Annotated in this window: 55 protein-coding genes (2 of these 55 cut by a window edge); 21 read left to right on the top strand and 34 right to left on the bottom strand. The window is 56.5% G+C overall.

All coding sequences use genetic code 11. The annotated features are described in order from the left end of the window. The 4 genes from AC236I_RS15015 to fecI all read right to left on the bottom strand — a co-directional run. Positions 1-69 carry the beginning of an HD-GYP domain-containing protein gene (locus tag AC236I_RS15015; RefSeq protein ID WP_015584615.1) on the bottom strand. The gene continues 1119 nt to the left of window position 1, outside the view, so only the first 69 of its 1188 coding nucleotides appear in the window; it begins with the start codon at positions 67-69; its stop codon lies beyond the left edge, outside the window. A gap of 502 nt (positions 70-571) precedes the next feature. Further along, positions 572-2902, bottom strand: coding sequence for a TonB-dependent Fe(3+) dicitrate receptor FecA (fecA, locus tag AC236I_RS15010; protein WP_048024539.1), 2331 nt, complete (start codon positions 2900-2902; stop codon positions 572-574). A gap of 96 nt (positions 2903-2998) precedes the next feature. Then, positions 2999-3946 carry a ferric citrate uptake sigma factor regulator FecR gene (gene fecR / locus AC236I_RS15005; protein WP_065906337.1) on the bottom strand — a complete coding sequence of 316 codons (948 nt, stop codon included), beginning with the start codon at positions 3944-3946 and terminating at the stop codon, positions 2999-3001. Continuing rightward, the gene (gene fecI, locus AC236I_RS15000) at positions 3943-4461 is read right to left on the bottom strand and encodes a ferric citrate uptake sigma factor FecI (protein ID WP_032717240.1); all 519 of its coding nucleotides are present in this window, start codon (positions 4459-4461) and stop codon (positions 3943-3945) included. Before fecI ends, fecR begins: the two co-directional genes overlap by 4 nt. Positions 4462-5251: 790 nt before the next feature. Between fecI and lpxP the strand changes: the two genes are divergently transcribed. From lpxP to AC236I_RS14985, 3 genes are all read left to right on the top strand, one after another. Further along, the gene (lpxP, locus tag AC236I_RS14995; protein WP_004860740.1) at positions 5252-6166 is read left to right on the top strand and encodes a kdo(2)-lipid IV(A) palmitoleoyltransferase; all 915 of its coding nucleotides are present in this window, start codon (positions 5252-5254) and stop codon (positions 6164-6166) included. A gap of 91 nt (positions 6167-6257) precedes the next feature. Beyond that, the gene (gene leuE, locus AC236I_RS14990; RefSeq protein ID WP_015584612.1) at positions 6258-6896 is read left to right on the top strand and encodes a leucine efflux protein LeuE; all 639 of its coding nucleotides are present in this window, start codon (positions 6258-6260) and stop codon (positions 6894-6896) included. Between the two features lie 126 nt (positions 6897-7022). Continuing rightward, positions 7023-7286 (top strand): DUF2534 family protein, encoded by a 264-nt coding sequence (locus AC236I_RS14985; RefSeq protein WP_004860746.1) that lies wholly within the window; start codon positions 7023-7025, stop codon positions 7284-7286. 42 nt (positions 7287-7328) lie between these two features. Here the strand turns inward: AC236I_RS14985 and AC236I_RS14980 are convergent, their stop codons facing one another. The 3 genes from AC236I_RS14980 to AC236I_RS14970 form a co-directional block, all read right to left on the bottom strand. Continuing rightward, positions 7329-7454, bottom strand: a complete 126-nt coding sequence (locus AC236I_RS14980; RefSeq protein ID WP_088911622.1) for a hypothetical protein — start codon at positions 7452-7454, stop codon at positions 7329-7331. Positions 7455-7669: 215 nt separating this feature from the next. Further along, entirely contained in the window at positions 7670-7771 is a 102-nt protein-coding gene (locus AC236I_RS14975) for a YoaK family small membrane protein (RefSeq protein WP_004101234.1), read from the bottom strand. Positions 7772-7886: 115 nt separating this feature from the next. After that, entirely contained in the window at positions 7887-8900 is a 1014-nt protein-coding gene (locus AC236I_RS14970; protein ID WP_015584611.1) for a sensor domain-containing diguanylate cyclase, read from the bottom strand. Between the two features lie 299 nt (positions 8901-9199). Here AC236I_RS14970 and AC236I_RS14965 point away from each other — a divergent pair, with 299 nt between their 5' ends. Next, positions 9200-9451: a putative hemolysin gene (locus AC236I_RS14965; protein WP_004860754.1), complete on the top strand. Its 252-nt coding sequence runs from the start codon at positions 9200-9202 to the stop codon at positions 9449-9451. Here the strand turns inward: AC236I_RS14965 and AC236I_RS14960 are convergent. Next, on the bottom strand, positions 9441-9806 hold the full coding sequence (locus AC236I_RS14960) for a DUF488 domain-containing protein (protein WP_015584609.1): 366 nt from the start codon (positions 9804-9806) through the stop codon (positions 9441-9443). The genes AC236I_RS14965 and AC236I_RS14960 overlap by 11 nt on opposite strands. Beyond that, entirely contained in the window at positions 9793-10302 is a 510-nt protein-coding gene (locus AC236I_RS14955; RefSeq protein WP_004860761.1) for a 2-thiouracil desulfurase family protein, read from the bottom strand. The genes AC236I_RS14960 and AC236I_RS14955 overlap by 14 nt, the downstream gene beginning before the upstream one ends. A 191-nt stretch (positions 10303-10493) precedes the next feature. On the opposite strand from AC236I_RS14955, the gene AC236I_RS14950 reads away from it, so the two are divergent. Next, a complete protein-coding gene (locus tag AC236I_RS14950; RefSeq protein WP_004860764.1) occupies positions 10494-11186 on the top strand; it encodes a CTP synthase C-terminal region-related (seleno)protein in 693 nt (230 codons plus the stop codon). Between the two features lie 111 nt (positions 11187-11297). Here AC236I_RS14950 and AC236I_RS14945 read toward each other — a convergent pair whose 3' ends face one another. Then, positions 11298-12482: a CynX/NimT family MFS transporter gene (locus AC236I_RS14945; RefSeq protein WP_032717253.1), complete on the bottom strand. Its 1185-nt coding sequence runs from the start codon at positions 12480-12482 to the stop codon at positions 11298-11300. A 97-nt stretch (positions 12483-12579) separates the two neighbouring features. On the opposite strand from AC236I_RS14945, the gene AC236I_RS14940 reads away from it, so the two are divergent. Continuing rightward, positions 12580-13374 (top strand): AraC family transcriptional regulator, encoded by a 795-nt coding sequence (locus AC236I_RS14940; RefSeq protein WP_162098178.1) that lies wholly within the window; start codon positions 12580-12582, stop codon positions 13372-13374. On the opposite strand, the gene AC236I_RS14935 is transcribed toward AC236I_RS14940, so the two are convergent. Together AC236I_RS14935 and AC236I_RS14930 are read right to left on the bottom strand one after the other, a co-directional pair. Next, complete coding sequence (locus AC236I_RS14935; RefSeq protein ID WP_004860772.1) at positions 13358-13804, bottom strand: DUF441 domain-containing protein; 447 nt, start codon at positions 13802-13804, stop codon at positions 13358-13360. The two genes, AC236I_RS14940 and AC236I_RS14935, sit on opposite strands and share 17 nt — an antisense overlap. Before the next feature lie 133 nt (positions 13805-13937). After that, positions 13938-14438, bottom strand: coding sequence for a YbaK/prolyl-tRNA synthetase associated domain-containing protein (locus AC236I_RS14930; RefSeq protein ID WP_004860775.1), 501 nt, complete (start codon positions 14436-14438; stop codon positions 13938-13940). 366 nt (positions 14439-14804) lie between these two features. On the opposite strand from AC236I_RS14930, the gene AC236I_RS14925 reads away from it, so the two are divergent. Together AC236I_RS14925 and yajD are read left to right on the top strand one after the other, a co-directional pair. Next, on the top strand, positions 14805-15980 hold the full coding sequence (locus tag AC236I_RS14925; protein ID WP_325995421.1) for a glycosyltransferase family 9 protein: 1176 nt from the start codon (positions 14805-14807) through the stop codon (positions 15978-15980). 268 nt (positions 15981-16248) lie between these two features. Then, positions 16249-16596: an HNH nuclease YajD gene (gene yajD, locus AC236I_RS14920; protein ID WP_004860781.1), complete on the top strand. Its 348-nt coding sequence runs from the start codon at positions 16249-16251 to the stop codon at positions 16594-16596. A 185-nt stretch (positions 16597-16781) separates the two neighbouring features. Here the strand turns inward: yajD and AC236I_RS14915 are convergent, their stop codons facing one another. From AC236I_RS14915 to yeaG, 4 genes are all read right to left on the bottom strand, one after another. Next, entirely contained in the window at positions 16782-18113 is a 1332-nt protein-coding gene (locus AC236I_RS14915) for a carbohydrate porin (protein ID WP_487608536.1), read from the bottom strand. 394 nt (positions 18114-18507) lie between these two features. Next, on the bottom strand, positions 18508-19161 hold the full coding sequence (locus AC236I_RS14910) for a DUF1345 domain-containing protein (RefSeq protein ID WP_044349478.1): 654 nt from the start codon (positions 19159-19161) through the stop codon (positions 18508-18510). Positions 19162-19296: 135 nt separating this feature from the next. Then, positions 19297-20580 (bottom strand): YeaH/YhbH family protein, encoded by a 1284-nt coding sequence (locus AC236I_RS14905; RefSeq protein WP_004860790.1) that lies wholly within the window; start codon positions 20578-20580, stop codon positions 19297-19299. Positions 20581-20711: 131 nt separating this feature from the next. Continuing rightward, positions 20712-22646 (bottom strand): protein kinase YeaG, encoded by a 1935-nt coding sequence (gene yeaG / locus AC236I_RS14900; RefSeq protein WP_004860792.1) that lies wholly within the window; start codon positions 22644-22646, stop codon positions 20712-20714. Between the two features lie 427 nt (positions 22647-23073). Here yeaG and AC236I_RS14895 point away from each other — a divergent pair, with 427 nt between their 5' ends. The 3 genes from AC236I_RS14895 to AC236I_RS14885 all read left to right on the top strand — a co-directional run bounded on the left by AC236I_RS14895 (position 23074) and on the right by AC236I_RS14885 (position 26355). Next, positions 23074-23820: a MipA/OmpV family protein gene (locus AC236I_RS14895; protein WP_004860797.1), complete on the top strand. Its 747-nt coding sequence runs from the start codon at positions 23074-23076 to the stop codon at positions 23818-23820. 124 nt (positions 23821-23944) lie between these two features. After that, entirely contained in the window at positions 23945-24799 is an 855-nt protein-coding gene (locus AC236I_RS14890; RefSeq protein WP_487608535.1) for an aldo/keto reductase, read from the top strand. A gap of 98 nt (positions 24800-24897) precedes the next feature. After that, the gene (locus AC236I_RS14885) at positions 24898-26355 is read left to right on the top strand and encodes a DASS family sodium-coupled anion symporter (protein WP_032717255.1); all 1458 of its coding nucleotides are present in this window, start codon (positions 24898-24900) and stop codon (positions 26353-26355) included. A 91-nt stretch (positions 26356-26446) separates the two neighbouring features. Here the strand turns inward: AC236I_RS14885 and AC236I_RS14880 are convergent, their stop codons facing one another. Continuing rightward, the gene (locus tag AC236I_RS14880; protein WP_004860802.1) at positions 26447-27334 is read right to left on the bottom strand and encodes a D-hexose-6-phosphate mutarotase; all 888 of its coding nucleotides are present in this window, start codon (positions 27332-27334) and stop codon (positions 26447-26449) included. Positions 27335-27421: 87 nt separating this feature from the next. Further along, positions 27422-28417, bottom strand: coding sequence for a glyceraldehyde-3-phosphate dehydrogenase (gene gapA, locus AC236I_RS14875; RefSeq protein WP_004860805.1), 996 nt, complete (start codon positions 28415-28417; stop codon positions 27422-27424). A 339-nt stretch (positions 28418-28756) separates the two neighbouring features. Here gapA and msrB point away from each other — a divergent pair, with 339 nt between their 5' ends. Further along, the gene (msrB, locus tag AC236I_RS14870; RefSeq protein WP_004860809.1) at positions 28757-29170 is read left to right on the top strand and encodes a peptide-methionine (R)-S-oxide reductase MsrB; all 414 of its coding nucleotides are present in this window, start codon (positions 28757-28759) and stop codon (positions 29168-29170) included. A gap of 44 nt (positions 29171-29214) precedes the next feature. Beyond that, positions 29215-29493, top strand: coding sequence for a YeaC family protein (locus AC236I_RS14865; protein WP_004860812.1), 279 nt, complete (start codon positions 29215-29217; stop codon positions 29491-29493). 225 nt (positions 29494-29718) lie between these two features. Here AC236I_RS14865 and chiD read toward each other — a convergent pair whose 3' ends face one another. From chiD to sppA, 4 genes are all read right to left on the bottom strand, one after another. Then, positions 29719-30972: a chitinase ChiD gene (chiD, locus tag AC236I_RS14860; protein WP_487608534.1), complete on the bottom strand. Its 1254-nt coding sequence runs from the start codon at positions 30970-30972 to the stop codon at positions 29719-29721. Between the two features lie 194 nt (positions 30973-31166). Then, entirely contained in the window at positions 31167-31808 is a 642-nt protein-coding gene (gene pncA, locus AC236I_RS14855) for a bifunctional nicotinamidase/pyrazinamidase (protein WP_004860817.1), read from the bottom strand. A gap of 9 nt (positions 31809-31817) precedes the next feature. Further along, positions 31818-32834, bottom strand: a complete 1017-nt coding sequence (ansA, locus tag AC236I_RS14850; RefSeq protein ID WP_015584600.1) for an asparaginase — start codon at positions 32832-32834, stop codon at positions 31818-31820. Between the two features lie 528 nt (positions 32835-33362). Continuing rightward, positions 33363-35216 (bottom strand): signal peptide peptidase SppA, encoded by a 1854-nt coding sequence (sppA, locus tag AC236I_RS14845; protein WP_088884041.1) that lies wholly within the window; start codon positions 35214-35216, stop codon positions 33363-33365. A 165-nt stretch (positions 35217-35381) separates the two neighbouring features. Here sppA and AC236I_RS14840 point away from each other — a divergent pair, with 165 nt between their 5' ends. After that, positions 35382-35933, top strand: coding sequence for an NAD(P)H nitroreductase (locus tag AC236I_RS14840; protein WP_004860825.1), 552 nt, complete (start codon positions 35382-35384; stop codon positions 35931-35933). 55 nt (positions 35934-35988) lie between these two features. Here the strand turns inward: AC236I_RS14840 and phoC are convergent, their stop codons facing one another. Together phoC and AC236I_RS14830 are read right to left on the bottom strand one after the other, a co-directional pair. Further along, entirely contained in the window at positions 35989-36735 is a 747-nt protein-coding gene (phoC, locus tag AC236I_RS14835; protein ID WP_004860829.1) for an acid phosphatase PhoC, read from the bottom strand. A gap of 343 nt (positions 36736-37078) precedes the next feature. Continuing rightward, on the bottom strand, positions 37079-38008 hold the full coding sequence (locus AC236I_RS14830) for a DUF7916 family protein (protein WP_004860832.1): 930 nt from the start codon (positions 38006-38008) through the stop codon (positions 37079-37081). A 338-nt stretch (positions 38009-38346) separates the two neighbouring features. On the opposite strand from AC236I_RS14830, the gene AC236I_RS14825 reads away from it, so the two are divergent. The 3 genes from AC236I_RS14825 to AC236I_RS14815 all read left to right on the top strand — a co-directional run bounded on the left by AC236I_RS14825 (position 38347) and on the right by AC236I_RS14815 (position 42398). Beyond that, on the top strand, positions 38347-39096 hold the full coding sequence (locus AC236I_RS14825) for a GntR family transcriptional regulator (protein WP_004860836.1): 750 nt from the start codon (positions 38347-38349) through the stop codon (positions 39094-39096). A 301-nt stretch (positions 39097-39397) separates the two neighbouring features. Then, positions 39398-40441, top strand: a complete 1044-nt coding sequence (gene selD / locus AC236I_RS14820; RefSeq protein ID WP_004860839.1) for a selenide, water dikinase SelD — start codon at positions 39398-39400, stop codon at positions 40439-40441. A 4-nt stretch (positions 40442-40445) separates the two neighbouring features. Then, positions 40446-42398 carry a DNA topoisomerase III gene (locus AC236I_RS14815; RefSeq protein WP_487608533.1) on the top strand — a complete coding sequence of 651 codons (1953 nt, stop codon included), beginning with the start codon at positions 40446-40448 and terminating at the stop codon, positions 42396-42398. An 850-nt stretch (positions 42399-43248) separates the two neighbouring features. On the opposite strand, the gene gdhA is transcribed toward AC236I_RS14815, so the two are convergent. Next, positions 43249-44592, bottom strand: a complete 1344-nt coding sequence (gdhA, locus tag AC236I_RS14810) for an NADP-specific glutamate dehydrogenase (RefSeq protein ID WP_004860851.1) — start codon at positions 44590-44592, stop codon at positions 43249-43251. A 269-nt stretch (positions 44593-44861) separates the two neighbouring features. Beyond that, on the bottom strand, positions 44862-45272 hold the full coding sequence (locus AC236I_RS14805) for a pyrimidine (deoxy)nucleoside triphosphate diphosphatase (RefSeq protein ID WP_004860854.1): 411 nt from the start codon (positions 45270-45272) through the stop codon (positions 44862-44864). A gap of 86 nt (positions 45273-45358) precedes the next feature. Here AC236I_RS14805 and AC236I_RS14800 point away from each other — a divergent pair, with 86 nt between their 5' ends. Beyond that, a complete protein-coding gene (locus tag AC236I_RS14800; RefSeq protein WP_015584597.1) occupies positions 45359-45982 on the top strand; it encodes a CDP-alcohol phosphatidyltransferase family protein in 624 nt (207 codons plus the stop codon). Positions 45983-45987: 5 nt separating this feature from the next. Here the strand turns inward: AC236I_RS14800 and AC236I_RS14795 are convergent, their stop codons facing one another. From AC236I_RS14795 to xthA, 8 genes are all read right to left on the bottom strand, one after another. Further along, positions 45988-47295 carry a sulfurtransferase gene (locus AC236I_RS14795; protein ID WP_065906349.1) on the bottom strand — a complete coding sequence of 436 codons (1308 nt, stop codon included), beginning with the start codon at positions 47293-47295 and terminating at the stop codon, positions 45988-45990. A gap of 87 nt (positions 47296-47382) precedes the next feature. Further along, complete coding sequence (locus AC236I_RS14790) at positions 47383-48015, bottom strand: ATP-binding cassette domain-containing protein (protein WP_004860866.1); 633 nt, start codon at positions 48013-48015, stop codon at positions 47383-47385. Then, a complete protein-coding gene (locus tag AC236I_RS14785) occupies positions 48015-49550 on the bottom strand; it encodes an ABC transporter permease subunit (RefSeq protein WP_044349462.1) in 1536 nt (511 codons plus the stop codon). The genes AC236I_RS14790 and AC236I_RS14785 overlap by 1 nt, the downstream gene beginning before the upstream one ends. Then, the gene (locus AC236I_RS14780) at positions 49523-50692 is read right to left on the bottom strand and encodes an ABC transporter substrate-binding protein (RefSeq protein ID WP_487608532.1); all 1170 of its coding nucleotides are present in this window, start codon (positions 50690-50692) and stop codon (positions 49523-49525) included. Before AC236I_RS14780 ends, AC236I_RS14785 begins: the two co-directional genes overlap by 28 nt. Before the next feature lie 10 nt (positions 50693-50702). Continuing rightward, a complete protein-coding gene (locus AC236I_RS14775; RefSeq protein ID WP_487608531.1) occupies positions 50703-51269 on the bottom strand; it encodes a carboxymuconolactone decarboxylase family protein in 567 nt (188 codons plus the stop codon). Then, the gene (locus tag AC236I_RS14770; RefSeq protein ID WP_044349458.1) at positions 51269-51976 is read right to left on the bottom strand and encodes a TVP38/TMEM64 family protein; all 708 of its coding nucleotides are present in this window, start codon (positions 51974-51976) and stop codon (positions 51269-51271) included. Before AC236I_RS14770 ends, AC236I_RS14775 begins: the two co-directional genes overlap by 1 nt. Beyond that, the gene (locus tag AC236I_RS14765) at positions 51963-52601 is read right to left on the bottom strand and encodes a TVP38/TMEM64 family protein (protein ID WP_015584591.1); all 639 of its coding nucleotides are present in this window, start codon (positions 52599-52601) and stop codon (positions 51963-51965) included. The genes AC236I_RS14770 and AC236I_RS14765 overlap by 14 nt, the downstream gene beginning before the upstream one ends. Before the next feature lie 250 nt (positions 52602-52851). Next, a complete protein-coding gene (gene xthA / locus AC236I_RS14760) occupies positions 52852-53658 on the bottom strand; it encodes an exodeoxyribonuclease III (protein ID WP_015584590.1) in 807 nt (268 codons plus the stop codon). A 446-nt stretch (positions 53659-54104) separates the two neighbouring features. Here xthA and astC point away from each other — a divergent pair, with 446 nt between their 5' ends. The 3 genes in view from astC to astD are tightly spaced (each overlapping or abutting the next) and all read left to right on the top strand, a layout consistent with a single transcriptional unit that may run on beyond the window. Beyond that, on the top strand, positions 54105-55325 hold the full coding sequence (gene astC, locus AC236I_RS14755) for a succinylornithine/acetylornithine transaminase (RefSeq protein WP_487608530.1): 1221 nt from the start codon (positions 54105-54107) through the stop codon (positions 55323-55325). Next, positions 55322-56356 (top strand): arginine N-succinyltransferase, encoded by a 1035-nt coding sequence (gene astA, locus AC236I_RS14750; RefSeq protein ID WP_004860890.1) that lies wholly within the window; start codon positions 55322-55324, stop codon positions 56354-56356. Before astC ends, astA begins: the two co-directional genes overlap by 4 nt. Then, positions 56353-56642, top strand: partial view of a succinylglutamate-semialdehyde dehydrogenase gene (gene astD / locus AC236I_RS14745; protein ID WP_487608529.1) — the 5' end (the start) only. The gene runs 1189 nt beyond the window's last position; only the first 290 of its 1479 coding nucleotides appear in the window; the start codon lies at positions 56353-56355; the stop codon falls past the right edge of the window. Before astA ends, astD begins: the two co-directional genes overlap by 4 nt.

The following is a 56642-nucleotide window of genomic DNA, read 5'->3' as shown; positions in this document are numbered from 1 at the left end:
AAGTTCCGGGTTGATTATCTGTATAACGCGCGTGGTTAGCATCAATGCTGATTTTAAGGCGAGACGCATCGTTTTTCTCCATCCGCGTGATTGGGATAATATCGGCTCATTCTGGTGGCCTGTATCCAGATAACGCCAGCAGGGGGTAGAGACGCCAGTTCGCGGCGAAATAATCGGTGAGCAAATCCCGAAATAATTTCATTTATAGCCATACTCAAGCCCGAAATGCGTGGCGACAAAGACGCATAAAAGCGTGAAAAAAGTCTTTAACAGGCGTCAGTTAATCATTTTGCTCATAAAAAGAAAATACATTGTCGTGAGTAGCTTGCGTTACCTCGCCGCCGGGATGAGGCTTATCTGATTCGATCGTCAGCAAAACGAATTTTAGAACAGGCTGCGTGATGGTGTGATGAACGCTTGCCGGTCGCCGCTGACGGAGACGCTGTTGCCTCGCGAGTTGTTGGCGGCGTGAAGCCAGTACAGGGCCGAACGTCGGCCCCACGGTAAAACAACACCGTCACCGCCCCTGGGCGGGACGGTGACGAACGTTTTGATTACCACCACGTCATCATCAGAATGTCATGGCACCTTGCAGATACAAGGTACGCGGCTGGCCGACATAGATGCCTTTGTTGTTATCGTCGTATGAGCGGGTGTAGTACTCATGGTCGAAAATATTTTTTACGCCAAACGCCAGATTGAGATTGGCCATTTGCGGGCCAAAATCGTAGGCGACGCGGGCGCCCCACAGCATATAGCCCGGAATGCGGCCGTTGCTGCCGTCAGCGCTCTCTTCCACGGTGTTGGCGTTGTCAGCAAACTGACTGGACTGGAAATCGCTATTGAGGTTGAACGTCCAGTTACCCGGTTTGTAATCTACCCCGAGCGTACCTTTATGTCTGGGTGAGAAAGGCACCTGGTTGCCGTAGGTATCGCCTTTCTCACGAATGACGGCGTTGACATAGGCATAGCTGGCATAGACCGACAGATTTTCCAGCTGCGGATTGAGATCGCCGAGATCGTAACGCGTCTGCGTCTCCAGTCCGCTGTGGCGAGTTTTACCGCGAGCGGTGACGGTATCGTTGGTCTGGTTGGAGTCGTACTGATTGTTGAAGTTAATCAGGAAGAGTCCCATTTCCGCGCTCAGCGCGCCGTTGTCGTAGCGGGTACCGACTTCCCAGGTGCGGGCCTTTTCCGGTTCCACATTGCCGCTTTGCACAGCCTTGCCAATTTGGCTGTACTGTACGGTACCGAACGATCCTTCTGTATTGGCATAAAGATTCCAGCTGTCGGTGAGGTGATAAAGTACGTTAAGCGCCGGCAGCGGGGCGTTATAGCTGACCTGCTGACGGGTGCCTTTCAGGCTGTCGTCCTGGTAAGACTCAATATGTTCGAAACGCATCCCCGGCGTGACCGTCCAGTTGCCGATATCGATGCGATCGTCGATATACCAGGCGTGAGCCTCGGTGCCAGAGCGGGTATCGCGGTCGTACGGACTGGCGGTGTCGGGCAACTTGCCGCTGACGGTGGGGGTGTAATAGCGCATCTCGTGCGTGGATTCATTCACGTAGCGATAGCCGACGCCGACTTCATGCGCGGAAGCGCCAAGCATAAAGCTTTGGCTGTAGCGCGGCTCGATACCGCGCACCCAGTATTCGCGCGGGGAAAGCGTGGTGCGTTTCCCTTGCTCCAGATAACCGCTGCGCAGCGTATGAGTATAGAAGCCCTGAATGTTGAACTTGTGCCGGTCATCGGGCTGGAACTGATAGCCGAGGCTGGCCAGCTGACGTCGTCCCCAGAAGCGATCTTTTAAGCGGGTGGACTGCCAGCGATCGGCAGCATAATCGGCGCGGGACAGGCCGCCGGGCATATCGGCTTCACCATCGTAGTACTGCAGCAAGCTGTTGAACGTGTGCACCGCGTTTGGCGCATATTTGCCTTTCAGCATCACGTCATCGATGCGCGTGGCGCTATGTTCACGCCAGTCGCTGCCGCGGGTACCTGAATAGAGCAGGGCAGCCCCCAGTCCGTTATCGGCGGTCCCTCCCAGCATCAGGTTATGCGTCTCTTTGGGATTGTTCTGCGAAGAGGTCGGGCTGAGCTGGCCTTCTACGCCGCCCGCGATAGCAAAGTCCTGCGGGATGGCCCGGGTGACAAAGTTCACTACGCCGCCCACGTTTTGTGGCCCGTAGCGCACGGCGCCTGCGCCGCGAACCACATCCACCGCATCCATATTGCCCAGCGATACCGGCGCCAGCGATAGCTGAGGTTGACCGTAGGGGGCGAAAGGCACCGGAATACCGTCCATCAGTACCGTAGAACGGCTGGCGAGGCGTGGGTTCAGCCCCCGGATGCCAAAGTTCATCGCCAGATCGTGGCTGCCGGTACCGGTATTTTCCGGCGCATTGACGCCGGGAATGCGATTCAGGACTTCGCGCATAGTGGTGGCGCCGGTTTTGGCGAAATCGTCGCGGCGGATAACATCGCGGGCGCCGGCGTGTTCAAAAACATCGTTTTCCCGGGCGTCGCCAAGCCAGTCGCCGATCACCGTCAGCGTGGATTCCGTATTAACCGGCGCCGGTTCCAGCGTCCAGGCCTGATTACCCAGAGATTTCAGCTGCAGTCCGCTCCCGCTGAGCAGCGTTTGCAGACCCTCTTCCAGCTCATAGCGGCCGTGCAGGCCATCGCTGTGTTTTCCGCGCGTCAGGCCAGCATCCGCCGAGAGCGTAATGCCGCTGCGGGCGGCGTACTGGTTCAGTGCGCTGTCTAAATCCCCGGCGGCAATATCAAACTGCGTTGCCGCCAATGCGGGGGCAGCGACCAGCCCCGCGAGCGGCAGCAGGCTTAAACGGATTGCCATCACCAGAGGCATCGGTTTGCGTAATACGCGTAAAGGCGTCATGTGTTCTCCACAATCGTTTTTGGTTGTCATCATCTGTTAAGTCGAACGAGCGGGTGAAAAGGGACAATGGAGAAGGCAAATTTTTTGTTTTTTTTCTCAGGCTGCGATGACAGTGACCCAGTAGCGGGTGGCAAATTGCAGTTTTACCGGCAGGGTCTGTGCGATGATGTGCAAAATCGCATCGGTGTCGCCCAGCGGAAAGGTGCCGCTCAGACGCAAACCGGCGACGGCGGGATCGCAGCGTAAGATCCCGGGGCGATAGCGGGAGAGTGTGGCGAGCACTTCATGCAGCGGACGATCGCGGAAGCTGAGGACGCCCTGCGTCCAGCTGGCGTCGCTGCTGTTGAGCGCCTGAAGGCGGATGAAGGCATCGCGGGTAAACCACAGGCTCTCGCCCGCGTGGACAATCTTGCGCTGTCCGTCTGGCAGCAGCGCCTCGACGGCGTGCTGTTGCACCGTCAGGCGCGTGTCACGGGCAAACTGGCGGACGGTAAATTCGGTGCCCAGCGCGGTGAGTAAACCGTCGCGGGTCTGGACGCGAAACGGTCGTTGCCGGCGGTCGCGGGCGGTGGTGATGGCAATTTCGCCGTAGCGCAGGCGAATCAGGCGCTGGTGGCCATCAAAGCGCACATCGGCGGCGCTGTCGGTATTGAGCGTCAGCAGAGTGCCGTCGCTGAGCGTTTGCCGCAGGGGCATGCCTTTTGCCGTGCGGTAATCGGCGCGCAATCCTTCCGCCAGTTCGCTGCTCCACATCTGCCAGCCGCCGCCGGCGGCAACCAGCAGCATCAGCCCTTTCAGCACCTGGCGACGCGTCAGGCGACTGTCGTTGAGCGTCCGGCTGGCAAGGGGACCGGGAAGTTGTCCCATCTGCTGGCGCAGGTTTTCGACCTGCTGCCACGCCCACTGGTGATCGCGGCTTTGTTCATACCACTGTTGCCAGCGGACCTCCTGTCGGGGGTTGACGCGACTATCGCTTAATACCGCGTACCAGCGCGATGCGGAACGCAGAGCCAGACGACGGGATTCGGTTAATGCGGAACTCACAGGCCATTCTCCAGGCGAAAAAGCAGGCAGTGCTCAGTCGCTCTGGCGACGTATTTTTTTACTGAGCTGACCGATACCATCAGGCGTTCGGCAATCTCGGCATACGTCAGCCCCTCCAGCTGCGAAAGCAAAAAGGCCGCGCGGGCTTTCCGGCTCAGGCCATCAAGCATGGCATCGACCTGCTGCAGCGTCTCCAGCTGGATGTGCTGTCGCTCCGGCGAAGGGACCAGGGCCTGCGGAAGCTGGGCAAGCATCTCCAGCCACGCGCGTTCCAGCGCATTACGGCGAAACAGATCGATCATCACCCGTCTGGCGATGGTGCACAGGAAGGATCTAGGATCGCGGATCGCCGTCAGCGATTCGCTGCCCATCACGCGCAGAAAGGTATCCTGAGTGACATCATCGGCGTCAAAGGCGGATTGCAGCTTGCCGGTTAACCAGGTTGTCAGCCAGCCGTGATGGGCTTGATACAGAGACGCGAGCGTGAACGGCGTGGCGGCGGAAAGCTGAGACATAAGCGGGTTCAAAACAGGTTATCAATAGCGACATGTTAATATGAGAATGGTTATCATTACAATTAAAAGGCGGCGCAAAAATGGGTCGTGCGAACAATAATTTCAATAAGTGACTGTTGCGATTAGAAAATGTTGTTGATTTCACGGCATCAGGTCTCCGGCCCGTGTTACGGGCGGCTTATCATTGAAGGTCGGGGATAAAAAAGGATAATTTTTCGTTGTAAACGAATAGTGGATGATTTATTTAGCGAAAGCGCCAGACATTGTGCGGATTTATAAAATAAGGTGATTCTTATTTGATATATAGAAAAGGAATGAAAAGATATGTTGCATACTGTTTTATAGATTCTGACTCTGATATATGGAGATGCGTTATATTGATTGCCGCGATTCTTTAGCAACGTTTATACTTTTTACCACCGCGTCGCCTCGGGCAGGATGACAGGGTGGGTAAGTTGTTGCCGGCCAGTGACGGCAGGGGCTGCGAAGCAATATGACGCTGAAGAGTACAAATTGATTTAATAATGTGCAATCAGCGGAACGAAATAATTAGCGAGAAAAGGGTTGTCACAGTAAATATTTGTAATGGGATCTTCTTTTTTATTTTACATTCTGTTACAACTATGAGGGTATTATGCTTTTTTCACCGCGGAGGTGTTTTTTACTTGCCGGAGTGAATTTAGCCGGATTACTATTGTCATAGTTGCTATACGTACCGCCTAACGACTGATGAATGGACTTCGTTTTTTCCTTAAGCGCTACTCATTTATAGACGTTTACAGGAAAAATCATGCCTTGCGCTTTTAATAAAAGTCTTCTGCACCCTCGCAACTGGGGGACCTGGTTTGGCCTTGCCATTCTCTGGTTAATCGTGCAATTGCCTTATCCTCTGTTACACATCATCGGCACCAGCGCAGGCAAGGCGTCACGCCGCTTCCTTAAGCGCCGCGAACATATTGCCCGACGTAATCTTGAACTCTGTTTTCCGGACATGTCACCGCAAGCGCGGGAAAAGATGATTGAGCAGAATTTTATGTCGCTGGGCATGGGACTTATCGAAACCGGTATGGCCTGGTTCTGGAGCGACGAGCGGGTTAAAAAATGGTTCGACGTTGAAGGCTTTGAGAATCTGAGCAAAGCGTTAAGCGCCGGGCAGGGTGTTATGGTTGTTGGCGTGCACTTTATGTCGCTGGAGCTCGGTGGCCGTACCATGGGTCTGTGTCGGCCGATGATGGCGACCTATCGCCCGCACAACAGCCCGCTGATGGAGTGGGTGCAAACCCGCGGACGCCTGCGTTCGAATAAAGCGATGATCGATCGCCGCAATTTATCTGGTCTGGTGCACGCGCTGAAAGCCGGCGAGGCGGTATGGTTCGCCCCGGATCAGGACTATGGCCCGAAAGGCAGCGTGTTTGCGCCGTTCTTCTCTGTCCCTCAGGCGGCGACGACAAACGGCACCTACGTCCTGTCGCGTCTCTCCGGTGCGAAGATGCTGAGCATCAGTATGGTGCGTAAGATGGACCGTAAAGGTTACACCCTGTACATCAGCGATGTGCTGAATGACTATCCTGGCGAAGATAAACAGGATGCGGCCAGCTATATCAACCGGGTGATTGAAAAAGAGATTCTGCGCGCGCCGGAGCAATATCTGTGGGTACATCGGCGCTTCAAAACCCGCCCGCTGGGCGAAGGCTCACTCTACTAAGCCAACAAGCACCGTAAGCGCTTTCAAAATCGCGGCAGTTGCGTTAACGTGAGCGCGATCATGTTTTTTGTTGAAAGCGAAGGAGTGCAGCGTGTTCGCTGAGTTTGGTGTGTTGAATTATCTGACCTATCTGGTCGGGGCTATTTTTATCATCCTGGTGCCCGGCCCTAATACCTTTTTTGTTCTGAAAACCGGTATCGCACACGGCGTTAAAAAGGGCTATCTGGCGGCGGCTGGCGTGTTCATCGGCGACGCGGTGCTGATGCTGCTGGCGTTTGCCGGCGTTGCGACCCTGATTAAGACCACGCCGGTGCTGTTTAATATCGTTCGTTATCTGGGCGCGATTTACCTGCTGTGGCTGGGTGGCAAGATGCTCTATTCCGTTCTGACTCAGCGGGAAGGGCACGCGGACGCCGGGGCTGAACCGGGAAGCGCGATTCTGAAACGCTCGCTGACGCTTAGCCTGACCAATCCCAAAGCCATTCTTTTCTATGTCTCTTTTTTCGTGCAGTTCATCGACGTTAACGCGACAACACCCGGACTGGCGTTCTTTATCCTCGCGCTGACGCTGGAAGTGATTAGCTTTATGTATATGAGCTTCCTGATCCTGTCCGGCTCGTTCGTGACGCGCTACGTGAAGACCAGAAAGAAACTGGCAAAAATCGGCAACAGTCTGATTGGTCTGGTGTTTGTCGGCTTTGCTGCGCGCCTGGCAACCCTGCAATCGTAAACCGCTGGCCGGTAGTGATTCCGGCCTGATAGCTTTATCCTCTGGCTTGTAACAAAAACCCTTCAATTTTTATTGCATTGATGTTACATATACAGCCGATTATCGGTCAGAGAAAAGGGAACCCGGATGATTCTGCAAAAGCTCATCAGCAACAAAAACAGCAAGAAATTCTTCTTGTCGATAGGGATTGTGTTTGCCATCGCGCTTACCGTGGTGGGCCGCGCAACGTTTGGCGGGGTCGTTAGCGAATACAATATGCCGTACTCCGAATGGAGCACATCGATGTTTTTCCTGCAGGGGGCGATGGTGACCGTGTACAGCATCGTGTTCACGCTGCTGTTTTCCATTCCGCTGGGCTTCTTCTTTTTAGGTTCTGACCGTCAGGACTAAGGCTATGGGGCGAACGCGCGTTCGCCCTGCTTAACCCTTCCGTCACCAGCCGCGGCCGTCATAATGATGATGGTGGTGGTGCCTGTGGTGATAGCCGTCGTCAACAATACATCCCGATAACAGCGTGCATAGCGCAAGAATCAACGATAACACGATCGGTTTTTTCATTTCTCACTTCTCCGTTGTCCACCGTCCGCGGGCAAAGAGCGTGCGGAGTCGGCTGATGAAGTGAGTGTATAGCGTTAACTTATTGAGTGGATAGGATAACTCCGCAATAACGCTCTGACTAACGATCCCCGACCGCCGATGCTACCACCAGCCAAACTGAACGCCGGCCAGGGCAACGATCGCGATGATAATCATCAGAATGGTGCTTTTTTTCATTACGCGCCGCCCGGAGCCGCGTAGCCGCCGACGAAAAACCAACCGAGAAAAACAACGGCGACGATAAAAATGGCCACCGGGAAAAGAATACCCAATCTCATGATGTTACCCCTGAAGCTAAAAATATGACCTGTCCTGCCACAAAACCATTAAGCCGCCGCATCGCAACAGCTTACCGGAAAACCTCGCTATCATACTGGATATCGCCGCCAGGTTTTAATCAATATTCAGAAAGGAATCCCGCCGCCGGGACTTTTTATCCTGATACATAGCGTCATCCGCAGCGCGCAGCGCACTTTCGACATCCAGAACCTGGGGATTTACCTCTGTGATGCCAAAACTGGCGCCAGGATAGTTAATTCGGTGTTCGCCAAGAAAGTAAACCCCACATAAGGCCTGCCGCAGGGTCGCAACAAAGGACTGTTGCTGCAGCGTGTCCAGTTCGGTGCCGACGACTAAAAACTCATCACCGCCGAGGCGTCCCACCAGGTCTCCCTGGCGAATATGCGCCTTCAGCCGTTCGCCAATCTGGACCAGAAAGCTGTCCCCGCACTGATGACCAAAGCGATCGTTTATCGCTTTAAAATCGTCAAGGTCGATAAAGATCATCAGCAGATTGCGCTGCTGCTCGCGCTCGCGGGGAAACATTGACGACAGATGCTTAAACAGCGCCCGGCGATTGGCTAAACCGGTCAGCTCGTCGGTATAGGAGTGCATTTCCAGCGCGACGTTGGCGGCGCGAAGCTGATCAACCAGCGTCTCTTTCTCAACATAGTGAGAAATTAAGTTGGCAAACAGCGCCATCACCTGCTCGCCTTCGAGGTTATAGGGCTGTTTATTGCGGCTGGTTGCACATAATGTGCCGTACAGCGAGCCATCGGCGAGGCGCACGGGAATGCTGAAGAAGGTGATAATCCCCAGCCCCTGAGCAGCGATGCACGACGGCCAGCGGGTGTTGACATCGTTACTGAACTGGCAGTTATCATCGATTGCACGTTTACACAGCGACTCATTCCACGGCACCGAAAACCCTTCCGGGATCTGCATTTCGCTGCTGTTATGCGCGTACAGCACCAGCTGGCGCTGCGCTTTTAAATCAATACGAGTCAGATAAGTTGACTCCATTCTGGTCACAAGCTCCAGCATCTCAAGCAGCTGCCTGACTAACATTTCGAGGGAATGTTCAGTGGCGAGCGTTTGCGAGACGCGAGCAAGAATAAAATCTGACATGAATGTACGGCTCCCGATCGCGGGTGGGGCCGTCAGTCATTTATGCTGGAAAACGGCTACCAACGAAGAGTAAACATAGATACAACAAATTTAACACATTAATGAAGGGAATACCTGCGATCGCAGCGGGGAAAAAAAGCCCCGTCGGGGGCGACGGGGAAAACTCATTGATTATGGAATGATCTGTTCTCTGGTCAGTTCGAGAACAAGCGCTACTCTACGCGGCAAAAGTGTAGTTAAAATGGAGAAACCATGAAGAATCAGGGCAAATACGTGCTCTGTGCAAAGAAGGAGCAGAAATGAAGTGGATGATAATGCTGCTGCCGCTGGCCCTGGCCGGCTGCGCGAAGCAGCCGCAGCCGCAGGATGCGCCGCCGCCGCCGAAGTCTATCGGCATGGCGAACCCGGCCTCGGTTTACTGCGGTCAGAAGGGCGGTAAGTTGATACCGGTTCAGACGCCGCAGGGCGTGCGCAGCGACTGTAAACTGCCCGGCGGGGAAACCCTCGATGAATGGGAGCTGTGGCGCCGGGATCACCCCGCTAAGGCGTAGCCTCGCCGGCAGACAGGTTTTCCAGCCACTCAGCCAGCACCAGCGCATGGTTTTGCCGGGTATCTTTGGCGGCATACAGCAAGGTTAATGGCTGTTGGCGAGCCAGCCCGGCGAGACGCAATCCTTCGTCGCGCCGGGCGTCGAGTTCTTCGCGATACTGTTGACTGAAGCTGACAAAATCGATCGCCTCGCCGTGGAACGCTTTACGTAGCGCCGAAGAGGGCGAGAGCGATTTGCACCATTCATCGTAGCGCAAAGCCTCTTTTTTCATACCGCGCGGCCAGAGTCGGTCAACCAGAACGCGGTAACCGTCGCCGGGCTCTGCCGGATCATAAACGCGTTTACAGTGAATCATCGCTATTTTCTCTCTGTTGCATCCAGGCGAGGAGTTGGGGTAGCTGTCGGTCGGAAAAAACGGCGATGCCGTGTTCACGCAGTAGCGCCGCCGCCACGCCTGACCCCGGCTTTCGCTGCCCGCTGAACGTCCCGTCGTAGATAAACTGGCTGCCGCAGGTCGGGCTGCCGTCGGTTAACAACGCGGCCTTACAGCCGGCTTCCTGTGCGGTGCGCAGGGCCAGCCATGCGGCCAGCTGATAGTGCGGAGTGACGTCCTGACCGTCGCTCTCAACGATACGCGCGCGGTCCTGCATGACATCCGTGCCCTGGGCGTGAAGGATTTCGGCCGGGAGTCGGGGGACCGGCAGCCCGGCGGCGAGCTCCGGGCAATGAATCACCAGCCGACCGTCGCGCTGCCAACGTGCCAGCGCGTCGGCAAGCTGCGCTTTTTGGCTGCCATTATAGCGAACCTGAAACCCCATCAGGCAGGCGCTGACTAAAATTTTGCTTTTCATAGGCGGTCCATCATTGTTTCTCTGCGCTATACAATAGCGCCTGCGCGCGGAAATTACCCGCCTACAAAGCAATCCAAAAGCGCGAAGGACCTTCTGGCGCGGTGAAAACAGGGGTTGTGTTCCGCGACGGAGATCGCTAATCTGAGGCTCCTTGTGTTGCCCGAAAATCGCTCTGACATAAGGATCCTGCTATGAACACCCCCCTGCGTATTGCCCTGGTTGGCGACTACAATCCTGACGTGATTGCCCATAAAGCTATCCCCCTGGCTATCGACGATGCCGCCGCCGTGCTGGAACTGCCCGTGCGCTATGACTGGCTGGCAACTCGTGATATTCACCATGCCGACGCGCTGGTGGATTACGATGCTATCTGGGTGGTGCCCGCCAGCCCGTATGAAAATGCCGAAGGCGCATTTACCGCCATTCGCTACGCGCGCGAAAACAGCGTGCCTTTCCTCGGAACCTGCGGTGGTTTTCAGCACGCGATAATCGAATATGCGCGTAACGTGATGGGCTGGCAGGATGCGGCACATGCTGAAACCGATACCGAAGGACGGATGGTGATAGCGCCGCTAAGCTGTTCGCTGGTTGAAAAGTCGGACACCATTGAGCTGCGCGCTCATACCCTGATAGCCCGTGCGTATGGCCGCGATCATATTGAAGAGGGCTACCACTGCAACTATGGTATCGCCGACAGCTTTGCCCGTGAACTTGAGCAGGGAGAGCTGCGGGTAACCGGATGGGATGAAGAGGGGGAGATTCGCGCGGTGGAGCTGGTCACGCATCCGTTTTTTGTGGCGACCTTGTTCCAGCATGAACGTCATGCCCTGGAAGGGCGTCCCGCACCGCTGGTGCAGGCGTTTTTACATGCCGCAAGCCAATAAACTCACCGCCGGTTAATCTTCCAGGATTCAGTTCGCATTGCCGGTGCCGCCCCGGACGCGCGGGTGAGCAGGAAAATATTGCCGCCATCGTAATGGCGGCTTATCAAAGCGCTATCCGTTTATCTCCCGGTCGCGACCGGCCAGCGCGCCGAACAGGGCCATAACGACTGAAATCAGCGCCACGGCGAGAAGCGGGATCTGCCAGTCGCCGTTGGCATCATGAATTTTCCCCATGAGCGGTGGTCCGCAGGCGGCCAGCAGATATCCGATGGTCTGCGCCATCCCCGACAAAGCCGCTGCCTGATGCGCAGAGTTTGCGCGCAGGCCGATAAACGTCAACCCCAGAATCATGGTTGCCCCCGAACCGAAACCAAAGATTAGCGTCCAGACTACCGCCTGTCCCGGCCAGAACCACAGTCCGCAGGCGCTGATGGCGCACATCAGCGCCACAATGATCGCGATGGCGCGCTGGTCTTTAAGGCGATGAAGAATCAGCGGAATTGCCAGCCCGGGGGCGGCGGTGGCCAGCTGGAGCAAACCATGCAGAGAGCCCGCCTGCGCTTCGCTGTAGCCAAGGCTCTGCAGAATGGCCGGCAGCCAGCCAATAATAACGTAATAGACCAGCGAGTTGATGCCGAGGAACAGGGTGACCTGCCAGGCGAGCGCGGAGCGCCAGATTCCGCGATTGTGCATGGCGCCGGACCCGGTGAGCGGCGCGGTCGCGGTCTTGCGCGTTTGCGGCAACCATACCAGCAGCGCCAGCAGCGGAAAGACCATTAACATCAAGAGTGCGCCGTGCCAGCCGAAACCCGCCAGCGCCAGCGGCACCACCATGGCTGAACCCAGCGCGGCCGCTCCGCCCATAGTGATCGAGTAGGCCCCGGTCATCCTGGCAACATGCTGTGAGAAGTCGCGTTTGATCAGACCCGGCAGCAGAACGTTACCGAGCGCAATTCCGCAGCCGATGATCGCCGTACCGCCGAACAGCAAGGCGGTGGAAGGAAGCGAACGCAGTCCGATACCCAGACAAATAAGGACTAGCGCCACCAGCAGGCTGCGCTCAATGCCCAGCCGGCGACCGACGCCTGCCGCCAGCGGTGATACCAGGCCAAAGGCCAGCAGCGGCAATGTGGTGAGCATCCCGGTTTGTGCGGTGGAGAGACCATAGTCAGCGCGAATGGCGTCGAGCAGCGGGGCTGCGCCGGTAAAAGTCACGCGTAGCGTGGAGGCAATGAATAAAATCCCGGCAATCAGCAGCAGATGACGGCGGCCGGTAGAAGGCAAAACAGAACTCATGGCAATCTCTGACGAGTAAACAGGGCGGCTACAATAGCGCGTTTGCCGATGGTTTAAATCAAGCTAAAATGACAGATTATCGCTAATATCGGACAAAATCATGATAGGACTTGGCCTGGATGGCTACGATCCGGACAGCGGCCATGAATCGGCCCTCGCGTTTCGTATTCAGGTGGTGGAAGACGAGCAGTTCATCCCGCGCCATCAGCACCGCAAAGGCCAGCTGATCCTCGCCTTGCATGGGGCGCTCACCTGCGAGGTGGAGAACGCGATGTGGATGGTGCCGCCGCAGTATGCGGTGTGGGTACCGGGTCAGATGCCCCACAGCAACCGCGCCACGCCGGGGGCGCAAATCAGTTTTCTGTTTATTGAACCGGATGCTGCGCCAATGCCGGCGCACTGTTGTACCTTAAAAATTTCGCCTCTGGTGCGCGAGCTTATTCTGACCCTTGCCGGACGTCACGGGGAGGCGTTTGCCCATCCGACAACGCAACGGCTGGTGCAGGTGCTGTTCGATGAGCTCCCGCGACAGCCGCAGGAACATCTGCAGCTGCCGGTTTCCCCACATCCGAAGATTCGCCAGATGGCGGATTTCATGGCGGTTGATCCGGCCCGCTGGCAGACGCTGGCGCAGTGGGCGGCAGAATTCGCGATGAGCGAACGGAATCTGGCGCGGCTGGTGGTGCGCGAGACCGGACTGAGCTTTCGCCGCTGGCGACACCAGCTGCAGCTGATCCTGGCCCTGCAGATGTTGATTCGCGGGCAAACGGTCCAGCAGACCGCGCAAACGCTGGGATATGACTCGACGACCGCGTTTATTACGATGTTTAAAAAGGGGCTGGGCCAGACGCCAGGCCGCTACCTGGCGAGTCTGGTTACGACTTCCCGATAAACAGCGAAATAATGCCGGCGGCGATCAGCGGGCCAACCGGTACGCCGCGGAACAGCGCTACGCCAAGGACCGTGCCGACCAGCAGTCCGGCGACCAGCTGCGGCTGCGAGCCCATCAGCGCCACGCCGCGTCCGCCCAGCCACGAGACGAATACGCCCACGGCAATCGCCAGCAGCGACTTCCAGTTGACGAACGAGTGCAGCAGCGTCGACGGCGGCAGCGTGCCGCTGGCAATGGGAGCCATTACGCCAATGGTCAGAATGATAATACCGATCGTCAGCCCCTGTTTTTCAATCCACGGGAAAAAGACGTTGAGCGGTGTGACGCGAACGATGATTAAAACGAGGATAGAAATAGCCACGGTGGTGTTATGGCTGATAAAACCCAGCGCGGCCAGCCCGAGCAGAATAAACAGGGTTGTATCGAACATGACGGGAGATCCTTGCCAAAATAATAAGCCTGTCTACTCTACGCGTAATAGCGTGAATAGACAGGCTTTTTTTGACCAGTGACCGCGTTTCCAGGCATCTGCACAATTTGGCGTGGCGGTGAGCCATCACCTCTCAGCTTTCGCGGCGAAAGGCGACCAGCTCCGGGCGGGCAATGCGCAGATAATCCTCGGTGTTCAGGATAATGGATTTATCCAGCTGGCCGGCGTTAAAGGCAATCTCAGGGTAGCGATCGAACAGCAGCGGATCGGCAATCAGCCGCAAATCCGGGTGAAAGCTGAACGGTGGGATGGCGCCAAAAACGCAGGCGGTGAGCGTATCGACTTCCGCCGGACTGGCCAGCGATGCCTTGCTGCCGCCGATATGCTGCGCCAGGCGTGACAGGTCCGCCTGTTGGTCGGCGGCGAGGATCGCCAGGACATGCTGGTTCACGCCGTTCCCTTTGACTTTACAGACCAGCGCTTTTGCCCCCTGGCCCAAAGCGGTACCGCGAATCTCCGACACGGCCTCACATTTCCCCACGGCCTCATGTTCCACGACGCGATAGTGGGCCTGGTGCTGTTCAAGCAGCGCGAGCAGCTGACGGTGGGTGTTGCGTTTTTCCGGCATGTTCATCTCACTCTTTCCATCATGACAAAGTCGTCAGCATAATCGTCTTCACACCAGATGAGAACCAACGGAACCTGAGGGGGCATTTTGCTGCTGATTTCTTGCGCGGTGAATGTTCGACCGAGGAGAGAGACAGACGACATGATGCGTAACGATGAATATCTCCGCGAGCGGTGAGGGTCAATTCGTATTTCTCATCGGATTATTCGCATTTAATTCATAATTTAGGCAATTTCTCTTCAATTTATCGCTGGCCAAAGCACCGATCCCAACAAAATGGAAAGAATTTATTAAGCAATAGAACTTTTCTCATTTTATTGAGTCCTTAACAAAATCGATAGTGGTGCGGTTAATTGTGGTGACGAGGATATGATGATGGACAACACAGCGGTGCGGGTATCCCCAAAGAAGTTTAAAAAAATAAGGGAACTTAACAGACGCCGTAATTATTTTACAAAAAGAGTGCGTAACGCCTTACGTGTTTATATTGCAAAAACGCTGTGGGATAGCCCTGCGCGGTCTGAGCTGGATTTATCATCGGCAAAAACGGTGCTGCTGATGCGCAATGAAGGCGCTATCGGGGATGTGGTTGTCGATTCCGCATTGGTTAAGTGCCTTCATCAGTCTGGGTTTATCGTGGATTTCCTGCTGACAAAATCGAATAGCCAGGTGATGCGGTATCATCCGGGCATTCGTCGGATCTATGAGGCTGAGAATGTAGCCTCCGGTGATTTCCTGCGTAAATTTACCCATAATGTTCCTGAGTCCGTTATTAATGAGCTTGCGAATAATAAGTATGACATTGTTATCGATCCCTCTTTATTCGATATGCCCATACACCGGATGCTGTTATTGCGACAAATAAAAGCAAAATCGGTTCTGGGGTTTAATAAATGGGCATCGATTAATCATTATTCAAAATCCTTTGATTTTGATTGTGAAAACTGGCATGTCAGCCAAACCTATACGTTTATCGCCGAGCATCTGAATCTGGATAAAAAACATCTGGAGCGCTATGACCTCCATATTCCAGAGGATATTTATCAGCAAACCCGGCAGTATCTGGCGGGGCTTGTCGGGCGAAAAGTCATCATTAATATTTTTGCCGGGCATCCGGACCGCAGTCTGTCGCAGGCGCAGTTGTCATCCCTGATCGGCAAACTGCAGGAGGCTTATCCCGATGTACAGATTATTTTGCTCGATCACCGCAATGAGATCCGACTCCCGCTGCCAGAAAAGGTGAGCATTAACCCCTTCAAAACGCTGCATCACGCCATGGCGCTGATTGCCGAGGCCGATCTGGTTATCTCACCGGATACCTCGGTGGTGCATATGGCGGCGGCGTGGAGAAAACCGCTGGTGGCTATCTATAAAGATGTGCGCATGAACAACCGATTGTGGGCGCCGGGATATGACAACGCGCGGCAGATCATTGTCAAATGCGGCAAGGTCCATCAAATGGAGAATCTGGCCAGTCTGATTATGCGTGAGATTGAAGGCGGCGTGCTGGCAAAAGAGCCCGCGCGGGATTGTCTGAACGATCGATAATCGTCGCTGCCGGTAAAGAGTCAGTCCGGCAGCAGGGCGTCATCCCGTGGCCAGCGATACAAGATCGCTGGCTTTTTTATGCGTCTTTATGCGTCAGATTTCCGCTCAGCCAGCGCGCTAGCAGGAGCGACAAGGGGGATTTGCGCCGCAGGGATTACCCGTCATACGCCATATCCTGTTGCGCTTTCATCAGACCTTCTGTTCCCTTGCGGAGCAGATTGGGGGTACTATCTAACCCATTATCTCTTTGTAACAGGTAACATCTCCAATGGCTCTGATCCCTAAAAACTATGCCCGGCTGGAAAGCGGCTATCGTGAAAAAGCATTAAAAATCTATCCGTGGATATGTGGGCGCTGCTCGCGGGAGTTTGTCTATTCCAACCTGCGTGAATTAACGGTTCACCATATCGATCACGATCATACCAATAATCCGGAAGATGGCAGTAACTGGGAGTTATTGTGTCTGTACTGCCACGATCATGAGCACTCCAAATACACCGAGGCTGACCAGTACGGGACGCGAGTGGTGGCGGGGGAGGATGCGCAAAAAGATGTGGCCGCCGCAACCTATAACCCCTTTGCGGATTTAAAATCGATGCTCAATAAGAAGTCATAAAATCAGCTATCTTCCCTGCGGGTTCAGGGCTGCCTGAGCAGCCCTGCCACGCGCCTCTTTGCGTGGATTCCGATCCGGCTATCTCCGCGACCGTGCTGCCCGGCGTATTCACTCAGACAGAATCCTGCGCCGGTTTGCCGACTGCGGGCAGCTTATGCCAGTCGCCCGCAGCGGACAGTCCATTATTACCAGAAGACGTTAGCCTGAATACCCACAGCCCAGGTGTCGTTGTCGAGACCATTGTTGAAGGACGATTCGCTGGCATCCGTCCAGTTATCCCGGTCGCTATCGTAATGGCTGACGAATACACGCAATTCTGGCTTATCGCGACCGTAGGACAGCGCCTGCGCAAGGGTGTATTTTGCCCCGCTGCGATCGTAGTCAGTCCCGTTAACCGTTTTCTTGTCGTCGAAATAACCCATTTCAAGGTAAGTCCGGGTGTAATCAGACCAGTGATAGGTCACTTTCGCGCTGACGGACGCCGTTGACGCATCGCCTTTATCACCATTCCACAGTTCAACATCGTTGGCGGCAGCATAGTTCAGCGCATGGCTGACATCCCAGTCCGCGGCAACCGGGATAGTGCCGTAGTTACGCAGTGCCCAACCTTCACCCTCTTTAACCGTGCCATTGAGCGTGTCCGCAGCACCAAAGGTCACGCCTTGCAGGGCGGAGCCTTTGCCATAATACTGAATAACCGTATTGTTAACGCCTTTGTCGAAGATCTGCTGCTTCAACACCACCATCGCCGTTTGGCCATCGACATAATCGTGGTTGGCTCGCTCTACTTGCTCATCGTTGGCATCTGCGTGCAGGTATTTATAACCCACCGCCAGCGTTGCGCCATCCCACAGAGGCTGGCTGTCATACATCAGTTCAAGTTGATTGGAATCGATCAGCTGCTGGGCGTCCACTTCGCCTTCGGCGAAGGCTGAAAGATCTTCATCAATATCGCGATGTAAGAAGGCGACAGACAGTTTTCCCTGACCGAGACTCATTTTTTCAATACCGCCGCCGACGTTGGTATGGTTCCAGAAATCGTAGTCGTTAGCGTCAATGCTGTATTTATTATACTGGCGGATACCCGCCCAGGTTGTTTCATCCAGGCCCATAAAATTACGGAACTGGATATTCATGTTTTCCCAGCCAAACTTATTTTCGTGGCTGCTGTTGGTGTCGCCGTCGTACATATTGATCATCGTCTGGATATATACAGACTGGCTTCCTGAACGATATAATTCTTTACCAAAACCAACTTCCGCGTAGGTGTCAAATTCATTACCCAGACGACCGAGTTTATTTTTCTCGAAGCTGCCGCCGGTTGCGTCTTTCATCGAACCACCGCCGTCACTGGCCCCCATGCCTGAACGGAAATACCCATAAAAATCAATGCCATCCAAGGTGTCGGTGGCGGTGACGGTTTTGGATGGGGCATCTGTTTTATCATCTGCGAATACGGCTGTGGACACCATTGAAAGTGACGACGCAATGGCAAGGGGTAATAAAGATTTTTTCATTAATTAATTCCTGGTGTTTTTAAAATATAAGTTCCGTAACAAATTGCACGGGGTTTAATTATTAAACCTCAGCCGCGGCTGGTGGCGGTTAAAATGTAAAATATTTTAATTGCTATAAAAGAATATTAATTTTTCAGGCAGCATTGCACGTTCAGGCATAGTGTATGGTGTAACCTCTGGCTCTAAAACAGCACATTTATTTAAAAGTAAATATTGCCCTTGCGGAATATTAAATTGTGGACTAGCGCACAAAAATAAGCGTTTTAAACGGCAATGCTGACCCTAAGGAACCGGTCGGGAGAAGGAGGGGCGGGGGGAAGGGCAACCTCCGTCGCGTCATGTTGGAACGACAGCCGGCTTTCTTGCTGCGCCAGTTGAAACGGATTCGGAGAGACTAATTCAGCAGACCTGCGCCGACGTTGACCGACAGACCCAGTATTGCGAGATTGAACACGAAGGAGATAACCGATTGTAGCAGCGTGATTTGCCGGATCCCGGTTGTCCCGGTGGCCACATCGGCGGTTTGTGCGGCCACCGCAATCGTAAACGCGTAGTACAGGAAATCCCAGTATCCAGGCTCCTCCGGCTTTTCAGGAAATATCATCGGGGTGACCTCCTGCGTCCGATGCAGATAGTGCTGATGGGCATAGTGCATAGCGAAAGAGCTGGGCACGAGGGCCCAGGAGACAATGAGGGTTGTCACCGTCAACAGGAGATGGACCACGCGCGGCGTGCCGGAGAGCTCTTTCAACGCAGAGAGTTCGCTTAAAATGGCGACGATGCTGGCCGCACAGGCCACAATGACTATCGTTAGCACGAGCATCGCGCTTTGGTCCTGTAACCGGGCAATGCGCTGAATGCCCGATACATCAGTAATCAACATGCGGATCCAGATAAAAATCAGATAAGGCCATGCCAGCGTATTCCAGCCGATCAGCACTCTTTGCAAGGTCCCGAGCTGTGTCGGAAGCAAGAAAAAACAGACAACGCCCAGAACGATTGAAATCAGCAGGGGCAGACGAACGTAGAGGTGGGCGGTCAGACGCATAGTGGCAGTCGCTTCCAGTCAGGCACTGATTGAGGCTTATTCAGACGTCATTATTTGAATTGAAGCGCAAAAACTCAACGGCCAGCCTTCAAGGAAAACAGTCAGGATCTTAATGTAACTGACTGTTTTTATTGGCTAGTTTCTGGCCTCGGAACCCTGCTTGTGGAACAGTTCGCGGAACACCGGATAGATATCCTCCTGATCGCGAATGTGCTGCATCGCAAAGTTCTCAAAGGTTTCCTGCAGATGCTCATATTCGCGCCACAGCGTCTGGTGCGCGCGGCGGGTTATTTCTATATAGCTGTAGTAACGCACCACCGGCAGAATATTTTTAGCCAGCAGTTCATGGCACAACGGTGAATCATCCGCCCAGTTGTCGCCGTCCGAGGCCTGCGCGGCATAGATATTCCACTGCGACGGATCGTACCGTGCCTTAACAACCTCATCCATGAGCTTGAGGGCGCTCGAGACGATAGTGCCGCCGGTTTCCTGGGAGTAGAAAAACTCGTGCTCGTCCACCTCTTTGGCCTGCGTATGGTGGCGAATATAGACGACCTCAACGTTCTTATAGGTCCGGCTGAGGAACAGATACAGCAGGATATAAAATCGTTTGGCCATATCCTTGGTGACCTGATCCATCGAACCCGAGACATCCATAAGACAGAACATAACCGCCTGACTGGACGGCTCCGGGCGTTTTTCGTAATTCTTATAGCGCAGGTCAAAGGTATCGATAAAAGGCACGCGTTCGATTTTTGCCCGCAGCTCGGCGATTTCCCGACGTAAACGCTCCTCTTCCAGCAGCTGCGCCGGTTCGCTTTTGGCTATGGTGTCCAGATCCTCCTCAAGCGCCCGTAGTTCGCGACGCTTGCCCGCCGTCATCGCCGTACGTCGCGCCAGCGAGTTTTGCAGGGATCGCACCACGCTGATATTGGCCGGCACGCCGTTGGCGGTAAAGCCAGCCCGGTGAGTTTTAAATTCGGTGAGCTGGCGCTGCTGGTTTTTCTTCAGGTTCGGCAGGGCGAGATCCTCAAACAGTAGATCCAGATACTCATCTTTCGATATTTGAAAGACAAAACCATCCTGGCCTTCGCCGTCGGCGCTGGCCTGCCCTTGACCGCTCCCGCCACCGCCGCCGCCGCCCTGAGGACGCTCGATGCGGTCATTCTGTACAAAGTGGTCGTTTCCCGGATGGACGCGGTTACGAAGCCCCCCGCGTCCCTGATGAAACATCGGTTCGTTGATATCATCCGTCGGGATAGAAACGGATTCTCCGCTGTCAATATCCGTCACTGAACGCTTATTGATCGCCTCGGAGATGGACTGTTTAATCTGCGCCTTATAACGGCGCAAAAAGCGCTGGCGATTCACCGCACTTTTATTCTTTCCGTTCAGGCGCCGGTCTATGAACCAGGTCATATGCCCTCCTGTGCTGCAATTGCCAACCTTACGCTGCGACGGAAATGCCGGATGGCGCTGAGCTTACCCGGCCTACAGGTCGCTGTTTTTGTAGGCCCGGCGGGCAACGCACCGCCGGGCAATTTCCGTTATCAGGATGATTTACGTACGCGCAGGTACCATTCGCACAGCAGACGGACCTGCTTACGGGTATAGCCTTTCTCCATCATACGATCGACAAAATCGTCGTGTTTTTTCTGCTCGTCGGTTGAGGTTTTGGCGTTAAACGAAATCACCGGCAGCAGCTCTTCGGTATTGGAGAACATTTTCTTCTCAATCACCGTGCGCAGTTTTTCGTAGCTGGTCCAGTTCGGGTTCCGTCCGTTGATATTAGCCCTGGCGCGCAGGACGAAGTTGACTATCTCATTACGGAAGTCTTTCGGGTTGCTGATCCCGGCCGGCTTCTCAATTTTCTCCAGCTCCGCATTCAACGACTCACGGTCAAACAGTTGGCCAGTGTCCGGATCGCGGTACTCCTGATCCTGAATCCAGAAGTCCGCATAGGTGACATAGCGGTCAAAGATGTTCTGCCCGTATTCGGAGTAGGACTCAAGATAGGCGGTCTGAATCTCTTTACCGATAAACTCGGCATATTTCGGGATCAGATAGCCTTTGAGGAACTCCAGATAACGTTCCGACTGCTCTTGCGGGAACTGCTCGCGCTCGATTTGCTGTTCCAGGACGTAGAACAGATGGACCGGGTTCGCGGCGACCTCGGCGTGGTCAAAGTTAAACACGCGCGACAATATTTTGAAGGCGAAGCGGGTGGACAGACCGTTCATCCCTTCGTCGACGCCGGCGTAATCGCGGTACTCCTGATAGGATTTCGCTTTCGGGTCGGTGTCTTTCAGGCTTTCACCGTCGTACACGCGCATTTTGGAGTAAATGCTCGAGTTTTCCGGCTCTTTCAGCCGCGACAGTATGGAGAAGCGCGACAGCGTCTCCAGGGTCCCCGGGGCGCACGGCGCGTGGGTCAGCTCACTGTTGTTAAGCAGTTTTTCGTAGATGCGCATCTCTTCGGAGATACGCAGGCAATAAGGCACCTTGACGATATACACGCGGTCGAGGAAAGCCTCGTTGTTTTTGTTATTACGGAAGGTCACCCATTCGGATTCGTTGGAGTGGGCGAGAATAATGCCGTTAAACGGCAGGGCCGAAATTCCCTCGGTTCCGTTATAGTTGCCTTCCTGCGTGGCGGTCAGCAGCGGATGCAGCACCTTGATAGGCGCTTTAAACATCTCGACGAACTCCATAATCCCCTGGTTGGCGCGGCACAGGGCGCCGGAGTAGCCGTAGGCGTCCGGATCGTTCTGGGCATAATGCTCCAGTTTACGAATATCCACTTTACCGACCAGCGCGGAGATATCCTGGTTATTCTCATCACCCGGTTCTGTCTTGGCGATGGCAATTTGCTCAAGGATAGAGGGCCACACTTTGATCACGCGGAATTTGGTGATGTCGCCACCGAACTCGTGCAGGCGTTTTGCCGCCCACGGCGACATGATGGTGCCGAGATAACGGGTAGGCACGCCATACTCTTTATCGAGAATCTGCGCGTCTTCCTGCGGGTTAAACAGGCACAGCGGATGATCGTTGACCGGGCTACGTTCACCGTTGGCGCTCAGTATATAGATAGGTACACGCTGCATTAAGGATTTCAGACGTTCAGCCAGCGACGATTTACCCCCGCCCACCGGGCCCAGCAGATACAGAATCTGTTTCTTCTCTTCCAGACCTTGTGCGGCGTGTTTCAGGTAAGAGACGATCTGCTCGATGGCATCTTCCATGCCGTAAAACTCTTCAAATGCCGGATAGCGTGCGACAACCCGGTTTGAAAAGAGACGGGACAGCCGGGGTTCCAGGGCCGTGTCGACCATGACTGGCTCACCAATGGCCATCAGCAGCCGTTCTGCCGCGTTGGCATAAGCACTGCGATCTTGCCGGCAGATGGTAAGAAACTCCTGCAGTGTGAACTCTTCGTCCTTGGCAGCTTCATAACGCTGGCGATAGTGATCGAATATATTCATGGCATGCCGTCCTTTCGTTTTTAGCACAAGTTGAGAGCCGTTCATATGAATAGTGGGAGCTCCCGGAAGAGGTAAACTGCGCGACGTTCATCGATTCTCCAGCAACCCTTATGCCAGGTTGACGAAGCGACACAGACAACGTGCGCCAAAATCACTTCTTCTAAATTAAAGCGTAGATGCATTTAGAAAACTTGCATGCCGGCAAAAATCAATTTCAATGACATATCAATAACTCATCCGGAAAAAAGGCGCTTTTTCGCACGTCTTGCCAGGCCGCGTCATGGGGCTGTCATCCGGCTGCAAGTTTATGGTCATCTGTTGATGAGAAATTGAATGGTTTATGTAATGACGGGTAAAGAATTTGAGGCATGAGGCCTACGACGGTAAACTGCCCCGGCGTATTAATTGACAAACGGGAATATGGATTGTGAATAAGATCAAACCTCTGGCACTCAGCGTGTGCCTTGCGGCCTCTGTTTCGGCTGCCCACGCGGAAGGGAAATTTACGTTAGGGGCCGGCGTGGGTATCGTCGAGAACCCTTATAAACAATACGATGCCGATGTTTTCCCCGTCCCGGCAATTAGCTATGAGAGCGACAGCTTTTGGTTTCACGGCCTCGGTGGCGGCTACTATTTGTGGAATGACAACACCGATAAGCTGTCCGTGACCGCCTACTGGTCGCCGATGTACTTCAAGCCGGGCGACAGCGATAGTGAGCAAATGCGCAAGCTGGATCGCCGTAAAACCACCATGATGGCCGGGCTCTCTTATGTCCACAACACGCAGTACGGCTTCTTGCGTACGACGCTTGCGGGCGACACGCTGGGTAACAGCAACGGTATCACCTGGGATACGGCCTGGCTTTATCGCTATACCAACGGCAACCTGACCTTGACGCCGGGGATTGGCCTCGAGTGGAACAGCGATAACCAGAACGAATACTACTACGGCGTTTCTCAGCATGAGTCTAATCGTAGCGGCATGCGTAGCTACGACCCGGATAGCAGCTGGAACCCGTACCTTGAGCTGTCGGCTAACTATCGTTTCCTCGGCGACTGGAGCGTGTATGGCGTGGCGCGTTACACCCACCTGTCTAATGAAATCACCGACAGTCCGATGGTCGACAAATCCTGGAGCGGTCTGATCTCCACGGGGATTACCTACACCTTCTGATCGCACACGATAGCGATCGTCGAACAGACGATCGTGCACCATAACGAAGAGATTCGTGCATCAAAACAGGGCATAACGCCCTGTTTTGCATTACGGTGGTGCAACGGCATAACCGGAGGAGGCGATGATGGAAAAAACAGTATCTTTTGGCGATCGTGCGGCGGTTCCTGCTATCGGGCAGGGAACCTGGTATATGGGTGAAGACAGTGCCCGACGTACGCAGGAGGTGGCTGCACTACGAGCGGGCGTGGAACGCGGGCTGACGGTCATCGACACCGCCGAAATGTATGCAGATGGCGGGGCGGAAGAGGTGGTGGGAGAGGCGATTCGCGGCCTGCGGGATCGCGTCGTACTGGTCTCTAAAGTCTATCCGTGGCATGCGGGTGGACAGCAGATGATGGATGCCTGCGAGGCCAGCCTGCGCCGTCTGGGGACCGATTACCTCGATATGTACCTGCTGCACTGGGCCGGCGAGTTTTCCTTTGCGCAAACCGTTGAGGGCATGGAGAGGCTGGTGGCGCAGGGAAAAATTCGCCGTTGGGGCGTATCGAATCTCGATACTGCCGCGATGCAGGCGCTGTGGCAGGTTGCCGGGGGCCTACGGTGCGCGACCAATCAGGTACTGTACCACCTGGCGTCGCGGGGCATTGAACATGACCTGCTGGCGTGGTGTCAGCAACGGTCGCTGCCGGTGATGGCCTACAGTCCGTTGGCTCAGGCCGGACGTCTGCGCGATGGACTTTTAAATCACAGCGTTGTGAAAAATATTGCTGAAGACCGAGGGGTGAGCGCGGCCCAAATTCTGCTGGCCTGGGTCATCAGTCATCCGGGCGTTATGGCTATCCCGAAAGCGGCAAGCGTAGAGCATGTTACGCAAAATGCCGCTGCGCTGTCGATAACGCTCACCGTGCAGGAGCTGGCGCGGCTGGATAGTGCTTTTCCCGCGCCGGGCAAAAAAGTCCCGCTCGATATGGTGTAAAGAACAGTTATTCGCCAAAACACTTTGGCGCTTAGTTGATGAACATCAAGGTCCAGTGGTGATTATCTCCTTAAAGATAAAAGAAAAAGGAGATTTACATGACTGAACTTAACAAGCCTCTGGATGTGAAGCTGGCTTTCCCGCTGTGGAAAGCGATTCTCACGATACTCTTCGGCGTTATTATCTGGTTTACTCCGCCGCCTGATGGACTCGCCCTCCACGCATGGCAAATGTTTGCCATTTTTGCCGCCACTATCTTTGCCATCATTCTAAAGGTGCTCCCGATGGGGGCGGTGACGATGATTGCGCTGATCGTCTCTGCGTTTTTGGGCGTGACGCCTCTCTCGCCGGGTAAAAGCGACAAAGTTGCGGCGTTATCCGGGTTTGCTAACGGGACTATCTGGTTGATTGGTATCGCTATGTTCATCTCCCGGGCGGTGATCAAGACCGGGTTGGGCAAGCGGGTGGCGCTGTGGTTTATTTCTAAATGCGGTTCCAGCATGTTGGGCGTTGCCTATGGACTGGCGCTGTCAGATGTCGTCCTCGGACCGGGGATCCCTTCGGCATCCGCGAGGGGCGGCGGAATTATGTACCCGATTACGCAGTCCATTGCCACGGCTTACCAGTCAGAACCTGGGGCGACGGCGAGAAAAGCCGGCGCCTTTTTAATGATTTGCGTTTCACAGATCGATGCCATCGTCTGCACGATGTTTTTAACGGCGATGGCGGGTAACCCGCTGGTCGCCGAACTGGCGCGAAGCCAGGGAATAGAGATCACCTGGACGACCTGGTTTGTCGGGGCCATCGCTCCGGGGATTGCCTCACTGATCCTGCTGCCGCTGGTGATTTACGCGATCTATCCGCCGCAGTTGAAGAAAACGCCGGAGATACCCTCGATTGCCCGGGAAGAGCTGCGCAAAATGGGACCGATGTCGCTGGCAGAAAAAATTCTGGCGTTTGATTTTGTCCTGCTGATATTGCTATGGACCGTCGGTGATATTTTCTTTTCGATTCCCGCGACGCTTTCGGCGTTTATTGGACTGATGGTGCTGCTGATCAGCAACATCATGTCGTGGAAGAATATTATCGAAGAAAAAACGGCCTGGGACACCATGTTCTGGTTTGCCGTACTGGTGATGATGGCCAATGCGCTCAATAAGTACGGCATGATTAGCTGGATATCGGAGCGAATTGTCGGCTATGTCGGCCACTTCGAATGGATAACGGTTTTTTTACTGCTTGTCGTGGTTTATTTCTACACCCGCTATTTTTTCGCGTCGGCGATGGCGCATATTTCCGCGATGTATCTGGCATTTCTTGCCGTGGCCGTTTCCGTCGGCGTACCGCCGCTGTTTGCCGCGCTGGTGCTGGGGTATACCTCAAACTTGTCGATGGGGCTTACGCAATACTCCGGGGGCCCGGGGCCAGCGCTGTTTGGCTCGGGATATAACACGACCGGGCAGTGGTGGGGAGTCAGTTTTGTGGTATCGCTGGCCTCGATTGCTATCTGGTTAGTGTTGGGAGGCGCGTGGATGAAACTGGTGGGATTCTGGTAACGGAAAAACGTCACGAGTGTCAGTAAACAAAACAGGGCGTTATCGCCCTGTTTTTAATCCCTCATCTCCCGGCTATCGGGAGTGGAAGGGACTAGCCTCGTTTCACGACGCGGATAGTTTGCGCCAGGCGAGACGGTTTCTCTTCGCTGGTTTTCTGCGTTTCGGTGACACAGCAGGTTTCGACGCAAACAAAGGTTTTGTACCCGTCATCCGGCATATCGCCCATGCTGACGGAGAGCGCCGGGCCTGGGTTCCAGCCCACGACATTGCTGTGGTGATGGTGGACAACATCGATGTTGCGGTTCAGCGCAGCGTCGTGAATCACGCTACAGGCTTCGGCATTCAGATAGACGCGGTCGGTACGGTCAGGGAAGGTCTCGGTACCGTTGCTTAACACGCCTTCTTCGGCATTTTTCACTTTATCAATATAACGGTCACCCAGACCGCTGACCTTCACTGCCGCAATGTCGCCGACGTTGAAGTAGGTATGCAGTGCGGAGGTGGTTTCAAATTCACCGTGCGCTTCCAGCTCGATCTCGCAGGTTTTACCCAGTTTGAAACGCGCATAGAGCGTAAATTCGTGCGGCCAGTATTTGCGGGTTGCATCGCTACTTTTGAGTTCAAAGGTCAGCATCACCCCGCTTTCATCTTCATCGTGGCCTTTCAGCGCCCACGGCAGGTTACGGGCGAAGCCATGGGACGGTAAACCCTGCTGCGCCGCCGGACCGAACCACGGCCAGCAAACCGGCACGCCGCCGCGCAGGGCGACGCCGTTTTTGAACGGCGTATTGTTGCTGAGCCACAGCACTTCTTCTTCGCCAGCCGGTTTCCAGGAGAGCAGGTGCGCGCCCTGGAAAGCCACGGAGGCTTTAACCTGCGGATGGTCAACAACGATCAGCTCCAGCTCATCAAGCTGGCGGCGGGAGAGGACAGGGGTAAGTTGTTCAACTACCGGGAGAGCAAAAATTTTGTTAATCATGGTGCAATCCTAAAGGTTAGCCGTAAACATGAAGCCATAAAAAAAGGCGACCGAGGTCGCCTTTTTGGATCAATGTCTCATCTCAACTTATTTGGAGATGTGAGCGATCAGGTCCAGAACTTTGTTGGAGTAACCCGTTTCGTTGTCGTACCAGGAAACCAGTTTCACGAAGTTGTCGTTCAGTGCGATACCTGCTTTAGCATCGAACACGGAAGTGCAAACTTCGCCGTTGAAATCGGTAGAAACAACGTCGTCTTCGGTGTAACCCAGAACGCCTTTCATTGCGCCTTCAGAAGCCGCTTTGATTGCTTTCTTGATTTCTTCGTAAGACGCTGCTTTTTCCAGACGAACGGTCAGGTCAACAACGGATACGTTCGGAGTCGGAACGCGGAACGCCATACCGGTCAGTTTGCCGTTCAGTTCTGGCAGTACTTTACCTACTGCTTTAGCAGCACCGGTAGAGGACGGGATGATGTTCTGTGCTGCGCCGCGGCCGCCGCGCCAGTCTTTGTGAGACGGGCCGTCAACGGTTTTCTGAGTCGCGGTGGTCGCGTGAACGGTGGTCATCAGGCCTTCGATGATGCCGAAGTTGTCGTTGATAACTTTAGCCAGCGGAGCCAGGCAGTTGGTGGTGCAGGATGCGTTAGAAACGATGTCCTGGCCTTCGTATTTGTCAAAGTTAGCGCCTTTAACAAACATCGGAGTGTTGTCTTTGGACGGGCCAGTCAGAACGACTTTTTTCGCGCCAGCAGTGATGTGTTTACGAGCGGTTTCGTCAGTCAGGAACAGACCAGTTGCTTCAGCAACAACGTCAACGCCTGCTTCGTTCCACTTCAGGTTAGCCGGATCACGTTCAGCGGTAACACGGATTTTTTTACCGTTAACGATCAGATGACCGTCTTTCACTTCAACGGTACCGTTAAAACGGCCGTGAGTGGAGTCATACTTCAGCATGTATGCCATGTAGTCAGCGTCTAACAGGTCGTTGATTGCAACGATCTCGATGTCAGAACGTTCCTGAGCAGCACGGAAAACAATGCGACCGATACGGCCAAAACCGTTGATACCTACTTTGATAGTCATATATTCCACCAGCTATTTGTTAGTGAATAAAAGGTTGCCTGTAAAATTACAAAAACCTTACGCAGCGTCAAGCGGAATCGTGTCAATCATTGCGACAAATCAATCCTGAGCATACCTTTGCTCGAATGTTTTGCCTCACTCTCCCTTTGAGCCCAATTCCATATTGGGGCCGCGCCCGGAATTTTAAAGGGCGTTAAAGATAAAAATGTGATGTTAGTCACAATTATCTGGGCTGCCTTTTGGCATCGAATAAGTTTAGAACAAAAGTCCACGCTTCATTGTTAATGTTTTGTTAGAATCGAGGCGTAAAGTTGTCCTTTCACAGTGAGAAGCAAGCACATGGCGAATAAACCCTCCTCGGACGAGCTCAAAAAAAATTTGAGCGAGATGCAGTTTTACGTGACGCAGAATCACGGTACTGAGCCGCCGTTCACCGGACGACTGCTCCACAACAAACGGGACGGCGTCTACCACTGCCTGGTGTGCGACGCGCCGCTGTTTCACTCGCAAACGAAGTATGATTCAGGCTGCGGCTGGCCGAGCTTTTACGAGCCGGTGAGCGAGGAGGCGATTCGCTATCTGAACGATTACTCTCACGGTATGCAGCGCACTGAAATTCGCTGCGGAAACTGCGATGCGCATCTGGGACATGTATTTCCCGATGGACCGCAGCCGACGGGGGAGCGTTTTTGCGTCAATTCGGCCTCATTAAGCTTCAATGACGACGATAATGGCGAGCAGATTAAAGGTTAAAGAAACGATTCAGCAAATTATTCCAGTGCGGAGTTGAGCGGACCATGGAAATCGAGCAAATAATAGACAGTATGACGCCGGAAGTGTATCAGCGCCTGGCGACGGCGGTGGAGCTGGGAAAATGGCCGGATGGTGTGGCCTTAACGCCCGAGCAGAAAGAGAACAGCCTGCAGCTGGTGATGCTCTACCAGGCGCGGCATAACAGCGACGCGCAGCACATGACCATCGACACCAACGGCCAGATGGTGATGAAGAGCAAGCAGCAGCTGAAAGAAGATTTTGGTATCGCGCCCAAGCCGATTGCCACGCTGAAGATGCAGTGACGGGACGGACTGATGCCCGCAGGGGTTAACCCTTGCAGGGCCTGTAGTTGGATTAAGCAGGCCCGGTAATCCTTGCAGGGCCTGTAGTTGGATTAAGCAGACCCGGTAATCCTTGCAAGGACCTGCGGCTGGATTTAACAGGCCCGGTAAGGCAACGCCGCTACCGGGCAAAGTTGTAGCCTTCGGGTGGGGCGCCGCTTATCTCACCCGACGGCCGATCGCCGATTAATGTTTAATCCCAAGCGATGTCGCGAGCTGCTTCGCCAGCTGATTGTGGTCATCGGCGCCATACTCCCAGAACATAGCCCCCGCCAGACCTTTTTGCTTAATGTAATCAGCCTTTATCGCCACCGAACGCGGATTCTCGTATGACAACGCGAACAGCGCTTTGCCGTCCGCCGACTGGATCGACAGCCACGGTTCCTTCGCCTCATCATCCCAATGTTCGGTAAAGCGTTTTTGCGGGTCGTTAAGCATTTTGTCGACGATGTCGTTATATTTCACGTACGTGTCTTTCGTCAGATCAAAACCCAGCGATGAAAACAGGGCGATTTGCTGTGGTCCGAACCACGGCTGAGTGACGGGATTTTTTTGCGCATCCGGCTTCGTCCAGTCGATACCCGGCTCAAGGGCGCGTTTTGGCACCCGGCCATAGAAGCCAATCCCCAGGTTCATCTGGCTCGGTTTTAAACCGGCGGCGAGATAGTTATTGACCACAAAATCGGCGCTGTACTTATCCGCAGCCGCGACCGTCGGCCAGCGGGTTGAATCATACAGGTTGGCGTTGAAGTACTGGGTTCCGTAGGCCATGTCGTAGGTCATCAGGTTGATATAGTCGAGCGACGGCGCAATCGCTTTAATATCCACCCAGCTTTTCGGGCTCTCGGCGTTAGCGCCCACGGCGATGGTCACCAGTTTCCTGCTCCCAAAAGCCGCGCGCAGCTCTTTCAGTAAGGCCGTGAAGTTATCGCGATCGGCCGGTTGGCTGGCGACCAGTCCCCAGGCGCCATTGACCGGATACTCCCAGTCGAGATCGATGCCATCCAGACCATACTTTTCAACAATCTCCTGCGCGGACTGAATAAACACCGCCCGGGTTTCCTTCGTCGCCGCTGCGCCGGAGAATCCGCGAGCTCCCCAGCCGCCGACGGAAAGCAGGACTTTCAGGTTCGGGTTCTGCTGGCGCAATGTCGGGATTTTCTGCAGGTCAGCCTGTACTTTCGGCGACAGCCAAATCTGATGCAGCTTGCTGGCATCTTTTAAAGCGTCATTGGTTTCGTCTTTTTCGTCGTTATAGACCAGACCAAACGAGTAGTTGAGATGGGTTATCTGCCGAACGTCCAGCTTATCGATATCGCCGCCGGGACCGGCAGTGACGTCACCGCCGCCGTTAAAGTAGCCGACGGACATCAGGGCGCTGGCGGAGACCACGGAAGCGCAGAGCAGGGGTAATGCTGCCAGTAAAGGCAAAAGCTTCATATCAGATCCTCTTTGACTTAAAAAGTGACATTGAAAAACAAACACGCCACGTAAATGGCGTGGCGAAAAAACAACGCGTTAACACTACCAGCGATAGGGCGTTGAATCTGCGAGTCAGCTCAATTTATAGTCAAAGAGAAACGCGGGAAAATGGCCCGAGGCGGCGGCTTCGGGCACAAGTTCGGGGACAAGGCTTAGGCCTGAGTTTCCAGCCAGTCGTCGAGGGTGTACAGCGTAGCACCCGCGGCGGCCATCTCCATAAAGGCGTGCGCGCTATCCTGCGGCTGGAGGTTGACTCCGCGGCAGCCGTCGGTAATCACGTTGACGGTATAGCCGAGATTCAGCGCATCCAGCACGGTGAATTTGACGCAGTAATCGGTTGCCAGCCCAAGAATGATCAGATCGGTGATCTCGCGTTGGCGTAGCCACTCGTCAAGCCGGGTTTTTTGCCGATGTCCATTGTCAAAAAAGGCGCTGTAGCTATCGATGGCCGGATTTTCCCCTTTATGAAACACCGCGGCAATCGCCTGCTGCTGCAGCAGCGGATGCAGCGCCGCACCTTCGCCGTTCTGCACGCAGTGATCGGGCCAGAACGTTTGCACCAGGCCATCGAGCTGTCCCTGGGTATAAGGTTCGACCTGGTGCTGGCTGGCGAAGCTGCCATGGTTTGCCGGGTGCCAGTCCTGGCTGGCGACGACGGTTTCGCCGCGGGCAAGACAATGGTCGATCAATCGGTTGGCGATATCGATTGTGCTATCACCTTCCGGTACGGCAAGCGCGCCGCCCGCGCAAAAATCATTTTGTAAATCGACCAGCAGTAGTGCGCGATTCGTCATCGGTTCTCCTTACTCATCGGGGGTCAGTTCGCCACGCAGGTTTTCCTGCATCAGGTTGCGGATCTCATCGACGCTCAGGTTCTGACTCAGCAGGTAGTGTAGCTTGGTCAACGTGGCCTCAACGGTCATATCAAAACCGCTGATGACGCCCGCCTGGGCGAGGGCGTTACCGGTGGCATACCCGCCCATATTGACCTTGCCGGACATGCACTGGGTCAGGTTGATGACCACGATCCCGCGCTGGCTGGCTTCCGCCAGAACCTGAATGAACTCGCCATTTTGCGGGGCGTTGCCGACGCCATAGGAGCGCAGAATCAACGCTTTCACCGGCTGACGCAGGAAATTACGTACCACATCGGCAGAAATGCCCGGATAGATCGTAACGACGCCAATGGGTTGTGGCGTGATGGGATGCACAACCAGCTCGCCGATACCCTGTGGGGCTGGCGGTGTACCGAGGCGACGAATGTGGATCCCGGCTTCCAGTAAAGGCGCCAGATTGGGGGAGGCGAAGGCATCGAAACCATCGGCATGGGCTTTGGTCGTGCGGTTGCCGCGATAGAGACGATTATTGAAGAACAGCGCCACTTCATTAATCGGGTAATTAGCGGCAACGTACAGGGCATTCAGCAAATTGATCTGCCCGTCGGAACGCAGTTCGGCCAACGGGATTTGTGACCCTGTCACAATGACCGGTTTGCCCAGATGCTCCAGCATGAACGACAGCGCTGAGGCGGTAAAGGCCATGGTGTCAGTACCGTGGAGGATAACAAAGCCGTCGTACTCGTCGTAATGCGCGCGGATGTCGTCGGCGATGTGCTGCCAGTCCTCCGGCGTCATATCGGAAGAGTCCATCAGCGGTTCATATTCATGAATCGTAAAGTCCGGCATCTCAGGACGGTGGAACTCAGGCATCAGCGCCAGCTGACGCTGCAGGTGGCCGGAAACGGGGATATAACCGTGTTCTGAGCGCTGCATACCGATGGTCCCACCGGTGTAGGCAACGTAAATCGATTTCTTTTGCATATCATCGCTTAGGTTGTACGTAGACAGGCGCAGTATAAGGTGACCGCTAAAAAAATACAGCGCAATCCCCGTCATACTTCACGTTGCAGGTGCGTTGGCCGCGCGTGTTTACCCCGGTCACATAGCGGACTATGCTCCCGGGGATGCACCCGCTTGCCGCCTGCCTGGAACTCGAATTATTCAGGGGATCCCCGTCATACTTCACGTTGCAGGTGCGTTGGCCACGCGTGTTTACCCCGGTCACATAGCGGACTATGCATTCCGGGGATGCACCCGCTTGCCGCCTGCCTGGCACTCGAATTATTCAGGGGATACCCGTCATACTTGACGTTGCAGGTGCGTTGGCCGCGCGTGTTTACCCCGGTCACATCGCGGACTATGCATTCCGGGGATACACCCGCTTGCCGCCTGCCTGGCACTCGAATTATTCAGGGGATACCCGTCATACTTCACGTTGCAGGTGCGTTGGCCGCGTAGTGTTCCCCCGACAACATTGAGTTGTCGGGGGAACTGGGCTGCATGAAGGAATTAGCGGATATTGGCGCAGGTTAAGCAGAATGCGTAGCGGTTCTGCGGATCGTTGAACGCGGCGAGCTTATCGCTCTCAGCCTTGACGGCATTGGCCGCGGCGGCAACCGGCGCCGGCAGCCAGGCCTGCAGTGCCGCTGGCAGCGACGCGCGGACCGAACCGGTCAGGTTATCGATCACCATCGAGAAGAACGTCGGCTCTTCCTGATAGTAGTTGATGTGCCACTGTTTCAGCTTCGCCAGCTCCGCGGCTTTTGCCACCGCGTCATCAAAGTCGCCCAGGCTATCGACCAGCCCGTTGGCTTTCGCATCTTCACCGGTCCAGACATGGCCCTGGGCAATCTGGTCGATTTTCTCCGGCGTACTGTTACGCGCGTTGGCCACCAGCGTGATAAAACGTTTGTAGCCGTTTTCGATGCTCAGCTGCATCAGCTGCTGAACTTCAGGCGGCAGCGATTTGGTGGTTGATACGTCCGCTAGCGCCGACGTCGCCACGCCATCGGTATGGACGCCGATCGAATCCAGCGTATTTTCGACGGTGTTAATGACGCCGAAGATGCCAATCGAACCGGTGAGGGTGCTTGGGTTGGCGACGATATAATTGGCCGGCGTGGAGATCCAGTAGCCGCCGGAAGCGGCCATGCCGCCCATGGAAACCACCACCGGTTTACCCGCGGCTTTTGCTGCCGCCAGCTCTTCACGAATCACTTCCGAGGCGCTGACGCTGCCGCCCGGGCTGTTGACGCGCAGAACAATCGCTTTCACCTTCGGATCGAGGCGGGCATCGCGAATCTGCGCGGCGGTGGTGTCTCCCCCGACGTTACCCGGCGTCTCTTCGCCGTCCATGATCGCGCCGTTAGCGAAGATCACCGCAATGGTGGCGCCCTGGTCGGACGGCGTTTTCACGCTGTAATCGTAATAGCTGATGGCGCGATAGTTATTATCCGCTTTGCTCCAGCCGAACTGTTTAGTCAGCGCCTTCTCCACGTCGGTGGCGGTGCCCAGCTCATCAACCAGCTTGTTGTTCAGCGCGTACTGCGCCGTATCGCCATCCACTTTACGCAGACCATCAATCAGCCCCTGAGCGCCAGGGAACAGCTGCTGAGCCGTGATTTGGCGGTTAGCGGCGATGGTATTGAGGTAGTTTTGCCACAGCTCGCCAATCCAACGGCTGTCGGCTTCCCGAGCGGCAGGCGACATATCGTCGCGGATAAACGGCTCGACCGCCGATTTATAGGTTCCGACGCGGAAAACGTGGGTGGAGACTTTCAGCTTGTCGAGCAGCGATTTGTAATACAGGCCGTTGGTGGCAAAACCGTGCAGATCGACATCACCCTGCGGCGAAAGCCAGATTTTATTGGCGAAGCTGGCCAGATAATACTGCCCCTGGCTGTAGCTGCTCCCCACGGCATACACCGGTTTGCCGCTATCGCGAAATTCGCGCAGCGCCTTACCGATATACTGCATCGAAGGCTGATCGCCGCCGGCAAAATTTTTCAGATCCAGCACGATACCGGTGATATTGCGGTCATCTTTCGCCTGGCGAATAGTCTGTACGATATCAAACAGCGAGTTTTCCTGGAGACGATCGGAACTGGCTCCAAAGAGCTGACGACCGATCACGCCGAGTTTGCTGCTGGCGGACGGTTTATCGACCACCACGCCGGTTATATCCATCAGCAGCGCGCCGCGAGCGGTATGTTCCGTGGTGGTGCTGCTGAACTGTGCCCAGATACCGACACAAACCAGAACCAGCAACAGGAAAACCAGGTTCAGTGCGAGCTGGCGAATAAAGTTGAGTACCCGCCATGTCCATTTAAAAAATCCGGCGAGCAGCCGCCAAAGAGTTCGCATGTATTCTCCCTAACATTGTTAAAAATGGGCTAACCGCATGAGTTGCCGCGTCTGGTTATCCTAAAGAGACGGCTGGCGGTTGTCAGCAGGAATCACCGGTCGTGCTGTAACAAAATTCCTGCGCATGTTAATTTTATGAAAAATGACATCACAGGAGTCACATAGATGGATGCTCTCGAACTATTGATAAACCGCCGCAGCGCTTCTCGTCTTGCCGAGCCGGCACCGACCGGTGAACAACTGGAAAACATTCTCCGTGCCGGACTGCGCGCCCCGGATCACGGGACGCTGCAACCCTGGCGTTTCTTTATTATTTCTGATGAAGGCCGTGAACGCTTCAGTCAACTGCTGGAGAAAGGGGCGATTGAGGCCGGGCAGGATGACAAAGGCATTGAAAAGGCCCGCAGTGCACCGTTCCGCGCCCCGCTGATTATCACCGTCGTCGCTCGCTGCGAAGATCACCCGAAGGTGCCGAAATGGGAGCAGGAAATGTCGGCCGGCTGCGCGGTGATGGCCATGCAGATGGCGGCGCTGGCGCAAGGCTTTAACGGTATCTGGCGCAGCGGTGCATTGACCGAAAGCCCGATCGTCCGTGAAGGTTTTGCCTGCCGCGAGCAGGATAAAATCGTCGGTTTTCTCTATCTGGGAACGCCGCAGCTAAAAGCCTCAACCACCGTTTCTCTGCCGGACACCGCGCCGTTTGTGGTCCGTTTCTGAGCAACATCGCGTAAGCATAGCCCGGCAGGCGTGAACCGCCGGGCTGTCGCGTCGACTATTTCTGCTGTTTCGCAAACTCGTCTTTGGCTTTTTGCAGCTGCTGCTGGAAGGCCGGATTGGTATGCAGGGTGGCAACCACCGCTGAGCCGACAATCCGCGCGGCGTCAACATCGCTCTGCCAGTGGTAACCGCAGATCACCCGACTTTCACCGAGCTCATAGCCGCGTTTGAGAATCTCATTCTGGCGCTGCGGGTTGATTTCAGCCAGCACCAGGGCGGTAGCCCAGCCGATAGAGGTGTGTCCGGAAGGGTAGGAGCCGTTTTTCGACAGCTTATCCTGTTCGGTGGTATTGCAGGTGGACACGCCGTAGAAGGCAAACGGACGAATACGCATATACTTCTCTTTCGCGCCCCGGGTCGCCAGATCGCCCGCGTCTTCAATCATATTGGTGAGCAGCTTGTGGAGCGCCGGGGCGTCTTTTTCGGTGATCGGGGAGCCGAATGCCGCGGAGAAGGCGTTGGCCACGCCACCCGCGCTCAGGTTGGCATCCTCTGCTGCCAGCTTGCCGCGGGCGGTGGCGCGCAGCAGACGGCCTTTCTCATACATCGCCTGATCGTTTAAAAACGCAATGCTGCCCACTTCCGGCGGCGGCGGGAGCAGCGCCAGGCTGTCAATGGCCTGGGCATTTTTCAGATAGTAGAGATCGGGCTTAGTGGTGGCATCATTCCCGGCGGGAACCAGCGCAAAGGCGCTAACCGAAAAGAGACTGGCAAAGCAAAGGGCGAGTACACGCTTTTTCATCAGGATATCCTTATTGTGGTGGAGAGGAACAATGGCGCGAAACTGACGCAAAGTTAACGAACCATTGTTTTGCTGAAATCAAGAGCCTGTCTCAACAGGACGATTTTGCTGGTCATTTTGACCCGGGGCGTGCTCACAACGATGTATCTTTGAACGCCTTTCAGGGCCGCCCGAAGGGGGAGCGCAGCGAAGACTCACGAACGACCTGTACGCCGTGGTTTCACCGCGGTCCCTGTGCAAACTGCCTGTGCTATAACGCCTGCCGGGACAGGCTCTACACTCTCTCATTCGGCGCGTTTTTCTGTGCCGGATGAGAGACGACTCAGGTACCGATGATACCTGTTTACCGATAAACCGAACGCGCGATGCGGGTGTAGGTATGCCTGACCCCGCGAATAGCAATACTGTAGGCCAGAATATTCTCCGGTAATGCCATCCCCATATAACCCGTATCGCCAATATGGTGCAGGTCGGCGCCCGCCATTTTACTCATCAACGCTATCTGACGAAGGGTGCCGACATCAGCGCCTTCCTGGGAGGTCCCAATCGCCGTCATCGCCAGCACGCCATGCGCATGCGCAGTATCGATAAGCGATGCCACACGTTGCTGACTCATTCCCGGTATCGTGCCTGGGGCCGGGAGCAACACAATATCCGCCCCCTGGGCGGCGAACCAGATAACATCCTGCTCGCTGATAATGCTGCTGCCGCTTTCGCGCACCACTCCCGCACCGTGCATTTTCCCGGTGATAATCACCGCGCTGTCGCCCACCGCCTGGCGAATCTCTTCGGCTGCTATCCCCAGCGCCCGGTTGCTGACCCCGTTAGCCGGGTTGCCCGTTAACACCAGAATTTTCGCTCCCATCGCGACCAGCTTACGGGCATTGTCAGCCGTTGCCGAGCGCCCCGGTCTCATTTTCCAGATATCGTCATGGGCAACCGCAAATTCCGGATCTACCGCCTCCAGATTGACACCAATAATACGCCCGGTCAGGCGCTGCAGTTCATGCAACGTTTTGTCCGGCGCGATATCGGCAGGCAACCCCTCAATATGCGGGTTTTCACTGTCAAACATATTAATCAGCAAGATATCCGCACCCTGCGATGCGGCAAGCTCGGCATTGGTGACATTGTTCAGCAATGGCTGAGTGATGGCGATAGATTCGCTGACCATTACCCGACCTTCGCTGGCGCGAATGGCATACAGCAGCTGCTCTTTATTCATCGATACAAAATCGGAGGCACAGCAGTCCAGCAAGCGTTTAGTTTTCATCGGGATATGCCTCGTTGCTGAATTCGTTCTCTGATTTTACCTGCGGCCTGGGCAGGCACTATCCGCGCCTCGACCCGTCGCTGGATGCTGGCGAAAAGAATTCCCTGCATAAATTTACCTCAGTCGTCATCGGCCATCTTTGGTTTAATTAAAACTAAACCACTTGTGTACCATTAGTGAACCATACTGAATAAAAAGAGATCCTGACTACGACAAAATGGCCATTTTGTGATCTGAGAGGCTTTTCTCTGCGTCTGATTTGGGGATGACAACGATCGATTATTGGTTAAGAATTGGTTCACAGGAGCTGGACCAGTCACCACTTGCGCAGAGAGACGATGAACACAACTTCGCATCCCGGGTTTTATCTCGATGAATCCAGCGCGTTGCCGCTGTATATGCAGCTGGTTAACGCCATTAAGTCGGCCGTTGCTGAAGGCCGGCTGCGTCCAGGCGATGTTCTGCCGTCAGAACGGGCGCTGGTAGAGATGCTGAAAATTGCGCGAGGCACAGCCCGAAAAGCATTACAGCAGTTGCTGGAGGAAGGGGTTCTGATTCGGAATCAGGGGTCCGGTACCTTCGTGGCTCCGCAGGTGCGCCAGTCCCTGCCGTCGCTGGAAAGTTTTAGTGAAATGGCGGCAGCGAGCGGAGGCACAGCGCAAAGCGAGCTGGTGGGATATCTGCGGCGGTTAGCGACCCAGGAGGAGCGCCGCGCTCTGCAACTGACAGACGGTCAAAGTGAAATTGTCGAGCTGACCCGGCTGAGGAAAATTAACGGTATCGCCGTTTCCCTGCAGACGGCGGTTTTGCCTGCGCATCTGCTGGATAAAATCAGCGAAATGGATGAATCGTTATATCTGCACCTGGAGACAAAAGGCTCACCGGTGCTGCGGGCAACTCAGCATTTCCGGGCCGTATCAACGGACAGTCAGCTGGCTTACTATCTGAACATCAAACAAGATGAGCCGCTTCTGCTGGTGACCCGGATCGGCTTCACCTCCGATGACAGGCCCGTGGAATACACTCGGACCTGGTGCCTGAATGATTACTATGATTTTACGCTTGAGCTACGTCGAAAAGCGCCATAGCGGCGCGCTGCCGCTTGCTGGCAGGCGGGCCCGTTGAGTGTGAGAGCGGGGCAGGATCCCGGGCGAAGAATCTGACGGTGGCCGGCGCTGATTTTATCGACCCGCCGCTCCGCATTTTGTCTATTTTTAGCCATGCCGGACTTTCAGCAAAAGTGAAGATGGCGAGGTAATGCGGCTTGTCCATCGCAAAATCGTCTATTTGTCTGCTTAATGAGCAACCATTCGCGATTTCGGACTGTCATACTTACCACCTTGGCGTTTGAGCGCTACCATAGCGGGATTGCAATGACAGGAGATGTCCATGAGCGAGCAAACTATTCGTTTAACGCAATACAGCCACGGAGCCGGTTGTGGTTGTAAAATTTCCCCTAAAGTACTGGAAACCATTCTGAAGAGCGATCGGGCGAAGTTTATCGACCCGAACCTGCTGGTGGGGAATGAGACCAGTGATGATGCGGCGGTTTACGACCTTGGCAACGGGACGTCCATCATCAGCACCACCGACTTTTTTATGCCGATAGTCGACAGCCCGTTCGACTTTGGCCGTATCGCCGCCACCAACGCCATCAGCGACATTTTCGCGATGGGCGGAAAACCGATTATGGCGATTGCCATTCTTGGCTGGCCGATTAATACCCTGGCGCCGGAAATTGCCCGCGAAGTTGTGGAAGGCGGGCGTTTTGCCTGCCAGCAGGCGGGCATCTCCCTGGCCGGTGGCCACTCGATTGACGCGCCGGAGCCGATTTTCGGTCTGGCGGTCACCGGCGTGGTGCCGACCGAGCGGATCAAGAAAAACAGCACCGCCGAGGCGGGCTGCAAACTCTATCTCACCAAGCCGTTAGGCATTGGCGTGCTGACCACCGCAGAGAAAAAATCGCTGCTCAAACCGGAGCACCAGGGGCTGGCGACGGAAACCATGTGCCAGATGAACCTCGCCGGCGCGGCCTTTGCCACCATCGGCGGCGTAAAAGCGATGACCGACGTCACCGGCTTCGGCCTGCTGGGCCATCTGAGCGAAGTGTGTCGCGGGGCGGGTGTTCAGGCGCTACTCAATTACGCGGATATCCCGAAACTGCCGGGCGTTGAAGAGTACATTGCCGCGGGCGCCGTTCCCGGTGGCACCGGGCGCAACTTTGCCAGCTACGGCCATCTGATGGGCGACATGCCGGCGGCGTGGCGCGATCTGCTGTGTGACCCGCAAACCTCCGGCGGTCTGCTGCTGGCGGTGACGCCGGAAGCGGAAGCCGAAGTGCGCGCCGCAGCCGAAGAGTTCGGCATTAAGCTTGCCGCCATCGGCGAGCTGGTGACCGCACGCGGCGGACGTCCCATGATCGAGATCCGTTGATTACATGCGGTTGTTTATTGCGGAAAAACCCAGTCTCGGTCGCGCAATCGCCGACGTGCTCCCCAAACCGCATCGCAAAGGTGATGGCTACATTGAGTGCGGTAACGGGCAGGTGGTCACCTGGTGTATCGGCCATCTGCTCGAGCAGGCTCAGCCGGACGTCTATGACGGGCGCTATGCGCGCTGGAATCTGCTCGACCTGCCTATTGTGCCGGAGAAGTGGCAGCTGCAGCCCAAACCGTCGGTCACCAAACAGCTCAACGTCATCAAGCGTCTGCTGGGCGATGCGCAGGAGGTGATTCACGCCGGTGACCCGGACAGAGAGGGGCAGCTGCTGGTAGACGAAGTTCTCGACTATCTGCAGCTGGCGCCAGAAAAGCGCCAGCAGGTTCAGCGCTGCCTGATTAACGATCTCAACCCGCAGGCGGTGGAGCGGGCGATTGCTCGTCTGCGCGCCAACAGCGAGTTTATTCCGCTGTGCGTTTCGGCCCTGGCCCGCGCCCGCGCCGACTGGCTGTACGGGATTAACATGACCCGCGCCTATACGCTGCTCGGCCGCAATGCCGGCTACCAGGGGGTGCTGTCGGTCGGGCGGGTGCAGACGCCGGTGCTGGGGCTGGTCGTGCGGCGTGATGAAGAGATTGAGAATTTCGTCGCCAAAGATTTCTTTGACGTCAAGGCGCATATCGTGACGCCGAAGGATGAGCGTTTCGTTGCCACCTGGGTACCGAGCGATGCCTGCGAACCGTATCAGGATGAAGAGGGGCGTCTGCTGCATCGTCCGCTGGCCGAACACGTGGTGGCGCGCATTGAGGGCCAGCAGGCGCGGGTGACCGCCTACAACGATAAGCGGGATTCTGAGCCGGCGCCGCTGCCGTTTTCGCTTTCGACGCTGCAGATTGAGGCGGCGAAGCGCTTTGGCTTTAGCGCGCAAAACGTGCTGGATATCTGCCAGAAACTGTATGAAACCCACAAACTGATTACCTATCCGCGTTCGGACAGCCGCTATCTGCCGGAGGAGCATTTTGCCGGTCGGCATGCGGTTCTTAATGCCATCGCGGTTCATGCGGCGGATCTGCTGCCGCAGCCGGCGGTTGATCCGGAAATCCGCAACCGCTGCTGGGACGATAAAAAAGTGGATGCGCACCATGCGATCATCCCGACCGCCCGCAGCAGCCAGGTGAAACTGTCCGATAACGAAGAGAAGGTGTATGGCCTGATTGCCCGCCAGTATCTGATGCAGTTCTGCCCGGATGCGGTCTTCCGCAAGTGTCAGATCGATCTTGATATTGCCAATGGCAAATTTGTCGCCAAAGCGCGTTTCCTCGCCGAAGCCGGCTGGCGCGCGCTGCTGGGTAACAAAGAGCGGGATGAAGAGAACGACGGTACCCCGCTGCCGGTGGTGGCCAAAGACGACGAGCTGTTGTGTGAAAAGGGCGAAGTGGTGGAGCGGCAAACTCAGCCGCCGCGCTATTTTACCGATGCAACGCTGCTGTCGGCGATGACCGGGATTGCTCGTTTTGTGCAGGATAAAGAACTGAAAAAAATTCTGCGTGCGACCGACGGCCTGGGTACGGAAGCGACCCGCGCCGGGATTATCGAACTGCTGTTTAAGCGGGGCTTTTTAGTTAAAAAGGGGCGCTATATTCACTCCACCGATGCCGGACGTGCGCTGATTCACTCCCTGCCGGAGATGGCTGCCCGGCCGGATATGACCGCTCACTGGGAGTCGGTACTGACGCAAATTAGCGAGAAGCAGTGCCGTTATCAGGACTTTATGCAGCCGCTGGTCGGCACGCTTTATCAGCTGATTGAGCAGGCCAGGAGTACGCCGGTGCGTCAGTTCCGCGGCATTGTCGCGCCGGGTGGCGCTAAAAAGAGTTTCAGCAAAGGTAAAACCAAAGCTAAAACGAAAGACAAGAAGCCCGCTGCGGACTCCGCCGCGGAAAATCCATAAAAAAAACCGGTCTTCCGTAATGCCGATCGTTTAAGGGTCGGCAGACCGATCCGGCAGAGGTGTAAGAATCGGTCATCTCACGGAGATGACCGATTCTTATGCGGCGCTGTCAGGTTTTCAATATATCTGCAGGAGTTTCTGTCCCGTCGTTCGCTATTAAGCCAGGGATGTCGTTTTACGCTGGTTTGCGCGAAAGGGGGGAGCATACTCTGGAGTATGTGTTCTGGGGAGTATTCCGTTCACTTTTGTGGCATGTTCCGTTCACGATAAATTCGACACTTTTCTCATACCCGCTGCGGGTTAACGGCATGGGGGCGTTCACCCGCCTCCGATGCCCCCCGGCATTGCGCTGAAAACGGCCGTTGCGCGGTATGCTCCACTCCGGCTTCATCTGGCGGACCGGGCGGGACTCAACCTCCCTGTCTCGACCTGCCCTCTGGCCGCCTTATTCGTCCCAGCCATGGGACTCACCCGCCGGAGCCAAACGCTGACGTCGTTCAAAAACGCTCCGGGCGTTTTTGTCCTGCGGCCAGTCCTCGATGCGCCCCTGCGTTTTCGCCCGTGTTCCTGACGCAATGCCGGGTTCCCAGGGCCGGGCGAAACCGGCCCTGGGTCGTTCACCTGCAGCGCAGGAAACAGAAATACGCGGGACTTATGGTGAACGGAATATCCCACAGAAACATGCGCCAGAATGCGAAGCCCCTTTCACGCCAGCCACCGTTTACCGGCTCGCCCTGGTCGGCGATAAACCAAAAAAAGCGGGTCACCTTTCAGTGACCCGCATGACGGGCTTCCGGGGTTGCCGCTCATCCCCGGACGTCAGGGGACGACGGCAGGGAACCACGACGTCTTAAATGACGCCCTGCGCCAGCATGGCATCGGCCACTTTGACGAAACCGGCGATATTGGCGCCGCGGACGTAGTTGGTCTGCTGCGCCTCGCCGCCGTATTCAACACAGGCGTGGTGAATATCCAGCATGATGTGATGCAGGCGGGCGTCGACTTTCTCCGCCTTCCAGCTCATACGGGCTGCGTTCTGCGCCATTTCGAGGCCAGAAGTGGCGACGCCGCCGGCGTTCGCGGCCTTGCCAGGGGCGAACAGCACACCGGCATCGAGGAACAGATCGGTGGCGGCGATGGTGGTCGGCATGTTAGCGCCTTCGGCAACGGCCTTCACGCCGTTAGCGATCAACAGACGCGCCGCATCGGCGTCCAGTTCGTTTTGCGTGGCGCAAGGCAGCGCGATATCCACGGGAACGGACCACGGCTGTTTACCTTCAAGGTAGGTCAGACCAAACTCGCGGGCGTAGTCGGCAACCCGGCCGTCGCGGCTGGCTTTGATTTCGCACAGACGGGCCAGTTTTTCCGGGGTAAAGCCAGCTTCATCGACAACGGTGCCGCTGGAGTCGGAGGCGGTGATCACGCGGGCGCCGAGGGCCATCGCTTTTTCGATAGCATACTGCGCCACGTTACCGGAACCGGAAACCGCGACTCGCATCCCTTCGAAGCCCAGGCCGTGACGCTTGAGCATCGCGTCGGTGAAGTACACCAGACCGTAGCCGGTCGCTTCCGGACGAATCAGACTGCCGCCGAAGGAGAGCCCTTTGCCGGTGAACACGCAGGCGCTGTTGTTGGAGAGTTTACGCATCATCCCGGCCATAAAGCCGACTTCACGACCGCCCACGCCAATATCGCCTGCCGGAACGTCGGTGTCCGGGCCCAAATGGCGATACAGTTCGGTCATCAGCGCCTGACAGAAGCGCATCACTTCACCGTCGCTCTTACCTTTCGGATCGAAGTCGCTGCCGCCTTTTCCGCCGCCCATTGGCAACGTAGTGAGGGCGTTTTTAAAGGTCTGTTCAAAGCCGAGGAACTTGAGAATCGACAGGTTAACCGACGGGTGGAAACGCATGCCGCCTTTGTACGGGCCAATTGCCGAGTTGAACTGCACGCGCCACGCGCGGTTAACCTGAACCTGATTGCGGTCGTCGACCCAGACGACGCGGAACTGAATAGCACGCTCTGGTTCAACCAGACGTTCCAGCAAAGAGAGCTGGCGATAGCGCGGGTTTTCCTCAAGGAAAGGCCACAGCGTGGTCATAACTTCGCGGACGGCCTGAGCAAACTCGGTTTGATGCGGGTCGCGCTGTTGAACGCGGGTGAGAAAACTTTCCAGAGTGCACATCTGATCCATAGATATAATTTCCCCTTATGGTTGTGGTTGCATGTATACGCGTCACGTTGCAGATTGCTTCGCTGCCCGCTTCGGGAGCGCTTCTGCGGCCGCCCGATGCAATCTGAATGATTTTGTATCTCTTTTTTTATTATTCGGCCCTTGAAAAGACCGATTTTCCGACTATAACACCGGGAATCGTTAGGCAAGCAAGGAAAAATTATCCAGACAGCAAAATTTATAATCTGGCGTCAGTCATAACTAAAAACGATGACGCCAGTGGCAGGGAATTAGCGGGGAAGATCGGCGGCGCGTTGGGCAATAAACGCGTTCAGTAGCGGAATATCTGCCGGAGCAAGGTCGAAGGTGAGCGCCTCTTGCGGCGTGCACCAGCGCAGCTGACGGTGATAGTGGGCGGCAGGAAGGCCGCTAAAGCGCGCCACCCACCAGGCGTGCAGGTGAATCAGGCGGCCGGAGACCTCCCGTTGATGGCTGGCGATATAGCGCTCAACCTCCGCCGTGATGCCGAGCTCCTCCTGCAGCTCGCGGATAAGCGCCTGCGGCTGGCTCTCGCCGGGCTCCACTTTGCCTCCGGCAAATTCCCATAGGCCGGGCTGATCGGCATGGGGCGGGCGTTGCGCCAGCAGAATTTTGCCGTCCTGTTCAATAATGGCGGCTACAACATCAAGCGTTTTTTGCATCTGAATCATCGTTCCGGGCAGGATAATGGCCTATTATCACCGCCTTTATCTTTGCCAGACAACCTTTAGCCCATCGGAGATATGCTGTGCTCGATAGTCATCTGCATCCTCGCCTGAAACCCTTGCTCAATGTTTGCGCCGCGCGGCTGGAGCGCCTCGGCGTCTCTGCCGACGGCGTGACCCTGACGGGCTTCGCCATTGGTGTTCTGGCGCTGCCGTTTCTGGGGCTTCGTTGGTACGGGGCGGCGTTGGCGGCGATTGTCGTGAACCGGCTTCTCGATGGCGTAGATGGCGCGCTGGCGCGTCGCCGCGGGTTGACCGACGCGGGGGGATTTCTCGATATCTCCCTCGACTTTTTGTTTTATGCCCTGGTACCGTTTGGGTTTATTATCGCCGATCCGGCGCAAAACGCCGTGGCCGGGGGCTGGCTGCTTTTTTCTTTTATCGGAACCGGCAGCAGTTTTCTCGCCTTTGCCGCGCTGGCGGCAAAACATCAGATAGCCAACCCGGGCTATGCGCATAAGTCGTTTTACTACCTGGGAGGATTGACGGAGGGGAGTGAAACCATCCTGCTGTTCGTGCTGTGCTGCCTGTTTCCCGCATATTTCGCCTGGCTGGCGTGGCTGTTCGGCGCGCTCTGCTGGCTGACCACCGCCACCCGTATTTACAGTGGCTACCTGACGCTGAAGCAGCTTCAGCGCCAGGCATAACGCGGTTACTGGCTGTTATCCGGGCCGCGCACGCCGGTCTGCACCGGGTTTTTCGGGTCGCTGCTCCACTCGTACCAGCCGCCATCGTACACCGAGATATTTTTCCAGCCCATGGCGCGGGCGTACATAAAGGTCTCTGAGGCGCGCCAGCCGGTGCCGCAGTAGAAAGAGACCTGCTGGTCGGGACGAATATTCCACTGTCGCCACATGGCGGTGATATCCTCCGCGCTGCGCATGGTGCCGTCCGGGTTGTGGAAGTCTTCCATGTGGGTGGAGTCGCTCCCGGCGTGCCCCCAGCGGGCGCCGGCAATTTCGCCTTTTGGCTTGATATAGCTGTAGCCGCTGGTGGTGCCGATAAACTCCGGCCAGGAACGGATACTGACCAGCGACGCATCCTGACGATGCAGCAGCGCGCGCGCCTGCTCCATATTCAGCATCAGCTGCGGCTGGCCGGGAATCGGCGCGCCGAAGTCAGGCGCCGGTTTTTGTTCCGGCGGCATGCCGCGTTCCACCGGCAGACCGGCATCGGACCAGCTTTTCCAGCCGCCGTCGAGCAGACGCACGTCTTTCACCCCGGCGTACAGCAGAATCTGCGCCACGCGGGCGGCGGCGTAGACGTCGCGACCGTAGAGAATCACCGTGGTGTCATGACGAATGCCCTGTTTCGCCAGCAGTGCTTTCAGCTGGGCATCGGAGACCTTATTCCACAGCGGTTCGCTTTCGACCTCGTTGGTGTCGATATATCCGGCGCCGGGAATATGATTCAGCAGATAGAATTTGGGCGCGCCCCAGGCGGCTTCAATCACTTTCCACTGTCCGGCCGGAGCGGCGGTCACCGCTTTACCCTGCTGGAGATCGTGCAGCCACTGCGGGTAAACCAGCTGCTCAAAGTGCGGCAGCTTTTGCAGACGTTCGGGGTGACTCAGCGCATCGCTAAGGGTACTGAGATGGGTAAACCCGGCGGCCTGCAGGCGCGCGGCGACTTTCGCGTTGTCTGTATCGCTGCCGTACAGCGCAACGGGGGTATCGGCCCGCAGCTGATGCTGTTGGGCCCACGCGCTAAGCTGTTCATCGTTCATGGCGCTGAGCCAACTGGCGGAGAGATTCAGCGCCAGCGGTTCGTGACCCTGCGGGCCGTTAGCCTGTTGGGGCCAGCCGTTGTAGAACGCGCTGAGGCGTGTATCAATCGCGATACCGTGCTGCTGTTGGAGCGCGGAGAGCGTCAGCGTTGGCATGGTTTCAGCGGCGAAGGAGGGGGAAGCAGCAAGCCCGATCAGCAGGGCGAGTGCGGTCAATTGAGAAACACGTTTCATCGAAATGCCCGACAAGAGAAAATTGAGCGCACATTTTCCGCTGCCTCCGTAGGGAATTCTTTGCGATAACGCAGGTTAGCAGGGTTTTCATTGCCAGTCGCGGATATTCAGACAGCGGCCGCGGTCGGGAATATCGCCACTGTCGTGGGTCACCAGCACCGCCGGAATGGCGAGGCGCGCCAGCTCATCAAATACCCAACGGCGAAAACCGGCGCGTAGTTCGGCATCCAGGCGGTTAAACGGCTCATCCAGCAGCAGTGCCAGCGGGCGCGCCAGCAGGGCGCGGAGCAGGCTGACGCGGGCGCGCTGGCCGCCGGAGAGTGTCGCCGGATCGCGGGAATAGAACCCGGCCAGCCCGGCCCGTTCCAGCGCCTGCTGCACCTGAATTTTGCGCGCCGCGCCGCGGATGTCGGCCGGCAGCGCCAGCAGCAGGTTTTGCCCGACGCTGAAGTGGTCGAACAGCAGCGCATCCTGAAACAGAATCCCAATCCGCCGTCGCTCGGTGGGGCGTTCATCGCAGCGTTCGTTGTAGAGCCACAGTTCGCCGCTGGCGTGAAAAGGGGCCTCCAGCGCGCCAATCATCCAGGCGAACAGCGTAGATTTGCCGCTGCCGGATGGCCCCATCAGCGTCAGTACTTCTCCCGGAGAAACGGAAAAGGCGATTTCCCGCAGCAGGGGACGGTGATGCAACGTCAGGGTCAGATTGTTTACGGTGAGCACTAGCGTAATCCTCGTCGATAGCGGCCAGCCAGCCATGCCAGCAGGGCGGTCAGGGAAAAGACCATCGCCGGTAGCAGCAGTTGCCATAATGCCTGCGCGGCGAGCGTTTGCGTATCGCCGCCGCTGCTGAGCGCTACGGCTTCGCTGGTTAATGTCGGCGTCCGGCCGGCCCCCAGCCACAGGGTGGGCAGATACTGGGCAATGCTTACCGAGAAGCCGACCGCCAGCGCCATCAGCAGCGGGCGCACCAGCATCGGAAGTTTTACCCGCCAGACGCGTTGCCAGCGTCCCCAGCCAAGGGTTCGCGCGACCAGTTCCAGACGCGGATCGCGGTGACGCCACGCCGGACGCAGAACAAACAGCATCCACGGAACCACCCACAGCAGATGGCCCCACAAGACGGTGGCAAATTGCCCATCCTGCCAGGTATACAGCGCCAGTTGATACTGACCGTCGGCCAGCGGCAGCGCGGGCAGAACCAGCGGTAGCCAGACCCAGCTATCGCCGCGGGAAGGACCGCACTCCAGCCACAGCAGGCAGACAAGCGCCCCTGCCAGAGAGGCGAGAAGCGCCAGCCCCAGGCTGTTCGCCAGGCTATCGTTTAGCGGAGAGGCGCTCTGCGCCAGCGCCGCCAGCAGCAGCGCGCAAAGCAGGCCGCTCAACGGCAGGCCGATTGCCAGCAGCCGTCCGGCGAGCGCGCGCGGCTGCGGACGACGAATGCCTCGCAGGTCAGGGATCTGTCGCTGCCAGAGACGCCATCCACCCCAGGCGCAAACAAGCACCCCTCCCAGGATGAGCAGCAACAGCAGGCTGGCGAGGGCACCTTTCGCCTGCTGCATATCATCACCCTGGTTTAACCATTGCCAGGCGAGTACCGCAAGCGTAGGCGGGTTGCCCGGGCCGATCACCAGCGCGACATCCACCGTCGACAGGCTCCATGCGGTGGTGGCCACCAGAACGATAGCAAGTGAAGGCAACAGCGTCGGCAGTATCAGCCAGTTGAGACACTGCCAGCGGCCGTATCCCTGGCTTTTCAGGACCGTAGCCTGCTCGGCCAGGCGTTTTTCGCTCAGAAGACCGTAGATCGCCCACAGCAAAAATCCGCTCTCTTTGATGGCCATCGTCAGCCCCAGACCAATGCCGTAGCGATCGGCCGGCGGGGAGCAAACGGAACAGACGCGATACAGCCAGCCGCCTTCGGCGAAAAGGAGCAGCGCGCCGGTGGCAAAGGCGACGTGGGGCACGGCTAACAGGAGCGGCAGGCGTCCCGCCAGCTGCCGCCAGCCGCGGGAGGGCCAGAGCGCGGCGACGAGAGTCAGACTTATCAGCAGCGCGCCGCCGACCGCGAGGAGCGTGGAGATCAGGGTCGCCGCCAGCGCCTGCCAAATCTGAGGATCGGCGAACAGCGCCTGCCAGCAGGCGAGGCGGAACGCCGGCGCGAGCATGAGCGCAATGGCCGGGAAGACGGGCAGGTAAATCAGCGCCATGATTCCCCAGGCCAGCAGAATCAGTGGGTACCGTAACGGCGCAGCCATTCCTGCTCCAGGGCATCAACCCAGGCCGCGTGGGGTTCCGCCAGTACCGGCGGCGGGTTCTGCGGAGCCCGCGCCTGCAGGGCCTGGCGCTGGTCGTCGGGTAAGCTCTGCGGGTTCAACACGCTGGGGTCGCCCCACACCGCCGGATCGGCTTTACGCAGCTGCGCCGCCGGGGAGAGCAGGAAGTTGGCCACCACTCTGGCGCCCGCCGGGGCGCGCGCATTGGCTGGAATGGTCACGAAGTGCACATTGCCGAGCATCCCGCGCTCAAAACCAAAGCCATAGCTGTCCTTCGGCAGCTCGCCGCTGACCGCTTTTTGCCGGGCATGCAGCGGGTTAAACGTCAGCGACAGCCGAAGCGTACCGGTTGCCAGCATGGCATCCATGCGGGCCGGCGAGGCCGGGAAGTCGCGCCCCTCCCGCCACAGCAGGGGATGAAGCCGGTCGAGATAGCGCCACAGCGGTGCGGTGACGGCGGCAAACGTCTGCGGCTCCGGGGGGCGACGCAGCGCTTCCGGGCGTTCCGTCAGAGTCATCAACAACTGTTCGAGGAAGGCGGTACCGGTAAAGTCCGGCGGACGCGGATAGGTGACCTCGCCGCGATGCGCGACGGCAAAGGTCAGCAGCGTCTCCGGGCTGTCTGGTGGCGTCGGCGTCTGCGTACGTCGGGCGATAAAGGTGAGCTGCGCGCTGCCCCACGGGGACTCTGCGCCTTCGGTCGGCAGGGAGAAATCTTCACGCACCGGCTGGCGGGTATCAACATAGCGCCAGTTTGGCAGCGTCTCCGCCCATCCGGTTTGCAGCAGGTTGGCGGTTTTCAGGGTACGGAAGTTCTCGCCGTTGACCCACAGCAGATCGACGGAGCCATGATGCTTGCGCCCGGCGCGGGCTTCCGTTTGCAGGCGCTTTACCGTATCTGCGGCATCGGCGATATGCACAATGCGCAGGTCGATAGCATAGTCGCGTTTCACCTCCGCGCTGACCCAGTCGAGATAGCGATTTACCGCCGGGTCGCCGCCCCAGGCATTAAACCACACCGTCTGTCCGCGGGCCTGGCGGGCGATCTGTTGCCAGCTATCGTCGGCGTGAGCGGCAAGCGGGGCCCACAGCAGCGCCGCGAGCCAGAGTAAACAGTAGCGCATGATCCGCTCCTTATGATTTGGTGTCTTCTGAAGAGGTTGGCTGAGGGATCTGGCACAGGCCCTGAGCCGGGATCGCCATGGCGGAATTAAACCGTGCCGACAAATTTTGTAAGCCGATCAGCGCCGTGAGTTCGGTCAGGGCCTGGGCATCAAATCGCGCCATGAGTTTGCCGCGCAGCGCATCGTCGACGGTTGGCGGCGTAAGGCTGGCGGTTTCGGCATACTCCAGCGCCAGACGTTCGTCTTCGCTGAACAGCGGGCTCTGGCGCCAGCGGGCGACGGCGAGGAGCTTCTCGGCGCTGCCGGTGCGTTCAGCCAGCTTCATGCTGGTGATATCCACGCAAAATTCGCACAGACACATCTGAGCGATGCGGGCGCTGACCAGCGCGCGTAGCACCGGATCAAGGGGCGAACGCTTGCGTTCAAGATAGCCGACAAACATCGACACCAGATAAAAGACCAGCGGAATACGCCCCCACCAGCGAATAGGGCTAAGCACCTCGCCGTAGTGGCGACGATGCAGCCAGGCCTGCGGGCGCAGGATCAGGGGGATGGTACGCAGCGGCGGCAACCTCATCAGGATTTCCTCTTATGACGTTCGAGATAGCAGGCTTTAGCAATAAAGATAATCAGCGTCAGCGCAAACAGAACGGATAAGGCGGTCATAAACCAGAATGTCCCGCCGGTTAACTGGCTGCCCACCCACGAGTACACTATCGTGGCGGGCAACTGGCCGATGCCGGTGGCAAACATAAACTGGCGAAAGCGAATCGACGTCAGACCCGCCGCATAGCTGATGGGATCAAAGGGGACAAACGGCAGCAGCCGGCAGATCAACACCGTCTGGTGGCCGTAGCGGTCGAAGAAAGCGTCCATACTGCGCAGCACCGTTTTTCCGGTCAGCTTTTCAACCGCTTCACGACCCAGCACCCTGGCGATAAAAAAACACAGCGCGGCGCCGGCCATGGCGCTGACCCAGGAAAGGGCACCGCCCCAGAAGGCGCCAAACAGCGACGCGTTTGCGAAGGTGATCAGAAAGGCGGGGAGCGGCGCCACGACAGCCTGCAGGATCATTAAGGCGAAAGAAACCAGGGCCGCCTGCGGACCGTAGGCGTGAATAAAGCGCTCAATGGCGTGCTGATCTAAGGCGGAAAAAGCCGCCAGACTGTGCTGAATAAACGCATTCACGGCGGGGATACGCCACCAGGCGACGAGCGCGGCCACGACAATGAGGATCAGCGCCGCGCGAGCGTACCAGATGAGACGGGCGTTATTTTTCTTCATGGCTAACCTGCAGTTTGTCGGGATCGATCTGCCGCCGCCGGGCAAAGATTTTGGCGCCCTGAATGATGCCAAATAAGGCGAGGCCGGCCAGACTCAGTTTCAGCATAAACCCCAACGTAATGCCCTCTCTGGCGAGTTCGCTCGCCATCAGGGTATAGATAAACAGCCCTGGCAGGGTTGTCAGGACCGAGATCAGCATAAATGAGCCGAACGGAATGGCCGTCAGACCATAGGCATAGTTTTGAATGTTGTACGGAAACAGCGGCACCAGGCGGGTAAAAATCAGGAAATCAGTACCGCTGCGGGCAATACCACGTTCAATCGCCTGAAAGGTCGCGGTATGTCCGGCATATTTCAGCAGCAGATCCCGACCCAGCCAGCGGGCCAGCAAAAACGAGAGCGCCGAGGCCACCGTGGCCGCACACAGCGATAACAGGGTGCCCCATACCGGGCCAAAGACCACGCCTCCGACCATCACCAGGATACTGCCCGGAATCAGGCACAGGGTCGCGACGATAAATAAGGCAACATAGAGCGTCCAGCCGAGCGGGCCGCTGTGTTGAATCAGCGACTGGAGATGGCGGAAGTGGGTCACCAGATCGGCAAAGCCGGAGAAGGAGATCATCGCCAGCGTGGCGCAGAGCAGGGCGAAAATCAGCAGCAGCCTGGATTCTGCTTTATGACGGCTTCTTTTCCATGGGGGATCTCCTGTTTTAACCGCGTTCCGTGAACCTCCACCCCGCTTGCCAGGGTGTGCGCGACAGTATAATAAATGGCGAGCTACAACAATGTCTTACCGCGGATTTATTGATTTTGCTCAGGATAAGCGGACTCTCCGCGACCGTCAGGCCGGGAGAGTCGACGGAGAAAACGCGTTACGGTTTGAAGGTGGCCCAGACCGGCGCATGGTCAGACGGTTTTTCCATACCGCGAATGTCGTAATCAATACCGGTTTCTACGCAGCGCTGCGCCAGCGGAGAGCTTGCCAGCAGCAGGTCGATACGCAGACCGCGGTTATCGTCAAAGCCTTTGGAGCGGTAGTCAAACCAGGAGAAGCGATCCTGGTTGTCCGGGTTGGCCTGACGCCAGGTGTCAACCAGACCCCAGTCCAGCAAACGCGCCATCCACTCGCGCTCTTCCGGCAGGAATGAGCACTTACCGGTGCGCAGCCAGCGCTTGCGGTTCTCTTCGCCAATGCCGATGTCAAGGTCGGTTGGGCTGATGTTCATATCGCCCATGATCAGCAGCGGATTATCTTTGTTCAGTTCGCTATCAAGATAGTTTTGCAGGTTCTGGTAGAACGCCGCTTTTGCCGGGAACTTGGTTTCGTGGTCGCGGCTTTCGCCCTGCGGGAAGTAGCCGTTGATCACCGTGACATTCCCGAATGCCGACGGAATTTCCGCCATGATGATGCGGCGCTGGGCCTCTTCGCCATCGTTGGGGAAACCGCGGCGTACGGCGACCGGCGTCTCTTTGGTCAGCAGCGCCACGCCATAGTGCCCTTTTTGACCGTGGTAGAACACGTTGTACCCGAGCTTTGCAACCTCTTCGAGCGGAAACATGTCGTCGTGTACTTTGGTTTCTTGTAAGCCAATGACGTCAGGCTGATGTTTGTCGACGATGGCGGCCAGCTGGTGGGGGCGGGCACGCAGGCCGTTGATATTAAAAGAGAGAAATTTCATAGTCGCTGCCACTGTGCAAGGTGAATAGTGCAGGGATGGTAGCAGAAATTCGCCGGGCTGGCTGCCGGAAGGCATTTTATTGTGCCTGTTGTTCCGATTGGCGTCGCTGACGTAACCCGCGCGCACCATTCTGGCGCAGGCTGCGCTAAAAAAGGGCGGATATCTACGATAAATTTCGTAGAGGATCACAAATACAGAATTATATCTTACCGATGCATAAACTATTTGATTTATTCACTGTTATGGCCGGCGAGTAAGATATTTATTCACTATTTATGCATTTATTGTGCATAAAGAGAAATCGTAACCTATTGATATTCCTTACTTGACTCTGATTTATGCATTTTCCCCTCTGGCTGGCACGAAGCGTGCAATCTACATTTACAGCGTAATAACCCATAATTTTTAACATTATTCATACTTTTTATTTACCGGAAGAGGTCGATATGTCTCAGTCAATTACGCGTAACAATTTTGATGAATGGATGATGCCGGTCTACGCGCCAGCGGCTTTTATTCCGGTACGCGGTGAAGGTTCACGCCTGTGGGATCAGCAGGGAAAAGAGTATATCGATTTTGCCGGCGGCATTGCGGTGAATGCCCTGGGACATGCTCACCCTCAGCTCATTCGCGCGTTGACGGAACAAGCCGGAAAGTTCTGGCACACCGGCAACGGGTATACCAATGAGCCGGTCCTGCGCCTGGCGAAACAGCTGATTGACGCGACGTTTGCCGATCGCGTTTTCTTCTGTAACTCAGGCGCAGAGGCTAACGAAGCGGTGCTGAAGCTGGCGCGCAAATATGCTCATGACCGTTTCGGCAGCCATAAAAGCGGTATCGTCGCGTTCAAAAATGCCTTCCACGGTCGCACCTTGTTTACCGTCTCCGCGGGCGGCCAGCCGGCCTATTCTCAGGATTTTGCCCCGCTGCCGCCGCAGATCCAGCATGCTGTCTATAACGATCTCGAATCAGCCCGGGCGCTTATCGATGACAATACCTGCGCGGTCATTGTCGAGCCGATGCAGGGCGAAGGGGGCGTGGTGCCAGCCGATCCGGCTTTCCTGCGCGGCCTGCGCGAGCTGTGCGACGCCCATCATGCGCTGTTGATTTTTGATGAAGTCCAGACCGGTGTGGGTCGTACCGGTGAACTGTATGCCTACATGCACTATGGCGTCACGCCGGATGTCCTGTCGACGGCGAAAGCGCTGGGCGGCGGTTTCCCGATTGGCGCGCTGCTGGCAACGGAAGCCTGTGCCAGCGTCATGACCGTCGGGACGCACGGTACCACCTACGGTGGTAATCCGCTGGCCAGCGCGGTGGCCGGCGAAGTGCTGTCGATCGTCAATACGCCGGCGGTACTGAACGGCGTGAAGCAGCGCCACCAGTGGTTTACCGAGAGACTGAACGCCATTAACGCGCGTTATGGTCTGTTTAAGGAGATCCGGGGGCTGGGATTGCTGATCGGCTGCGTCCTCAATGATGCCTGGGCCGGAAAGGCGAAAGCCATCAGTACCCAGGCGGCGGAAGAGGGGCTGATGATTCTGATTGCCGGCGCGAACGTGGTGCGTTTCGCTCCGGCGCTCATTGTGAGTGAGGAAGAGGTCAAAACCGGGCTGGATCGCTTTGAGCTGGCCTGCCAACACTTCCTCGCGGGAGCGTCATCATGATGGTGATTCGTCCTGTAGTCGCCGAAGATCTGGCCGGTCTGATGACCCTGGCTGGTGAAACCGGCGGCGGCCTGACATCGCTGCCTGCCGATGAAAAGACGCTGGCGGCGCGGATTGAACGTTCACAGAAAACCTGGCGAGGGGAGCTGCCAAAAAGCGAACAGGGCTATGTTTTTGTGCTTGAAGAGACCAGCAGCGGCGCGGTGGTGGGGATTTGCGCTATCGAAGTTGCGGTGGGGTTGAACGATCCCTGGTACAACTACCGCGTGGGGACGCAGGTTCATGCCTCGAAAGAGCTGAATGTCTACAATGCGTTGCCGACGCTGTTTCTCAGCAACGATCACACCGGCAGCAGCGAGCTGTGCACGCTGTTTCTCGATCCGGCCTGGCGTAAAGAGGGCAACGGCTATCTGTTGTCGAAATCGCGCTTTATGTTTATGGCCGCGTTCCGCGAACACTTTAATGAAAAAGTGGTGGCGGAGATGCGCGGCGTGATTGATGAACAGGGCTATTCCCCGTTCTGGGAAAGCCTCGGCAAACGCTTTTTCGCCATGGAGTTCTCTCGTGCCGACTACCTGTGCGGGACCGGGCAAAAAGCCTTTATTGCCGCCCTGATGCCGAAGCATCCGCTGTATATCGACTTTCTATCCGATGAGGCGCGCGCGGTGATCGGCGAAGTGCACCCGCAAACGGCGCCGGCACGTGCGGTGCTGGAGAAAGAAGGGTTTCGCTACCGCAACTATATCGACATTTTCGACGGTGGGCCGACGCTGGAGTGCGACATTGACCGGGTACGGGCGATTCGTAAAAGCCGGCTGGTGACCGTTGCGGAAGGGCAGCCCGCACCGGGGGAATGGCCGGTATGCCTGGTTGCCAACGAGCAGTATCTGCAGTTTCGCGCGCTGTTGGTGCACGCCGATCCGGATACCGATCGCCTGCTGTTAAGCGCGCGCGAACTGGATGCCCTGAAATGCCATGTCGGCGACCGGGTGAGACTGGTGCGTCTGATTCCGGAGGAGAAAAAATCATGAGTTTATGGATCAACGGTGACTGGCAGAGCGGACACGGTCCGGCGCGGACAAAAACCAACCCGGTCAGCCAGGCGCTGCTCTGGCAGGGTAGCGACGCCGATGCCGGACAGGTGGCGCTGGCGGTCAGTGCCGCGAGACGAGCCTTCCCGACGTGGGCCAGACAGCCGTTCAGCGTCCGTCAGGCGATCGTAGAAAAGTTTGCCGCGCTGCTGGAAGCGAACAAAACAAAGTTAACCGCCATCATTGCCGCGGAAACCGGTAAGCCGCAGTGGGAAGCGGTAACGGA

Source organism: Klebsiella sp. Sb-30 (assembly GCF_057652795.1).
The sequence above is the reverse complement of the archived record's forward strand: the minus strand, read 5'-3'. Positions and strand labels throughout refer to the sequence as shown.

Excerpts from the sequence above, each read along its gene's own strand:
- selD (WP_004860839.1), top strand. The coding sequence starts at position 39,398 with ATGAGCGAGCAAACTATTCGTTTAACGCAATACAGCCACGGAGCCGGT.
- chiD (WP_487608534.1), bottom strand. The coding sequence starts at position 30,972 with ATGAAGCTTTTGCCTTTACTGGCAGCATTACCCCTGCTCTGCGCTTCC.
- sppA (WP_088884041.1), bottom strand. The coding sequence starts at position 35,216 with ATGCGAACTCTTTGGCGGCTGCTCGCCGGATTTTTTAAATGGACATGG.
- AC236I_RS14890 (WP_487608535.1), top strand. The coding sequence starts at position 23,945 with ATGATGGAAAAAACAGTATCTTTTGGCGATCGTGCGGCGGTTCCTGCT.
- AC236I_RS14765 (WP_015584591.1), bottom strand. The coding sequence starts at position 52,601 with ATGATCTCCTTCTCCGGCTTTGCCGATCTGGTGACCCACTTCCGCCAT.
- phoC (WP_004860829.1), bottom strand. The coding sequence starts at position 36,735 with ATGAAAAAGCGTGTACTCGCCCTTTGCTTTGCCAGTCTCTTTTCGGTT.
- AC236I_RS14935 (WP_004860772.1), bottom strand. The coding sequence starts at position 13,804 with ATGTTCGATACAACCCTGTTTATTCTGCTCGGGCTGGCCGCGCTGGGT.
- astC (WP_487608530.1), top strand. The coding sequence starts at position 54,105 with ATGTCTCAGTCAATTACGCGTAACAATTTTGATGAATGGATGATGCCG.
- AC236I_RS14815 (WP_487608533.1), top strand. The coding sequence starts at position 40,446 with ATGCGGTTGTTTATTGCGGAAAAACCCAGTCTCGGTCGCGCAATCGCC.
- AC236I_RS14865 (WP_004860812.1), top strand. The coding sequence starts at position 29,215 with ATGGAAATCGAGCAAATAATAGACAGTATGACGCCGGAAGTGTATCAG.
- AC236I_RS14925 (WP_325995421.1), top strand. The coding sequence starts at position 14,805 with ATGATGGACAACACAGCGGTGCGGGTATCCCCAAAGAAGTTTAAAAAA.
- AC236I_RS14965 (WP_004860754.1), top strand. The coding sequence starts at position 9,200 with ATGAAGTGGATGATAATGCTGCTGCCGCTGGCCCTGGCCGGCTGCGCG.
- AC236I_RS14825 (WP_004860836.1), top strand. The coding sequence starts at position 38,347 with ATGAACACAACTTCGCATCCCGGGTTTTATCTCGATGAATCCAGCGCG.
- AC236I_RS14885 (WP_032717255.1), top strand. The coding sequence starts at position 24,898 with ATGACTGAACTTAACAAGCCTCTGGATGTGAAGCTGGCTTTCCCGCTG.
- AC236I_RS14785 (WP_044349462.1), bottom strand. The coding sequence starts at position 49,550 with ATGGCTGCGCCGTTACGGTACCCACTGATTCTGCTGGCCTGGGGAATC.
- lpxP (WP_004860740.1), top strand. The coding sequence starts at position 5,252 with ATGCCTTGCGCTTTTAATAAAAGTCTTCTGCACCCTCGCAACTGGGGG.
- fecI (WP_032717240.1), bottom strand. The coding sequence starts at position 4,461 with ATGTCTCAGCTTTCCGCCGCCACGCCGTTCACGCTCGCGTCTCTGTAT.
- astA (WP_004860890.1), top strand. The coding sequence starts at position 55,322 with ATGATGGTGATTCGTCCTGTAGTCGCCGAAGATCTGGCCGGTCTGATG.
- AC236I_RS14775 (WP_487608531.1), bottom strand. The coding sequence starts at position 51,269 with ATGAGGTTGCCGCCGCTGCGTACCATCCCCCTGATCCTGCGCCCGCAG.
- AC236I_RS14930 (WP_004860775.1), bottom strand. The coding sequence starts at position 14,438 with ATGAACATGCCGGAAAAACGCAACACCCACCGTCAGCTGCTCGCGCTG.
- AC236I_RS14980 (WP_088911622.1), bottom strand. The coding sequence starts at position 7,454 with ATGAAAAAACCGATCGTGTTATCGTTGATTCTTGCGCTATGCACGCTG.
- AC236I_RS14770 (WP_044349458.1), bottom strand. The coding sequence starts at position 51,976 with ATGAAGAAAAATAACGCCCGTCTCATCTGGTACGCTCGCGCGGCGCTG.
- pncA (WP_004860817.1), bottom strand. The coding sequence starts at position 31,808 with ATGACGAATCGCGCACTACTGCTGGTCGATTTACAAAATGATTTTTGC.
- yeaG (WP_004860792.1), bottom strand. The coding sequence starts at position 22,646 with ATGAATATATTCGATCACTATCGCCAGCGTTATGAAGCTGCCAAGGAC.
- AC236I_RS14805 (WP_004860854.1), bottom strand. The coding sequence starts at position 45,272 with ATGCAAAAAACGCTTGATGTTGTAGCCGCCATTATTGAACAGGACGGC.
- AC236I_RS14915 (WP_487608536.1), bottom strand. The coding sequence starts at position 18,113 with ATGAAAAAATCTTTATTACCCCTTGCCATTGCGTCGTCACTTTCAATG.
- gapA (WP_004860805.1), bottom strand. The coding sequence starts at position 28,417 with ATGACTATCAAAGTAGGTATCAACGGTTTTGGCCGTATCGGTCGCATT.
- gdhA (WP_004860851.1), bottom strand. The coding sequence starts at position 44,592 with ATGGATCAGATGTGCACTCTGGAAAGTTTTCTCACCCGCGTTCAACAG.
- AC236I_RS14830 (WP_004860832.1), bottom strand. The coding sequence starts at position 38,008 with ATGAAAACTAAACGCTTGCTGGACTGCTGTGCCTCCGATTTTGTATCG.
- AC236I_RS14970 (WP_015584611.1), bottom strand. The coding sequence starts at position 8,900 with ATGTCAGATTTTATTCTTGCTCGCGTCTCGCAAACGCTCGCCACTGAA.
- fecA (WP_048024539.1), bottom strand. The coding sequence starts at position 2,902 with ATGACGCCTTTACGCGTATTACGCAAACCGATGCCTCTGGTGATGGCA.
- msrB (WP_004860809.1), top strand. The coding sequence starts at position 28,757 with ATGGCGAATAAACCCTCCTCGGACGAGCTCAAAAAAAATTTGAGCGAG.
- yajD (WP_004860781.1), top strand. The coding sequence starts at position 16,249 with ATGGCTCTGATCCCTAAAAACTATGCCCGGCTGGAAAGCGGCTATCGT.
- AC236I_RS14955 (WP_004860761.1), bottom strand. The coding sequence starts at position 10,302 with ATGAAAAGCAAAATTTTAGTCAGCGCCTGCCTGATGGGGTTTCAGGTT.
- xthA (WP_015584590.1), bottom strand. The coding sequence starts at position 53,658 with ATGAAATTTCTCTCTTTTAATATCAACGGCCTGCGTGCCCGCCCCCAC.
- AC236I_RS14795 (WP_065906349.1), bottom strand. The coding sequence starts at position 47,295 with ATGAAACGTGTTTCTCAATTGACCGCACTCGCCCTGCTGATCGGGCTT.
- AC236I_RS14985 (WP_004860746.1), top strand. The coding sequence starts at position 7,023 with ATGATTCTGCAAAAGCTCATCAGCAACAAAAACAGCAAGAAATTCTTC.
- AC236I_RS14840 (WP_004860825.1), top strand. The coding sequence starts at position 35,382 with ATGGATGCTCTCGAACTATTGATAAACCGCCGCAGCGCTTCTCGTCTT.
- AC236I_RS14780 (WP_487608532.1), bottom strand. The coding sequence starts at position 50,692 with ATGCGCTACTGTTTACTCTGGCTCGCGGCGCTGCTGTGGGCCCCGCTT.
- AC236I_RS14950 (WP_004860764.1), top strand. The coding sequence starts at position 10,494 with ATGAACACCCCCCTGCGTATTGCCCTGGTTGGCGACTACAATCCTGAC.
- AC236I_RS14975 (WP_004101234.1), bottom strand. The coding sequence starts at position 7,771 with ATGAGATTGGGTATTCTTTTCCCGGTGGCCATTTTTATCGTCGCCGTT.
- AC236I_RS14945 (WP_032717253.1), bottom strand. The coding sequence starts at position 12,482 with ATGAGTTCTGTTTTGCCTTCTACCGGCCGCCGTCATCTGCTGCTGATT.
- AC236I_RS14910 (WP_044349478.1), bottom strand. The coding sequence starts at position 19,161 with ATGCGTCTGACCGCCCACCTCTACGTTCGTCTGCCCCTGCTGATTTCA.
- AC236I_RS14905 (WP_004860790.1), bottom strand. The coding sequence starts at position 20,580 with ATGACCTGGTTCATAGACCGGCGCCTGAACGGAAAGAATAAAAGTGCG.
- AC236I_RS14960 (WP_015584609.1), bottom strand. The coding sequence starts at position 9,806 with ATGATTCACTGTAAACGCGTTTATGATCCGGCAGAGCCCGGCGACGGT.
- AC236I_RS14880 (WP_004860802.1), bottom strand. The coding sequence starts at position 27,334 with ATGATTAACAAAATTTTTGCTCTCCCGGTAGTTGAACAACTTACCCCT.
- ansA (WP_015584600.1), bottom strand. The coding sequence starts at position 32,834 with ATGCAAAAGAAATCGATTTACGTTGCCTACACCGGTGGGACCATCGGT.